The following is a 57,671-nucleotide window of genomic DNA, read 5'->3' on the forward strand; positions in this document are numbered from 1 at the left end:
TGGTCGCACTTCCATTTTACCAAAGAGAGATTTCTTTTTGCTATGTTTAGACAAAAAAAGGGGCTAGCCCTAAGTCTCTTTGATGACTTTTGGGACAGCCCCTTCTGTGTACAACAATCCTATTTGAAACGAAACTTATTTAAGGCAGCAAGGTTGGTGCTTTACGGTTATGCGTGCCTTGCTCGTAGGCATATGCGAGTTTGATTAATGTTGGTTCGTCAAATGCTCTGCCCAATAGTTCGAAACCAGCCGGCAGTCCGCCAGGCGTGAATCCAGCAGGCACGGATATTGCCGGGAAACCGGTGAATGGACTAATTCTAGTATTTACGCCTGAGTTTTGCACCGTACCAATCACGGCTGCCAACTGCATGGTAGTTGGATAGATGATCGCGTCTAGCTTGTTGTCCGCCATGACTTTAAGTATAGCTTCTTGTGTTATTTTCGTCCGGTTCAGTAGGATGTCTTTGTATTCTACTGTATCCAATGATTCGCGAGCATCGCGCGCTTTCATCGCAGCCTCCTGTGCCTTATCGTATAGGCCAGAATTTATGATATCAGTCAAAGTATGATAAGGCGCATTATCACCTTCTTTAGCCAGATAATCATTCAATTGAAATTTAAATTCGTAGTTGCTGAGACTTGGAAACTTAGAGATTTTGTCAAGGTTAGGGATTTTGATATCCACGGTAACCGCTCCGAGTTTCCTCATATCACCAATGGCTTTGTTAACTAAATTAGTGATATCTTGCTCATCCGCCTTTGTGCCGAACAGTTCAGTAGCAACCCCGATTCTAGCGCCCTTCAGACCATCAAGCTTCAACGAATTGGTATAGCTTGTTGGAATATGTCCAACACCATAAGCAGTTGCCGTATCATCTGGATCATAACCTGCAGTAACATCAAGCATAATCGCGGCATCTGTTACCGTACGTGCCAAAGGTCCGCCAACATCCTGGGATAAAGCAAGCGGTATAATTCCATCACGGCTAGTTAGCCCCATTGTTGGGCGGATACCAACAAGATTGTTATAGGAAGCAGGTATACGAATCGAGGCCCCTGTGTCCGTTCCAAGCCCCGCCAGTGCGAAGTTGGATGCAATCGCTGCTGCAGTACCGCCGCTCGAACCACCTGGATAGTGATCAAGCGCATATGGATTCAACGTTTGACCGCCTAGAGAGCTCGAACTCGTGATTCCGAAGGCAAACTCGTGAAGATTTGCTTTTGCCATAATAATGGCACCTGCAGCCTTTAGCTTCGCAACCATTTCAGCATCCTTAGATGGGGTGAAATCCTTCAAACATAAGCAGCCGGCAGTTGTAACCATATCTGCTGTATCATAGTTATCTTTGACGATGACCGGAACACCGTGCAGCGGACCACGCGGGCCTTTCGCTGCACGCTCCTTATCTAGCGCTTCGGCGATTTGCAGCGCCTCAGGGTTCACGGTGATAATGGCACTTAATTTAACGTTCTGATCATCATATTCTTGAATACGCTTGAGATACATTTCCACAAGCTGCTTGGAAGTAAGCTTGCCCTGATCCATTGCTTTTTGAATGTCGGCTATGGTCGTCTCTGTCACTTGAAAGGGTTTAAGAAAGTCATAAACTCGATACGCAATGGCATAGGCTTGGTTATGATTAATGATTGCACCTGGAGCAAAATGAGCAGCATCAACACCGTTCATGAGCTTCGCTTTAAACACAGAACCAACTGAGGTTGAAAGTGCCGTCTGGTCCAACACATCTTTGAATGGCTCTGCTGCAGCTGCTAATTTCAGCGTGTTGCGAAGAATTGCAGCAACGTCCTGGCGCTTGATTGGATTGGTTGATTGCAAAGTAAATGAAGTGGGTTGTCCAGCAAGCGCAGCCGACTGGTTCAACAGAGTCACAAGCTCCCTGGAAGTCAAAGGCGCATTCGGATCAAGCTTGCCATTTCCTAGATTTAAGGAAATTGCTTTTTGGGCATCTCCTTGATACATGGCTGGAGATGTTGTTTGTAGAGCAGCGGCTTGGGCAGTAAGCGGTACAGTTAATAATAAGGCACCTGCCACAATCAAAGAGCTTTGTTTCTTCCATTGGGTTACGAAGTTTAGCATAAGATGTCCCCTCCTCTTGTATGTAAGAAAACCTAACACGTTGATCATAGGGGAATACTAGTAATTTCACAAATGGTCAAAGTCTCAATAAAGCGGATACACTTTAATATATCTTTAAATTACTTTCTATTTCTTGCTTATATCACTTCTTTGAAACTCTTTTTTTATTACCTATTACTAGAAATACTGTTAGAAAATTATGTATCGAGTTAACATTATAGTTACATTACGAGTTAGTTTTATTGGTTTCAAGCAAAATAGCTGCGCAAATTTGCGCAGCTATTTTTCATATTTCTGAGATATTAAGCAATAAACCTCACATCATAAATCTCCACTATCTTATCGAACTAGGCGAATCCTCTCAATAACCTGAAAAAAAGCCATCCTTTTCAGGCTGGCTTCATGTTGATTCAAAGTAAGACTCTGTTTTCAAGTATATTTTTCAAACAAATATGCGACTTTGATGGACCTATGTGTACAAGTGAGTCTTGAAATTCTGCAAGCTCCTCTACCGATGCCGTTTGTACCTTGATGAGATAATTAAACTCTCCACTTATGCGAAATAAATCGGTAACTTCCTCAGCCTCTTCACAAAAATCAACCAACGCTTGGCAATGTTCTGTCTTTATTAGAATAAAAGTGGTCGTGCCTCGATTCAGATCCCGTAAATTGAAGACGGTACAATACTCGGAAATGATCTTTTTATCTTCCATCTTTAAAATTCTTTCTTTAACCGAAGGCTGGGACATGGAGCAAAGGCTTATGTTGAACCGAATCAGCTTACACTTGGCGAACCACCTCTTGTCGTAAAAAATGCTTTAGTCTATAGTCCCAATGGAGAAGCTATCGAATTTATAGAGGATGTCGATTTTGATTATGATTTTTCGTTTTCAGCTTTTACGAATCCAGCTTCGATAGCAGCTGCCCGTATAAGGCAGCAACTTCAAGAGAGGGATTAATTCGCATTTCTTTATGCAAAGTCTCCGCAAACTGCAGGTATTGTCGAGTTAAAGCTTCTTTGTTCTTCTGCAGCGCCAAAGCCTTCATAAGCAGCATATGGGACTCTTCGTCCAGTTCATTGCGAACTAGCAGCTTCATCAATAGTCGGATGGCAGCATTCGTCTCGCCTCTGTCTAACAAGACGACGCACAATCGCTGAGTAAAAGAAGTATACATCAACGATAGTCGTTCGATTTCGTTCCATGCCCAAGAAAAGGCGCGATCTCCAAATAAATCGCCCATGTACAGCTGTTCAAGCTCCATCGCCTGTTGGATATCAATCTCATCCACTATGGACATCTGTCTACAGCCCTCTTCGAAGCTCAGGAGGTCAACACGTACATTGTCTAGACTTAGCGCATAATGGTTGCTGTCGGAAAGCAGACTCTCCTTCAGTCCATACGTTTCCAATACCTTGCGCAGCTGATAAACCGTTGTGTTTAAATAAATTTCAGCATTCTTCAGAGGCATATCGCCAAAAATATCTTCAATCAATCTCGATCTAGATACTAGTCTACCTTTGTGTATAAGCAGATATCCAAAGAGTTCCGCACTTTTGCTTGATTTCCACTTGACCCTTACACCCCGCGTGCTTAGGATATCGATCCCACCTAAGCATTTGAACTCAACTTCACTAGAGGCAGGCTCCCGCTTCACTTGTAATAAGTGTTCTGTATGCATTTCCGTAAGTGCTCTTTGGACAGTTCTCTGAAGTCTTTCTTGATTAACGGGTTTCACGATATAGTCGAAGGCATAGACATCAAAAGCAAACAGCGCATATTCCTTGTGAGAAGTTATAAACACGAGCTTCGTATGTCTGCCGCTCTCCCGCAGCCGTTCGGCAAACTCTAAGCCATTTTCTCTGGGCATACTAATATCTACAAATACTAAGTCCACCTCATGATTCGCCAAATAAGAAAACGCTGGAGCCGTCTCTAGAAAGCTCTCCACAACTTCGACATCCGCAACCTTGGCAAGCATCCGTTTCATGATTAAATGCATCGCCTTTTCATCATCGATAATGAGAACCTTCATCTCACCACCCCTTCCATGCTGCTCGATAGTGTGGATGAAGCTTCCGAGGGAACAGGGATAGAGAAATAAAAGGTGCTCCCTAACGTAGGGCTGCTGTCAAACCAAATGTCTCCCCCATTTAAGCGAACAAATTCCCTGCATAAAGTAAGTCCCAGGCCGACGCCCCGTTCTCCGGCCGTTCCTACCGAAGAGATTGGAAAAGCTTCCTGTAGCAAGTTATTGGCTTGATCAGAAGATATACCTTCCCCTGTATCACTTACAGATATAACCATTTTATCGTCTTTTCGATCTGCTCTTAATCGGATGCTCCCTCCGGAGTCCGTAAATTTAATGGCATTGGAAAGCAGATTTCGGATAATCAAATCAAGCATTTCTTTATCAGCATAAACAAAATTGCCCTTTGGTATTTCGGATATAATTTGGATACGCTTACCCTCGCTGCGAACTAACAGCAGACGCAAAGCAGTCTGAACCGCGTGGGCCAAATCCCTTTCAACCGGATTAAAAATCATGCCTTCCCTTTGACTGCGAAACCAATCCAGTAAGCTTTCTACCAGTGTAAATGTATTCTGAATTTGCTGCCGCATTTCGTGTACGATTTCCTCATGGTCCTCTCCACAAGCCTGCATCTCCTCCTCCATCAACTCGATCAGATTGATGAGCACAGCAAGGGGATCGCGAATATCATGAGCAACTACACTAAACATTTTATCCTTAAACGTATTCAGTTCACTCAATTGTCTTGCATGATCCAGCATTCTCTCCTCCGAGCGGACCGTTTCCGTTACATCACTCAGCAAAAGCATTTTACCAACGGGCTTTTGATTGTTATCACTAACAATTGACAGATGGACATTATAATATTTATCGTCAGCTTGACCTGAAAACTGAACCTTGCTTCCCGAGGATGGCTCTTGCATGATCCTTTCAAGCAGGACGGGATAATGGGAGAATAGTTGATCAGCTGGCTGACCCAGTACCTTTTTATTTAAGCCTTTAATAATCCGATTGGCCGACTGATTATAACTGGTTAGACTATTGTCCAGATCAAATACAATGACCGCATCCTGCATCGATTCGAAAACCTTTTGTAGCGCCAAGGGGGCTAATCTAAGCATGTTGAATTGATAAATCCCCCACATATAGAATACGCCTGAAAAAACAAACCCGAATGGGGATAAATCAATGGGCATGTAGATTACACCACTCAAATAAACAATCGTAAAACCGTAGGGGCCCCAAGATCCAATCATCATTAGAGCTATTTGCTTTTTCATGCGAGGTGTCGCTTTACGGAACATTTGAATCATTAAACCCATGCCTATTGCAAAAAGAGTATAGGAATAGGCAACATGAACCTCGTATAATGGTCCTTTGACCAAAGAAACCAGCGGGAAACCTTCTGACTCATTGATCGTCATACTCTTGTAAAACCAATGATGCCAGTCGTTTGTATAATGAGCTGCAAATGTTAGAAGGGGAACAACCATCAGGAGTCCAACATTCCTTTTACGAACAAACCATTGACGGCCCGTATACTGCAGCACCATAACAAACCATAGTACAGTGCCGAAAGGAATGCCGATATATTCAACTCGAAGCCAGAAGCGGATATGCTCTAAAGTGTTACTTACAATTTCAAAAGCATATCCAAATGTATAAAATGAACCCGCTAACATACCGAGGCCATAGCTAATAGCAATTGGAAGCTCTCTTCTTTTCCAAGAGAGATAGGACATGACCAGCGAGCAGCACGTGGCTGCCATCAGCAGTGCTGATAAATACAGGTTGTAGTTCATAGATGCTAGCCCCCGTGCAGGATCTAATCTTTCATTCTGTACTTTCATATTAGCAGAAACGAGATGAAAAACATATAAACATGTTAGTATAGCTTACATTTTTATGGGTAGCGTATAGCCATTCACCGGTTAGCACAAGCTTCAGCCCTTTTTCCTGACGCAAACAAAAAAATGCCCTTTAGGAGAAATTCACCTAAAAGACATTTTCGCTTACTCTCTGTTGAGTTAATCCATGCTATCGTTTACTTTTTTTATCAATGCAGCAATTTTATCCGATGTATCTAGTGCACCACTCTCTGCTGCTACAATGGCTTGCTTATAAGCGTTTAATGCATACCCAAAAGCTGTTCTTAACCCTGTGGCTAAGTTTAAATCATTAATTGTTATTAATTTAGCAGATTCATCATCAGTAACTGCTTCGATTTTCGCTATAGCATTCGATTGTGCTTCATTATTTATCCTTTGCACCAATGCAGCAATTTCTTGAGATGTATCTAATGCACCATTTGCCGCGGCTATAATGGCTGACCTATATGCTTGAAAGTTTTCATCAATAGCTGTACTACTATTATTTAACCCTGTGGCTGTGTTGACAACACTTATTAAGTTTATATCTTCTCCAGTATAATTTTCGATCATCCCTATTGCAGCCGCTTGTGCTTCTGTTTCCCTATAAACTTGAACCGTGTATATATCATAGTACGCCTCACTTTCCGGGTTTACATATACTTGAACATCATTAAACCCTTCATTGAGTTTCGCTATTCCCATTTCATAATTTAAATGTATGGTTGCTTTCGCATTCATCGTTGTAGCTGATACTGTTGTACTTATCACGCTAAACGGTACGCTTGCAGTGTAATACGTTTTATCTGAAGAAAATGTTGGGCTGAATGTTATTCCACTTAAAGCCAAAGCGCTTAATTTTTTGTTTTCGCTTTTTAGTTCAATAAGTCCGATATCAGTTAGTCCATCCACTTGAACTGGACCTATTTCTGAATCAATGCCACGGAATAAACCTGTTTCTATATAGACATATAAGGAATCGATTGCTGGAACATCGTAGAAATAAAAAGACCCATCAGCTGCTGTACTTGTAAAAACATTATAATCGGTGTCCCCGCTATCATCGTATAATTTCACTTCTACTGAACTTATTGGGTTACCGCTTGTATCTTTTACATACCCTTTAACCAAATTATGGTACATATATGCTTTCGAAGCATCGGTTGTAGCATTTCCAGTAACCGTATGATTAACCGGAGTAATGGTTAAATCCATATATCCCTCTTTTACAAACTTCAAATAAAAATTCCCTGCGGGAACGTTGCTTATGGAATACTCCCCATCGGGACCTGATTCTACAGTACTAACTAAAGAGCCGCTGCCTTGAATACCAGAGTACACACTTACGTTAGCGCCAACGATTTGTTCATTTTTCGAATTATACTTATAAACGGATCCTACAACAGTTCCCTTCTGTACTACAGGAGGTGTTGGATCTGGTGTTGGAGTCGGAGTCGGATTTGGCGCAGCCACTCCACCGATTGTAGTTGCTGTCGGTTTAGTTTCAAAGGTTGTTTTTGAATCTTTACCCAGCTCTGCTGTAGCAATTATTCCTTTTCCTGTTACAGTTGCATCTGCATCTGTTTTGAATTTCGTAATAGTTGTACCATCGGGCAGCTCAACATGTGATTTGTCTCCAAGAATAATGACATTGTCGAATGTACCTTTTAATGTTACATCTGAACCAGTGGGTAGATCTTTATTCAAAGTTACATCGCCGAAGCCTTTACCTGTTGTACCGTCTTCTTGAATAACTGCAGGTGATGATACCTCTGTTAGACCAACCGTTGTTGAACCTTCTGCAACCACACGTACAGGCCCTTTAGCAGCCTTAATAATAACTTTAGCTAATCTCGAATTTTTAAAATGAAGACTATTAACGCCCCCGCCATTTATGGTAGTGTCGCCTTTTACAGTGACATTATTTAAAAATGCGTCTCCGCTGCCAATTCCAGCTGCGAATAACAGCTTGCCGTTGATTTCTAAGTTTTGTACGGTTACACCTGCTACATTAATAACAACATCGCCGTTAATTGTTTGCGTCCCTGTTGCTGGACCGTAAGTTCCTGCTGTGTTGTAAACCGTAACTTTAGCCGCAACCGCGCGATCTAGGGTTACTACCGCTTCTGCACGCGTAATCGATTTGCTGGGCTTGAAGCTATTGTCTGTATAGCCCTTCAAAATCCCTTTAGTAACGGCTGCATCGACGGATGCTTTAGCCCATGACGCGATAGTGCTTGAATCGGTAAAGGATGTCGCTGCGCTTTCTGCATTAGAAAGTCCCAGAAGACGATCTACAATTGCCGCAACTTCTTGCCTGCTAATGGGCTTGCTTACACCTATGGTGCCGTCTACATAGCCTGTTATATAGCCTGCCTTTACTGCTTTTGCAACCTCAGGGTATGCCCAATTTCCTGCTGGAACATCACTAAACGCAATAGCTGTCTCTTCTGTGAATCCAAAAGATCGATTAATCAAAGCAATGAATTCTGCTCGTGTAATTTGATTCTCCGGCTTAAAACTTCCATCCTCGTACCCTTTAATAAGTCCTTTATCCATCCATGCAGATATCTCAGATTCCGCCCAATGTCCCTTGATGTCCGATGCCACGGATGTCGTTGCAGCCATAGCTACACCAAACGATGACAATAATAGACATGCCATAACTAGAGATGATACTAACTTCTTGAATAACTTATTCTTCATGATAGGCCTCCTAATTTTCTGCTTGTACAGAAAATAATCCTACCACACCCCAATGACGGCAAAATGACAAACTCCGACAAAATACCTGATCTGCTAATCTCTCCATTCACGTACCTCTTATGGTGGGTTAACGGCAGACAAACAGCAGCTTTTAGAGGGACGATTGTAGTGGTAAATGCGAGGTTTCCGATTTATTGCGTACACAAAGCAAAAAAGACAGTTTTGTTCTAAACTGTCAGGCTGTCGAGAAACCTCGACAATTATTTTAATCAATTACCGAGTTAACGTAATATAATAAATCCCATGCAAGGATTATTTGCTTTTGCCTGATCGTTTAACTTTATACATGGCCTTGTCCGCATTCATCATTAAGGTGTCCCCGTCTCGGCCATCATCGGGAAAGAAACTGGCTCCCATGCTCATTTTAACCGAAATCGGCTGCTCTCTATATAGCAATTCTTCCTCGACAAATCTCATCTGCAGCCGCGCAATCATCTGCTCGACGAAGGTATCCGATGAAGCATGACGGATGAACAGAACAAATTCGTCCCCGCCCAATCTCGCCGCTATTCCAATTGGATCCGCTATTTCCTTAATGATTCGAGCTGTATGCCGCAGCACTTCATCTCCCGCTTCATGACCATATTTATCATTCGTCTCTTTAAAAAGATCAAGATCGATAAGAATAACCGTCAATCGCTGGCTGTTCTCCTCAGCCTCTCGGATGGCCTCATTCAATTTCTCATAAAAATACCTTCGATTCGGCAACCTTGTCAGCGGGTCATGATAGGCCAGGTATCGAATTTCTTCCTGACTTTCCTTCTGTAACGTCACATCCCGGACAATAAGAATCATATAGGGTTCATTATCAACCGACACGTAATCCCCATCGATCAGAACCTCCACACGATTGCTTCCGTTATAAATCGACGTCTCGTAATCTTTAAATTCCTTTTTGTCCCGTATTGTATTCTGTAATTCAGTGTTAACCAGTTTGTGAAAAGGTACCTGATCCAGATCGATATGGTCAAATAACTGTCTTGCGCTGGGATTAGCTTCTTTAATTTTTCCCGTAGGCTCGACGAGGAGAATAGCTGCAGGATTCAGATTAAACAATTTCTCATACCGCTTCGTTACAAAATTAAGAAAATCAAACCTGATCATGGCGAGACGCAGAAAGAAGCACCAAATAACGCCGCCATATATATAAGGATAAGGAGGCAGATACCCTCTGAACTGAAAGTACCCAAACACCACATGCCAGACCGTGCACAGAATGACACCGAAAATCAGCAAATGGAAGATCGCCTTATGCTCCTGTGAGCTTGCTTTCGCTTTGCCTATGAAGAGCACAACTAAATACAGGATGCTAATGAAAATGCTCACGGTAAGCGCAATATAATAAGGCAAGTTGTAGACAGGATACTTCCAAACCCCATCCTGGATAAATTCACTAGAGGAGATAACCTCCTTACGACTTAGCACATTGACGATAATAACCGAGAGCGGCAAATAAAAAATCATGGGATAGAGATACCGCGGCATTACCTTATCCATTCCAGAAAACTTAGCTAAAAAATGAAAACCGAGCCCTGGCATAACAATACCCACATTCGAAAACCATAACGCGACAAGCGCTGGACTATGCGATATTGGAAGCTGATGTCGGATGTATTCTTCCAAGAATAATAAAATGTAAACGACTGCCGTTAGAAAAAGCAGCCTGTGCTCGACCTTTTTTGAATTACGCAAGATCACATCGGTGCCCGTATATATGAAAAATAGAATAGGGATTAAGTAAGTGAATAGAAATGTCCAAACTTCCGATGTACTCAAGCGTCACTTCTCTCCCCGCTAGTTAAACCATGTTGATAGCTGCTGCAATCTTACGCTAATTCTAACTTAATTCATTAATTTTGTCTGTAAGTTGTGCTACAGCATCCATTCAACGTTGTGATCATCCACCTCTAGACCACCAAGCATTTATGGGGAGACCCGATAATGAACCCACGCATGGATAATAAATAGCAAATCCCCCTCAATCGGCGTGAGAGACCGCGCCGGAGAGGGGGATTCCTTATCGTATCGTATTAGTTCACTTTGGTGAAACGGCCTTCGACTTTTGCCGATACCGTGCCGCTTTCGGATTTCGCTTTCATGTAAGCGATCGTCGCGTCAAGGTCTACCGGGCCAGCCTCGCGGTTTGTGCCTTTCAAGAGCAGCGTGTAGCCGTCTCCGCCGGTCGCCATGAAGTCGTTCACAACGATCGTATAGGATGCTTTGTCGTCTAGTGCAGTGCCGTCTGCCTTCTTAATCTCGATGACCTTCTCACCGGCGGACTTGCTGTCGTCGTATTTGTAAGTAAAGCCGGAGATTTGGCCGATCTTCGTACCAGTCGATCCCCATTGCTGGTTCAGCAGCTCTTTCATTTGCGCGCCCGTCAGTGTCATCTTAACGAGCACATTGCCGAAAGGCTGTACAGAGAACATATTGCCGTAAGTGACATTGCCTTCCGGAAGGTCGTTGCGGATCCCACCAGAGTTCATGAACGCAAAGTCCGATTTCATCGCTTCGCGCATGCCATCGGCAATCAGGTTGCCGAGCGCCGATTCGCCGGAAGCGTTCACTGTACGCGTAATGGCCGCGTCAGTCTTGCCAACCGGAGCGTTCATGACCGGAGCGTTCTGATCTTGGTACGACTTGATCATTTGGGTTATTTCCGCATCCGGCGTAATGCCTTCATGCTTAACGTCGACGATTTCGCCTTTCACAGAAACAACGTTCTGTGTCGCGCGATCGATAACTAGATCGACGTCGGAGAATGCCGTACCATAGGAAAAGGCTTCAATTACTAGCTTGCCGTCAATCATTTTGTTCACGCCGCCATGGTTATGGCCGGCGAAGATGACGTCAACGTCATCATCCACAGTATTCGCCAGATCGACTACTTCTCCAGTTGGAGCGTCGCTCTTGCCCTCGAATGGATCGTGAGCCAGGATGACGATGGTGTGAACACCTTTGGCTTGCAGTTCCTTGACGGCTTTGTTAACCGCCGGAGCTTGTTCGGTAAAAGTTAGGCCTTTAATGCTTTCGGCTTTCACGATGGAAGGCGTAATGTTCGTTACGACTCCGATGAAACCCACTTTCACTCCGCCGACTTCTAGTACTTTGTAGGCGTCGAGCAACGGTTTACCGCTCTCGTCCACCACGTTCGCAGCAACGTAAGGGAAGTTTGCTCCCGCAAAATCCTTGCCTGTCTTCGGATTCTTACCTCCGTTGATTAAGCGGAGCGCTTCGGCTGCGCCATGGTCGAACTCATGGTTGCCGAGCGTGCCAATATCGAATCCAAGACGATTCAAGAAATCAATCGTCGGCTCATCTTGGAGCATAGCGGATACCGGTGAGCTGGCTCCAACCACGTCACCCGCATGCACGAGCAGTGTATTCGGATTCGCAGCTTCGCGCTGCTTCAAATAAGCAGACAAATAATCCGCGCCGCCAACCGTGGATACCACTTTGCCAGTTGCATCTTTCACGTCTTTCTTATAGTCCAATTGTCCGTGGAAATCATTAATGCCGAGCAATTGTACCGAAATATCACTGATGAGTGTATGAACGACTTTCGCCGCTTCGGCGCGCGTCGACGAAGCTTTAGGAACGAACTTGCCTTCGCCGCGCCCGTTCATAACTCCGCGATCCACCGTGATATTCACGCCATTTTTCGCCCATGCGCTAATTCCGGAGTCATCCGCGAATGTCTTGACATCCACGACCGCAATTGCATTGCCTGCTTTGAGTTTCAGCGCGCTGCTGGCCATGACCGCCATTTGCTCACGGGTAATCTTCTCATTCGGAGCGAATAAAGTTGGAGCAATTCCACTTACCAAACCGTTCTCATTGGCAGCCGCGACCGAATCCGCGTACCAAGCGGTTGCCGGAACATCCTTGAATGCGACCTTATTTTTTGCGGTCAATTTCAAAGCTTTTACAAGCAGTGTTGCGAATTCCGCGCGCGTTACGTTCGTGTTCGGATCAAAAGTCGTATCCGTTTTGCCGGTTACAATTTGTTTCGCAGCCAGATCATTAATGGCTGAGAAAGCCCAATGAGTAGCTGGAACGTCCGTAAACGTCTTGCTAACGTCGAGGGAGAAGATACCGAAGCCCTTGTCGTCTACTTTGTCCAAGTAACGGATGTTACTTGTTGTTTTAGCGTACTCCGCCGCTTTCGGGGAAGAAGTAAACGTAACATGTACGTCGCCAAAGATCGGAGCAATCGACCAGTTATTATCGAGGCTCGGGTTAATTTCTTTATGAGCGCTAATGTAGTCCATTAAGATTTGGCGGTTCTCGTCCGGCGCGTCGATGATGTATTTACTGCCTTTAACGCCCGGGAAATTGCCACCGCCGCTTGCACGGTAGTTGTTCGTAACGACGATGAAGTCTTGATTCGGATCGATCGGCTTGCCATTAAAGTTTAATTTGATGATCCGGCTCGAGGACGCATCGTTGATCGTGCCATCGATTTTATACTTAGCCGGCTTGGTAACGTCAACTTGGTAAGTAACACCGTCAATAACGTCGAAGTTATACACTTGGAACGAAGCATTGAGCAATGCTTGCTCTTCCGTCTTGTTCGGATCGATCTGATTGAATTTGCCCGCGGACATCTCGAGCCATTCTTTCACGACCGAGCCTTTGACCATGATCGCCTTCAACGTATTGTCGTACAGATAGAGATCGCCTGCGCTCTTAATTGCGAGCGGGCCGGCTTTAATTTCCGTGAATTCCTCTACGCCGTTACGTCCCGCCTTGAACGGAGCACCTACGGACAAGATCGGCGTATCCTTGTACTGGGGGAGGTTTTGCTTGATGTAATTCTCGACGTACCATTTCTGCGCGTTCGTCACGATCTGGACGGAAGGGTCGTCCTGAACGAGCGCGAAGTAGCTGTGAATAGGAGCAGTCGTCGTTCCGATCGGGTTGTTCGCGTACTTGATAGTTGCTTCGTGATCGACCTTGACAGCGTCGACGATCGCTTGATCGATTTCGACAAGCGGTTTCTTGGCAACGCTATCGTAGATGGCCTTCGTGGAGGACTGGGAATTAGCAACCTTCCATTTTCCATCCTGCTTCTCCAACGTCAAATCGATGATTCCCAAATTGCTGCCGCCGTATCCGGATTGAACGGCAGGCACGCCGTTGATTGTGCCTTTGGCATTGTCGATGCTCGCGTATACTTTGCCGGAGGCATCCTTGAACAAGGCGTCGAGCGATTTCTCGTCCGCGGCTGGGAACACCTTGTGGGTGTGCGAGAAAGTGATGGCGTCGATGCCAGGCACTTTGCTGAGCAGCAGTACCGCGTCTTCAGCGTTCGTATTCGCTTGAGCATTGCCGTTAAAGCCTGTGTGCGCTAGGGCGATAATGATGTCCGCGCCATCCGCTTTCATCTTGGGTACGAATTTCTCGGCGGTCGCGGCAATGTCCTTCGTGATTACTTTGCCGTCGAGCCAGGTTTTGTCCCATTGGGTAATTTGCGGCGGAACAAAACCGATGACGCCGATCTTCAGCGTCTGTTCCTGGCCGGATTCGTCGACAACCTTCTTCGAAATAATCTCGTAAGGCTTGAAACGATTAACGTCGTTGTCTGGATTTCCGTCCTTATCATCAATATATACATTCGCACTTACATAAGGGAAGTTCGCGCCTTTAATGGCTTGATCCAGATAATCGAGCCCGTAGTTGAACTCATGGTTGCCAAGGGTGGCAACATCGTAGCCTACCTGATTCATAGCCTTGTAGACCGGATGAATCTCGTCGCCCTTAATTGGGGCTACCAATGCCTTGTAAGTACCAAGCGGGGTCCCTTGGATGAGGTCTCCGTTGTCCACAAGGAAGTTGTTCTTCGATTCCGCTTTAGCTGCTTTGATTAGATTGGCCGTTCTAGCAAACCCGACCGTGTTAGAGACCGCATCCTTGTAATAATCGTAAGGCACGAGATTCGTGTGGATGTCCGTCGTTTCCATGATTCTGAGCTTCAGGCTGGATCCCGCGTCCGCAGCCGCCGCGTACATGCCGCTGAACGGCATCGACAGCAGAGTCAGCGTCAAAGATGAGACAGCAAGCTTTCTTAAAGCCTTTTTCCTTTTCAGATGCATTTCTTTCATTCTTTCAACCATCTCCTCACGTCATAATTTCTTACATAAAAATAACATATCAATCTATTAAGTTTAAAAAATTAAATTTAACAGATCAAAACTATAATAAGGGATACATAGAAAGAAGAACACGATAAAAGATGGATCAATTTCCAACAAATGTAATAATTGGGTTGTCAAATAAAATCATTCCCGGTTTACCAAATGTGGAAGTCCATAGGACTCATGCTTAAGGTCACATCTGTCCTACAAAGCCAATCATTATACCGTTTAAAAGAAGTAACGCCGTTAAAGGCTTATGAATAAATAGCTCGGTCCTGAATCCGAACAAAGATACACGACTTCGACATCGTCCCGCCTTTTCATCGTTCGACGGATTTCAACCTTTTTCTTCTTTATCAGCTCGGGAATAAACAATCGCTCAACAAAGTCTCAACGAAAAACAGAGCCTTGAATCCGAATCCCCTTCGAAATAAGGGGGATACAAACTTCAAGACCCTGCGCTTCAAATAGAACACCTATTCTTGGACTATCCGCTGCATATCCAAATAAATACTCCTCTAAGCATCTTTCAATTTGCCGCTTATCCATGATTTCAAAATAATCCGTCTATCTGCAATTATTTCAAGCTATGCTAGAGTATTTCACTTCAGACATTGATAAACCGCCATCATATCTCGTTTATTCAACTCACGAATACGATTGAAAATAGGAATATCTGCAACCGCCTCAGTAAGTAAGCTTTCAGCAACAACATCACTTACTTTACCTGTTAGCCATGTTTGTACATCTATGCCGTCCGCGATTTCCTTGCGCCCTTCATCATTGATCCCACTTACATAACAGCTAACACATGGCACCGATAATTTATATACGCCATCATGGAGTCCATCTTCTGAAATTACTTTCTTCCCATCACAGAATGGACATGGATGACTTGCTTTAATCTTATTAATTTGGGTAACAATTTTATTGTAACCAAACGCTTCATAGACATAAGTTAGTTTTTTATATTTTCCATTGGTGAAATACTTATCGATAATGGTTTCTCTAGTTTCAGCAATATTGGCAAAATCACAGATAGTAATCAAGTTTTTGCTGCTGATTGCCTCGATGTTACCTTTAATCTTGTCCCAAAATGGTACGGCATTTTGTAAAACCACTTCATAGCCCACAAAGCTTGCAAGCTCCAGTTCAAGCATTTTCAGCGCAACTTGTGTTTCCCTAGGAAGCAAGGAGACATCTTCCGTAAGTGCAAGATTGCCGCCAACAATTGATTTTAGTTTTTCTAGTTCTGGTAACTTCCCTACGATTTTTATGACCTGATCTATCGGTTGCTGAATAATCTCACGAATATCCGTGTCACCAAATTTTAGCTTTTTATGATGGTTCAACACGGTTCCTTGACAAACTGGGCAGGTAATCATTTCTTTTGAGGTTTTCATACCCTCTTTAATAGTAATGGACTTCGAAATAGACATATAACGCCCAAGGATGAGATTAAAGCCTTCCCATGTTCTCGAAGCCTTCCCTGCTTTATCATAAAATGACTTTTCCCAATAACCATATAAGAATGTATGCTTTTCTGCTTCTGACATTTCATTAAAGCTTTTACTAATATCGTGACCAAGTTCGTTCTTTAGCTCATCAAATAGGAATTGCAATTTTGCATATTGATAATATTTCAAGACCTCCATGACATCTGGATGTAATAAACCATCCCAGAATGGCACGGTTTTGTCTTGAATGACAACATTAATATCAAATTGTTCAATGACACGACGGCCAGAACAACATGGACAATGATTTTCTTGATAATAGAAATCGAAGCTTCTTGTATCTTTATTGGTCGGATGAGCAGCCACAATACGGTTGATCAGTCCACCCATTTCATAGAGAAAACTATATTGACTATACAGGTGTCGTTCAAGATCAATAGCAATGACAGGCGCAATGGTATCCGATTCGTATTCACCATAAATGACACGGGCGATTGGTGATAAGCTTTTTAAAATACCACCCTTATAGACGTTTTCTGCCTTTTTAAAATAGTCCATATGATTCTCTTGTAAGTAGTGAACCCCTTTTTGCTGTTTGAGTGTGGAAGAGATCTGCAAGGGAACAATATGATCTTCCTTGTTTTGTTGACGATAATAATCATCATGACTGACAACATCAAGATGTTGAACAGGTTCAGGCTGCCTCTTGCCAAAATCAACGATAAAATCAGAGCTTTCTAGCATATAGGCATTATGTTCTATCATCAGGATAGAGACAGATTCATCTTGCAAAATGAGCCTAACACTATCAATGAATTGGTTTAAAATATTTTGTGATAAACCTTTTGAAGGCTCGTCAAAAATAAAAAGCGTATGTGGGTTTCTTGAGTTAGCAAACAGCTCAGAAACTAAATGAACACATTGAAATTCACCCGTCGATAAGGATTGTGTTTTTCTTTCTAATGTCAAATAACCAAGTCCAAGTTTTTTCAATAAGCTCAATCGTTTATGAGCGATGTCCTCATTGGGTAGTTCATCAATAATATCTTCAATCGAACGCTGGAAAATATCATCCATAATATCTTCGCTATATTTGGTGAGCTTCTTTTTAATATCAAGAAAAGTCGCAACGGTTGACCGGCTGGTAATCGATTGGTTTCGATCTTGCCCAACCACTACCAGTTTATCTTTTGGATAACGCTTCTGAAAATCTTTGACCATACACTCATTGACAAGTGTAGATTTACCACACCCAGACTCACCCGTAAAGGTTACAAGTCTATTTTTGGGAATCTGAATTTCAGCCATTTGAATATTACGGCAGTAAAGATCATGAAACTGATAGTAATCTGTTGGCATTGCCTGATTTTGTTCAGAGTTGATCGGTTTGGGACGTGGTGATTCTTCAACAATTTTTCCGCCATATTTACCACTGCCAGGCCCAAAGAACAATTGTTCATCCGTTGTATCGAGCACCGTGTCAGAATGATCGATCAGCCAAATTTGATTCTTGCAGCCTAATTGTTTGATCTGTTCTAAAATTTTCAATAGCGTTTGGTGATCAAGACCAACGGAGATTTCATCAATAATAATAACTGTGTTTTCACTAGTTGCCATGAATTCTGCCAAGTAAAGCCGTGTTAATTCTCCACCTGATAATGTACCCATAATACGATTTAATGTTAAGTAGCCAATATTCATATTGATTATATTTTGGAGGATATGCTGCTTCGCTTCACTAAGATTTAATTCCTCTGCAAGAGAAAGAATCGATTCTATGCTTAAGTTGTTGCTATCGGAAATACGATGTGGTTGATTAAATAATTCCATCTTATATTGCTCAACTTCTTGATTGTAGCGCCTACCCTCACACTTTGGACATTCGACATTCTGGGTCATACTGCGCCCTTTACAATCCGGACACCAGCCTAAGGCATTATTAAAGGAAAAAACTTCGGGAGATAGATTGAATTTTTCAGCAAAACGCTCGCGAATCTCTTTAAAAACGCCGGTATGTGTGCCAATGGTTGAACGAGGATTAGTTGAAATCGATGATCTTCCGAGAAAAAGGACTAAAGGCATATCTTCCATCTTGATCGCACTGAAATTGGTTTCCATAATATCGGGAAATAAATACTGATATTCAGCCTTTGGCAATAAGGAAACGAGACGCTTCTTGGATTCTTCACCTATGGTTTGACAAAAAGTTGTTTTCCCAGATCCAGACAAACCAGCAATTCCTACCGATTTATCTACTGGTAGCGCTGCATCTAATAGGTTAATATTGTTCGAAATTAATTGATTTATTTTCATATGTACATCCTTTCTATTCTTATAAACCTAGTCTTTCCATGTTATCACAGTGTTAAATGTATTCATTTCTTTTTTTTCGAATCAAATAACTCTTTCTTGTTCTCACAATTTACTCAACCATAGCACAAATCTGCTGGCGTCCGTGAGATTAGTTAGCTGGAGAAAAGCGCTCACAAGCGCATCTTGGACAATATCATCAGCTTAGATGCCTGCGGGTTTTATTTTTTGTCACCTACGAAGATTATTACAAAATAAAAATTCGCCTCATTTGTGATACGGTTCCCCATATCATCTATAGAGCGAAATGAAAGGCGCCCATTTGGGCGCCTTTTAAAAAATCATCTAATAAGTCGAAGACTTCCATCGCCGACCCAACCTGATCATGCCGAGCAAGATCAAGTTGCCGAGGCTCCCGAGAGACGATTCAACTCCTTTGTGTAATTTTGAATAATTACACTTTCCACCTACCAAGAGTATAGCGAGGCTGTTAATAAATCTTTTTCAGCAGCTCAATAACTTCATCTAGGGTGAGGCCAAAGGATTTGTAGTATGATGTGTCGGTTTCCATTTGCTTCAGAATCATTTCGTTGCGTACTCGCAGCTTCTCATCGGACGAGAATTCGGCTACAAAACACCCTTTACCCGTAATTGTATTTATCAAACCGCTTCGTTCGAGTTCTTCCCAAGCCTTCTTTACGGTGATGACACTAACACGAAGTTCCAGGGCAGCTTGTCGAATGGGCGGTAAACAATAGCCGCTTTCGAGCTCCCCTTTCAAAATTTGGGCGCTGATTTGTTCGAAAAGCTGCTGATAAATCGGTTTTTCAGATGTGCTCGAGATAGATACGTTCATAAGATTTCAACTTTTAGGAACCGTTTGACCGCAATTCGATAAGCAATCATAGTGAATGCAATAAATATCACGATTCCTGCAATCAGGATGGATATTTGAAGGGCCATATTATCAACCCCGGTACCATTGAAAGTATCAGAGATAAAAGAATTCTGGATTCCGATCCATTGTGCGACTCCGCCAAAAAGCATAGCAGCCGTAATGGATGCGGTCGCCGCCCCGCCGTATTTATACGCTGTCTTGTAATACATGGGTATAAAGATTATGTTGAAGATCGCGAGCATGACAAAACAGAGTCCCCAAAAACCCATGTGCGGTGCGAAGAAATAGTAGGTCAAATGCGGGTATAAGCGAATCGTGATCATGCCATAGATCATCGCAATGACAAGATGTAATAATTCCAGGATGACAATAACGGTTATCCTTGCTTTCACGATGTCTTTTTTGGTTACGGGCATCATCGTGGTAAACATCAAATCGTTCTGAGTTCTAAACCCGGCAAACATATTCGGTATCGTAATCCAACAAAAATACAGAGGGACGAGAAAATAGAGCCAACCGGGAATAAGCATTAAAGCACCCATTAATAAAGGAAGGACGAAAAACATAGGATTTACTCCTAATTTCAAATCCTTCATCACCAAGTTATACATACATATCCTCCTTTTTCGCGAAATAAATCATGATTTCCTCAAGACTCGGCGTAGTTGCTCTAATATCGGGAGAAGGGTCAAAGTCTCTGGAATGGATCAATCCCGTAAAGCCGAATGAATTGATTTTATAGGAAATCAACTTGTCCTTCACTTGGTGCAGCTGGCTCTCGCTACCACTAAGTAAACGATAGGACTCCATAAATTCGTTTTTCTCAGAACTGGCGATAATTTGCCCTTTTTCGATGAAGGTAATAAAATCCGCGCATTTTTCCAAGTCGGATGTAATGTGAGTAGAGAAGAGAATGCTGATTTCGCCATCGACTATGAGCTCTTGAAAAATATCCAACAGATCGTCTCTAGCGACCGGATCGAGTCCGCTTGTCGGTTCATCAAGGACGAGAAGCTTCGCGCCATGGGATAAAGCAAGGGCCAAGCTGTACTTTACTTTCATTCCCGTCGACAATTCGGCAATTTTTTTGTTTTCATCCAATTTGAATCTTCTCAGATAGTTGTAATAGGTTTCATCATCCCAATTCTTGTAGAACTTCTTAATTACATCGGTCAACGTTTTCATCTTGCTGCGAGTATAGAAATCGATGCCGCCGAATGCGCATCCGATTTCTTGCTTCAATTCGATTTCGTGTTCGGCGATGTTCTTGCCCAAAATGTGTACCTCGCCGCTATCAATATGAATCATTTTCAAGATCGATTTTATCGTGGTTGTTTTCCCTGCGCCATTGGCACCGATAAACCCCATAATATAGCCCTTTTCCAGTTGAAACGATACGTCTTTTAACTGAAAATTTGGGTATTTCTTATTTAAGTTTCGAATGTCTAATGCCAGCATACCGTACCTCCTTATAAAATTGTGTATGTTGTATATGCACAATGTATCACGGGTAGTTTGTTAAGTCAAATGGTTTATAACCTAATTTCGGATAACTTTTCGAGTAAGTTATAGTCTATCCTGCAAATGACGTAACATTAGCTGATCCACTTAATCGTGCTGCAATTCGACGGTATTGATTGAATAGTCGAAGTGTGCTGCGCAATTCCAGCTCAAAAAAGGTCCGAACGAACAAGAAAAAAGCCACTGCTTAAAAAGCACTAAAACGTGCCTTTTAAGCAGTGGCTACATGTAATAAAAAACCTTTCAAGTCTTATGAAATATTGGGATGCAAAGGATTCTCTGTGTAAAAGAGTGAAATTTTTTCGCCCTACTTATGATACGGTGAAACGAGTTTGATACCACTGATCGGATTCAGACCCAGTTATCCATTGATTTCCGTCTTTTCATGGTCATACATCTGCTCTAAGCGAGATAAGTGATTTTTCCCCCAGTTTTGTAGTGCACTTAGAATCGGCACTATCCCACGTCCATATTCCGTAAGGGAATATTCTACTTTTGGAGGCACTTGCGCATATACTTTTCGATCAATAATATCATGAAATTCAAGCTCTTTTAAGTGTGAGGTTAACATTTTTTGAGTGATATCTGGAATAAGTCGTTTTAACTCATTGAACCGTACGGATTCCGACTGTGCCAATTGATACAAGATCATCGGCTTCCACTTTCCAGTCACGATTTCTATGGTCGAATAAGCGCCGGGACACTTACCTTTATTGTCATCCATACTGACCTTAACCTCCTTCAATAGTATCTTTGACGATACTATGCCACATTATAGTGCTTACTTCTCAAGCATTTTTATACCGTCTATACTAACCCTTGTAGCGAACAAAATAATAAATGTGCAGAGGTGCGATAATCATGTCAAATGTAAAACTTGCGATATCTATTATAGTTCGAACGGTACTAATTATCAATTAGCGCAGTGGGCGTCCGAAGGTGCACTCGAAGTTGATGCAGATATAAAAGTATTAAAAATTCCAGAAACGTTACCACAATCTATCATCGAAAAAATCCAGCTTGGAAGTCCCACTTAGATGCTACACAGGATGTCCCTAAGTAACTTTGATTGATATCGAATGGGCAGATGCCATCATTTTTAGTATCCCTACACGATTTGGAAACATGCCCTCACAGATGAAACAATTCCTTGACACAACAGGTGGACTTTGGTTCCAAGGCAAAACAGCGCTGCACAAACTGCCCCTCGGCAAATTAATCCGCGGGGCTAATTCACTCATGAATAGGAGAAATTCATATGCAAAAAAAGACCGGTTCAACAAGCATGAATGACTCAGGAATAGAGATAGGTCTCTATACCTTCGGGGATCTCTTTCCCCATCCACAGACCCATCGTGCGATCAGTCCACAACAGCGTCTTCAGGAAATATTGGCCGCAGCGAAGCTAGCCGATGAGGCTGGTATCGATGTCTTTGGCATAGGAGAGCACCATCGTCTGGATTTCGCTGTATCTGCTACTCCAGTTGTGCTAGCTGCCATTGCTCAAGCCACCCAGCGCATCCGATTGACTAGCGCAACCACAGTGCTGAGCAGCTCAGATCCGGTGCGGGTGTTTGAGGATTTTGCCACTTTGGATCTACTCTCGAATGGCCGTGCTGAAATCATCGCCGGTCGCGGAGCTTTCGTAGAATCCTTCCCACTGTTTGGCTATAATCTAGAAGACTATGATGACCTTTTCAATGAAAAAATCAAATTGCTGCTCCAACTCAACGATAACGATCGAATCACATGGAACGGTAATCTCCGCACACCCCTGCGCGATGCAGAGATCGCACCACGTCCCATGCAACAATCACTGCCGATCTGGACTGGTGTTGGAGGTACCCCGGAGAGCGCAGCGCGGGCCGGCATGCTGGGAACAGGAATGGCACTGGCCATACTTGGCGGCGATCCCGCCAGATTTAAGCCGCTGGTCGACATATATCGAAGCGCGGGCGCTCAGGCAGGTCATAATCCGGAAGAGCTCAGGGTAGCGGTCTCAGGTCACGGGTATATTTCAAATTCATCCCAGCAGGCTAGGGATGAATTCTACCCCTACTACGCCAACTACCTCGAATACTCTATGCGGAAACGTGGGCGTAGATATACATTGTCCCGCACCGACTTCGATCAGATGGCCAGCCCAGATAGCGGACTTTTCATCGGCAGTCCACAAGAGATCATCGAAAAGATCCTCTACCAACACGAGTTGTTTGGACACAAACGCTTCATCGCCCAGATCGACATTGGTGGACTTCCCTATTCGAAAGTCGCAGAAGCAATCGAACTACTAGCCACTGAGGTTGCACCAGCCGTACGTCGTGCGACTAGCAAGATTTAGGGGTGCTAAGTTACAATCCGCGTCAGATAAATGGAAAAGTTTTAATCCTGCCTATACGAGTCAATCATGCCCGAAATGTTCAGAAAAGAAAAAGGCACACGATAGAACATACAAGTGCCAATGTGGATTTGAGAAACATCGTGATATTGTGGGAGCGATGAACATTCGCTACGCACCTGTGGCAGATGGTAACAGTCTGTCAGCCTAAGATGCAACATGAACTGTCTTAGGAGGGGCGATGACACGCCCTAATCTTGAGAGTTGTCCAAAGCAGAAATGGATTGAGGACGTTAACTACTCAAGAATCCCAGTCACTTTAGTGACCTTGCGGCTTTAGCCGTGGGAATGTCAAGTGAACCATTTTCTCATACATTGAGTTCGTACTAGTAACAAACACTAGATCCAAGTATCATTGGCTGCAGTTAATTCGGACTCAGTACCGTCATTGTTTACTATGCTTCTAGGCTCCACCAACATGATATGGCATTCCTTTTCGGCGGAAGGCTTCATCTCGATCCCCTTCGGGAGAACAATCATCTCACCCTTGGAGATTTTAACCTGACCATCACGAAAATCAATGATCATCTCCCCTTCGATCACCATAAATACCTTATCGGTCTCTTCATGACTATGCCATTCAAACTCCCCGGCAATCTTAATGAGTTTAAATTGATAGTCATTCATTTCACCAATGACTTTCAGAGACCAAAGATCGTTAAGTTCAGATAGTTTCTCATTTAGATTAATCGCTTGGTAATGGATAGTAATCACTCCTTATTTTTTGGCCTTCAAGCTACCGTTACAGTGAACAGGTAAGAGCTAACCATTATCTACTTACGCAAGGCAGTTAATATATTTTGCATAGCGTATTCAGTAGCTAATGGCCCACCAGTAATAGCGGAATTATCCATTAAATAGACATTACCTTTCTTTACGGCATTCATAGCATTCCATACATTACTTTGGTTTAAGCCATTCATTAATTGTTCCTCTTTTGTAATGTCACCTATAAGGAAAATATGGTCTGCTTGAACAGTTGACATTCCTTCAAACGTAATAAATTCATTATTAGCACCTGTATATGTATCATCTGGTGTAAGCCCCAGTCCCTTTTCTTTATCAAACGCAATTTTATAGACCGGATTTCCTTCACCTAGAACATTAAAAGTTTTTCCATCCCAAGACAATATAAGTGCTACTGTCTCTCCTTCCATCGACTTTAATACTTCACGCCCAGTTATGATTTCTTTCATCATTTTATCAATTACTTTTTCTGCTTCGTCTTCTTTTCCAATAATCTCGGCTACTGTACGGAGTCCATATTGCCAATCTTCATAGATGTCCTTGTATTTTAACGTAATGACTGGCGCAATTTTATCTAGTGAATCATACACTGCTTTATGATGCTCTGTTGCTAAAATAAAATCAGGCTTAATAGATAAAACTTTTTCAATACTAGGAGACACTTTATTGCCTAATTCTTCAGCTGAATCCAGCTTTCCTTTTAAATAAGATAAAGAAGATAGATACTCTTTTTCAGTCGAAGCAGCAGGTGGCTCACCTAATGCAACTAATATTTCAGGATAAAAATACCATAGTGAGGCTATTTTTTCTGGTTTTTTCTTGATAACAATTTCTTTACCTAAGGCATCCTTAAATGTTCTCGGCCAATCAGTTGCATCTACATTAACTGCTGATGTAGATGCGCCTTCTTTAGTTGATCCTTTATTTTCAGCAGGTGCTTCATTACAACCTGCTAGTATGCCTGCTAATAATAGCATTGAGACTAGCAGTCCTTTAATCTTTTGCATACGAAATTCCTCCAACATAATGGTTTCTTTAGTTAACCATTATTATAGTAAAGTAATTTTTGGATTAGAATGGATGCATGTTGAAATTAGCATGGATTATTGATGAACTTCTCTCGATATTCAGTAGGAGAAATGCCACATTGTTTCTTGAACACTCTACTAAAATAAAAGGGGTCAGCCATTCCAACCGTTTGCGCAATTTGTTGTACAGGCGCATCACTTGTAAATAGCATTTCTTGCGCCGCGTTTATACGATATTTTAATAAATATTCTGCTGGTCCCATACCTGCATGTCTTCTAAATATGTAAGAAAGTCGATTTCGATTAACGTTATGTTGTTCTGCAAGCGATGCGATTGTAAGGCTTTGATAATAGTATTCATGAATATAATTAGATACCCGTTCGAATAAAGTATGCGATTCACAACTATTTTGCCTATTATCAACACATACTAAGGCTTCATTCAGTACGTCACGAAATAGCATTTCGGTCTGAAACATCGAAATGCCACCACGCTGATTATACACATGCCAAAGACGCATAATTAATTCAATAAGACGAGGAGATGGTCCTGTTGATAATTCAAAATGCTGATGAGAAAAGTTTGGCTCTGCTAGTTCTGAGTTACATATCCGGTATAGAACAAGAATATATTCCCAGTCGGTTTTACCAAACATTTTTTGAGCTAGTTTCATTTTTGCACCACCATGCACAACTTTTCCTGGCGAAAAGATATAAGGCGTTCCATTAAATTCAAATTGCACCTTACCTGTAAGTGGAAACACAAATCCAGGAAAAGAGTCTGTATAGTCAGCGTGAGGCACACCTGGATTTCTAGCATATCGATATACTCCTTCTACTTGAAAAGGAGTATGTGCAAGATGCTCTGCTAACTGATTAACGTCAATTTTCACATTGCATACCTCATTTCAATAGTAGTTTACCGGTAATCCTGAGATCGATCGTTGTACATCCTGTGCAGCTCTTGACCATAAGCAGTACATACAATTCAACAAGCTGCTGTTCCAGTTGTCAGGTGAGGAGCAATTCCGCTTTGCGTAGCTTATACCAACAAAATACAATCATAGTGTTCCAGCTCGGAGGCATTGGCATCGAGAACCGATTTTAAGGTCAGTTCCCCTCCTCACGTATCCCCTGAGCGATGGCTTGAGCCATTTCTTCTATATTGCTCGTCATGCTGCCATAAATCAGTCTAATAGCCGCCATAATCCGAATCTCCTCCTTTAACTGGACTGTGTAAACTCGGAATCAATCAAAAATCTGCCGCTGGAATGCGGAAAGGTGGGCATGAGGACTCTCGTCTATCTTTACATTATTGATAACGATTATCATTGTCAACCTATATGAACAATAAAAATGCCACACCCGGCTAATGTACTTATTGATGATCTGCTGCTGAAACAACTTCCAGGTATACTAAATTTTTCTTTATTTGGACTGCGTCATTTGAAAGACAACGGTTACGTTTTCACTCCATCAAAAGCAGCAGATGAGATATTAGGATCATATAAGGAAGAAATTAATCCTGTCGAAACGTTCGTAGAAGAAATCATTGTTAAAGGAACCCCTGCCGATCGTGTGCTCCATAAAAATATAGGTGAAGCGTTCCGGGCTTGGTGTAGGAAAGAAGGCCATAACTCTCTTAGTCAATACACACAGAATCGACTAATCCAAAACACTAAAGACATCTTGAAAATGAAAGGAATTACGACCGATGCCGTAAGGAGCAACACCGCCGACAACGCCACTACCGAACCTCACTACGGTTTTGGGTTGATCCATCAAGCGGAAGCAAAAAAATGGGCGATTGTGAATGTCACTTTTTGACCTGACAACGTCACGTGTATCCAATGAAATGACCGGAAAAAGGCTACAATTCCAAAATAGGAAACCCATTCTCTACCTGTGCCATTCGCGATATTTTAGATAATCCGATGTTCGTGGGCAAGATTCGCTATAACCAGTACGAAAACTGGGCTGAGAAGCGGCATAAAGGGAAGACGGCAAGCCCTATTCTGGTTCAAGGACATCACCCGCCGATCATTTCAGAGGAGTATTTACCTGCCATTTTTGCAGAGTCAAAAACTCCCTTAGAACGGTATTTAAATACTCAAAATTTCGTCCTATTTATGATACGGTTCACCCCGATAAATCTTAAACCGTACTGATTTACACTTAAAGCTTATGTATGTCTACATTTCGTCTTCAGTTTAGGCCTAAAATGAAGAAAGAGGCTGTCCCAAAAGGGTAAACCAGAGTGAGACAATCCTATAATATGTGCAAAAGAACCTTCAAAGCCACTGAAAGTGGATCTGAAGGTTCTTTTTTACCCGAATTTTACATGAAAACTGGGGGCCAAATTTTCCGGAAATGACTTTTGAGACAGCCCCACCAATCAGGTTCAGAGAAGCCCTCAATTCTCGAGCTGGAGCGCATGATCTTGCCCTTATTGCACGAGATCAATAACAACCATTTGATGGCACTCTAGCTTAGGAACAACGTACTCAATCACATGATCTTGTTGTTTATAGGCAATCGGAGTCATCTGCGGCGCCATATAAACCTCTTTCACTTTGCGATCCCCCACGTTTACCGCTACGGAGATATCATACAAAGGCAGAATATCCTCGATAATCTCCACGTCCTCTCCCCGTTTTACCGGCGATGCATACAGGAGATGATTAACGATTCTTGCTTCCTTAGCTTGCTCTTGCAGCGTGACAATGCCCTGTGCGGGAAGGTTAGTAGTCAGTGTTTTTTCTGGCAATAATCGATTTAAAGCGTAAACGACCATCTCCTTCAGCACTAAGCTTCCTTTGACGGCGTAATCTTCAAACACGTTCCATGCCATATAAATGCCCTTGTCGCTTTCCACCATACCCGGTCCACCATCATTCATGCTGCTTGGAGTATGTTGATGGGAGCAGAAGGTAAATACATCACGGTTAAAGTAAGGATCCTCGCGCCGTCCCAGCACAGTTCCGCCATTCAAAGCAACTTTCTGGCCTTGCGCGTACATAATGAAGGAAGACTGGCCTAAGCTCTGCAGCGCAAACGCTGGACGGAAGTAGTCAGGCTTGAAAGGATTCTCCATGATGTGTTTTACACCCAAGTCGATTACGAATTCATTTCCCTCTGTATTCAAACCCGATTTACCCGTTGCAAGCACTTTACCGCCCTGTTGGAAGAACGCGTCAAGCTTCGCTTGCAGCTTATCGGAGATAACAATTTGATCTGGTAAAACCATCACTTTATAGGGATTAAAGTCGGTCTCCATATCGACAACATCAAACAAGAAATTACCTTCAAGCAGCATTCTCACCGCGCCCGCATCGGCTCGTCCCGTAAACATGGAACTACTCATATCGCCAACACCGGCTGCTTCAGCTGTCAATAAAGCAATATCTGCTAGATTGGTCGTATCTGTGCACCATGCTTCTTTTTGCTCTACTTCCGCATACGCTGCACCGATTAGCTCATAAGTGCCCCGATCCATCAATCCTTCCGGATGCAGCTGGTCACCGATCGAGCAGCGAGCTCCGTTTGCAAGGCTTAAAGCTGTCTCATACCGAAGAGCATTCGGATGCTTGTATCCGCCGAACTCTCCCCAGAATGTATGGAACTTACCGGTCATACCGAGGAAATCCATGCCTAGCAATTGTGCATAGCGCGCAGACAGCGGGAAATGATCATAGCCCCAGCCGCCTGTCGGCAAAGACTCCACTTCAAGATGCGTGTTCATCGCCGCCAAATCTCTACGGCCCTGTGAGATATGCCCTGCATTATGGAAAATCGACATGCCCGGCTTAATCGCATGGATCGCTTCTCGCATCCGCCCCGTATAGTTCGCATAAATTCGCTCACCCTGCGCAATAACATCCTTTTTGTTGCGAGGATCTTTGCCTTCCGCTCTCAGATCAGCCACACAAGTATGGCAATAGCAGGTACGTACCCCTACGATGTCCAGGAATATACCGTCGCCATCATACTTTCGCACCACTTCTTCAACCTGGCTGACCATCAAATCTAGATAAGGCGAATTCAGGCAAAATTGATGCCAGCCTGGCGTCATAAACCCTTTCACCCAGTTGGTCTGATCGTTCTCATCCCGCATCAACCACTCCGGATGGCGCCGCGCCACCTTCTCGTCAAACCCTACCGAAAGATAAATAGGCGTCTTTACACCAATCTCATGTGCAGCTTCAATCTGAGCCCCGAGCAAATCGAATGACAAATGGGGATGCATTTCATTCGTTTCCGAAGGGAAATACGCCCAGCCGTGATGGCATTTAGCGAATATCGTAATCGAATCGACATGCCCAACCTTCAACATATCCTGAAACTGCTGTTTGGAGAATTGGCCTCCGATATTGTTAATCATTTCTGATGTATGGTAATCCAAATGAACTTGTCTAAACCGCATCCTAATTCCTTCTCCCTTATATTATGCTTTCACCGCGCCTGAGCTCAGACCGCCTTCTACTTTCTCCTGGAACAGCAAGTAGACGACGACGGTAGGAATGATCGTTAGTGAAATACTTGCAAAGGTAGGCCCCATCTGTGCGGCCCCGCGCTCTCCGACAAACGACATCAAAGCCATCGAGATGTTATACATGTTCCGATCCGTAATCAGAATGACGTTCCACATGAGGTCATTATAAATACTGAAAAAAGCCAAAATGCCGGCTGTTGAAATTGCGGGCATCGCTAATGGAGCCAATATTCGAAACAAGAACCGGAATGGACCACAACCGTCCATTACTGCAGATTCATCGATTTCTTTGTGAATGCCTTTCATATACCCGGTAATGAGGAAGATCGTTAATGGAAGCTCAAATGTGCCGTAGAGAATAATCATAACCAAGTAGTTATTGAAGCCGCTAAAGCTTCCAATCATCCGTGAAATCGGGATAATAAGAGAGAAGACCGGGATCATCAGCCCAAGAATAAAATAGATATAAATGAATCCATTCCATTTGAAATTCAATCTAGACAGCACATACGATGCCATAGTACCCAATATCAAGGTCACGCATGTACCTGCAATCGCATATAGAAACGAGTTTAGAACAGCATGATCGATATGCGCTTCAGAAAATGCCATTTTATAGTTGCTCCACAGCCATATAGTGGGTAGAGCGAATATTTTGCTGCTGTAGATGCCCGTATTATCTTTGAAGGAAGAGAGCAGCGTGAACACCAGCGGATAAATCAAAACCACCGAACAAATTACTGAAAAAACATAGATGCTCCACTTATTAATGCTTGTCATATCTTCTGTATCACCTGCCGATCTTGATTATCTTGAGCTGCGCGAATTCATCAGCTGATTTAATAGCACAGTCGAAGCTAATGCCGCAACGATAATAAAGGTGCCGATACTGTTGCCCACGCCGAAATTGTTATATTTGAAAGATTCGTAATAAAGCAAGGTTGTTGGAACATCTGTCGCCCCGTTCGGTCCCCCGTTAGTCATGACAAAGATCTGCCCGAACACTCTTAACGACTGCGTAACTGCTAATATCGAGAAGATCTTGAACGTCTCTTGCATGAGCGGTACCGTTATAAGCATCAACCGCTTGAACCCGTTCGCTCCATCCAATGACGCAGCCTCATATAGATCCTCTGGTATAGCAACAAGTCCGCTGGCAAAGATGATCATGTTCAATCCGCAATATATCCACGCATTGACGATCACGACTACATAAATGGCGATAGCGGGTTCTCCAAGCCAATCTCTCGTCAATGAGCTCATGCCTAAAGCAGATATAACGACATTAACAAGTCCTCCGTCTCCCTTTAACAGAAACTGCCACATTAAACCGACTGCAGTAAGCGGAAGAATAGACGGCATGAAAAAAGCAACTTTAAAAAAACGCTTACCTTTCAATTTGCTCGTAATGATCAGCGCAAACGCAAAAGCGATTGGCAGAATCAGAATAAACGAAGAAATGATGAATATGCCGATATTTTTCAGCGAACGGTAAAACTCCGGTTTATGAAACATTTGAACATAGTTATCCCAGCCAACGAATTCTAGCGGTACATTCTTAATACCATTCCAGCTGAAAAAGGACATATACGCGGTTTGAAACATAGGGACAACATACGCGATGGTATACAATAAAAAGGCAGGCAGCAAGAAGGCCGCTGCAATCATATAGGGTTTTCTGCTCACCATATTACTCCTTCCACTAAACCCCGAACCGCCTTAAAGGCTCCATCATACCCCCTGAAGACAGGCGGTATGATGGGTTGTAAGGTTCGATTTTACTTTTTGTTAGCATCCACGAAGCCTTGGATGGCATCGGCTGTTTTTTGCGGACTGTTGCCTGCGAACATCCCTTGGACTTCATTACGGACTTTATCCTGTAATTGCGTTAACGAGCTGTATTCTTCAATTTCACCTTTGAAATCGGAAGACGTATCAAGAGCCTTCATATATTCAGCGGTAACTTTATCTACAGCAGCTGGATCGACATCCATTTTAACTGGATATACGCCGCCTTTTGTTTCCTTCAAGTATTGTTTAAAGGTATCCACCGACGTCAAATACTTAACCAGCTTAACCGCTGCAGCTTGCGTTGCTCCGGTAGCAGCCTTGGATACGGAATACCCGCCTGCTCCTCCAAACCAGTTGTCTTTCAGATCCGGCTTATCTTTAAAGCCAGGGAATGCAATGACGCCAATATTATCGACGATTGGTGAAGCTGCCATCTGTGAAAGAGCCCATACACCTTCGAAGAGCATCGCGCTTTTGCCATCGAAGAACATCGTCGTTGCCGTATTGCTGTCCATCGTTACGATGTTTTTGCCGAACACACCCATATCCTGCCAATCCTTCATCGTTTGGAGCAAGGAAACCATGTCTGGATCATTCCATTTTGCAGTCCCATTCATCAGATCCTGCGTTTTCTTGAAGCCGTATTTCTTAAGCGACAAGTTCGTTAATAGATGTCCGCCGCGGAAGTTTTCTTTATCTCCCATCGCCATCGGTACCACATTAATCGCTTTAAACTTTTCTACCAGCGCAGGAATTTCTTCCACCGATTTTGGCGGCTCTGCACCGATTTTTTTGAATAGTTCTTTATTGTAATAGACCGCTACACTGTAGAATTCAGTCGGAACACCGAATGTTCCAGGCAGGTCTTTATATTTCCAAGTATCAAGCAGCGGCAAGAAGTCTCCAGCCCATTTGGTATCTTCTTTCAAGAAAGGCTCCAGATCCAAAGCCACATTCTTGGCATACTCTTTAAATGATTCTCCACCGTAGTTCAGCCAAATCTCAGGCAAGTTCCCTGTAGCTAGGCCCGTTTTGAATTTATTATTGAAAGCCGCCTCATCGTTCAAGGATTCGTCTACAACGGTAATATTCGGATTGTCAGCCATGAATTTCTTCAATAAGCCTTGGTAAGCGCTTACAGTCGGGCTTGTACCAGCACTTCTTGTCATGATGCGAACAGTTACTTTCTCTTCTTTACTGCCGCCGTTTGTCGTCGAACCTGTTGTATTCGTACTATTATCTTTTGAACTGCCGCAGCCAGCCAATATGGATGATACGGTCAGGATGGAGATGAGTGCTAACGAAAATGCTCTTTTGGACATAATAGGTTGACCTCCCTTTTTTGAATGAAGACGCTGGATGAGTAAATGCTTTGTCGGCCCGACATAGCCTTATTATAAGGAGAGCAACCGTACTATGAAATGCAATATCTTTACTGTAGGGGGAATATCTTATCTTGCCCTAATCAACCGAAATAAATTTAGAAGGCGTAACACTGTAATACTTCTTGAAGCATTTGCTGAAATAATGCGCATCCTTATAGCCCACGGACTCGGCAATAAAATATAAATTTTTGCAGCCTTGCTCGATTAATTCCTTCGCTTTGATCATCCTGCGTCTCGTTAAATACTCCACAACAGAGTAACCTGTCTCGTTCTTAAAGATGCGGCTGAGATAGGTAGGATTAACGAATATGATTCCGGCGATTTCGGTTAAATCCATCTCTTCATTTCCGTAATTATCGTCCATATACTGTTTGGCCTTTTCCACAAGCTTAGCCGGAGTCGATTGGATCAGGCTGTTAGCCTGCATCATGACGTTGTGATATACATCCTGCACCCAGCGCTCAATCTCCCCCATCGTTTCCAGTTCATCCACAAGCTGAGAAGGAATGAAAGGCTCACTGATCAAACGGCTCATATCCACTTTATTGTCCGCAGCAAATATACGTAGTGTGACGACAAGTTCATATAGAATCGAATATAGCTTATCAATGGACGGTTCAAGCTCCGATACGACAGCGATACGTTTATGGATTTCCTGTCCAACCGCTGACGCATTTCCTAGTCTCAGTAGAATTAGCATAGCTTCACGGATATGCGACAGCTCGTAGGCTATCGTCTTCTCTGGCAGCGCCGTGAACTGGATAATTCTGTCACCCCCGTAAATGGTTGTATACTTACAGGCCATAACCGCTTCTCTATAGGACAGCGCTGCGTCATGGATGCTTTCCACAACTGATCCAATTCCAGCCGTCACCGTAAATTTCAAATGCCTGCTTACCGCATGAATCGCATCCAAACAAACCTTCAGCACATGGCTAAGATTAGGATCCGTTCGGTCGACTGCCTGAACAGCAACAAGCAGAATGACTCTGTTCATTTCGTCATAGGTCATTTCAAACGATTTAATCTGACCTTTCACTAGAATCTCATTGAAAATATTAGATACCGCGAACCGTTTCCATAAAGGTTGATCCTTATCTTCGGCCCCTGTTCGATTCATACTGACGGCAATAACGAACAATGTCCCCTCCTGCAAACTCGGGCAGTACAGCTCTATTTTATTTTGCAGCGACCCTGATGCAGTTCCATCCAACAGCGACTGCATAAACTTCCTTTTCAGAATGTTATCGCTCTCCATCAGGCTTTGCTGTAAATGTACATTTAGATGTTTTTGCTGCATATCCAACTCGATACGGTGGTGCAGCTTTGTTAACACTTGAGTCAGCTCGTCCATATTGATCGGCTTCAGCAAATAATCAGAAACCCCAGCTTGCAAGGCGGATTTCGCATACTCAAAGCTGCTGTAGCCCGTCAGGATAATGATCTTCACATCAGGATGGTTGTTCTGCACTGCTTGGGCGAACTCCAGTCCATCGATGATTGGCATATTGATATCCACAATCGCTAGCTGCGCAGGTATATGCTCAAGCATCATTAAGGCGTCTTCACCATTGGCCGCTTCCCCTGCGACCTCGTATCCCAGAGCATGCCAATCCAAGCATTGCTTCAATCTCTCCCGAACCAAATATTCATCGTCGACAATTAACACCTTGATCATTCCGCATCACCCCGTGTTGTTACATGAGTTGGCAAAGTAAACGTTACTACCGTGCCCTTTCCATACTCACTGGCTATATCCAAGCCGTATTCGGTGCCAAAATACAGTTTAATTCGTTCGTCTGTACTTTTTACCCCGAAGCTTTTGTTTTTATAATCGCTTTCATCCATGTTCAGAATCGTATCCAGCTTCTCCTTCTGTATACCAATTCCATCATCGGCTATAACAATAACCAAATACTCACCCTTGACGCTACCTTTAATATGGATATGGCCTTTTCCTCGCTTGTTCTTCAAGCCGTGATAGATCGAATTCTCTACGATCGGCTGAAGCAGCAGCTTAATAGTCTTGTATTTATACACCTCTGGATCAAAATCCAACGTATAGTCAATTTGATCGCCATAGCGGATTTTCAAGATCTCCAGATAGGTTTGTGTGATGACGATCTCATCCTCCATCGAAATAACCGGACTTCCTTTACTTAGCACACCTCGGTAAAAAAGAGCAAGCTGATTCACGATTTTAACGACGTCTGCATTCCTTTTGAGATCGGCAAGACCGCAGATGCTTTCCAGCGTGTTATATAAAAAATGCGGATTGATTTGTGACTGCATGACCGCGAGTTCGTACTCCTTCTTCTTTTTTTGCTCCTCGATTATATTTTCCATGAGTATTTTGGTATTGCCGACCATCTTGTTGAACTCTTTGGCCAAAGCGCCAATTTCATCCCGTGATTTGATATCAAGCCACACATCAAGATTGCCGCCTTTTACTTCTTGTATCGTTCTTTTAATTTTGTTCAAAGGTTTCGTTATCGATTTGGCAATCAAGAGAGTAAGAATGATGGCTGCAATGACAAAAATAACGCCTAACCTTAAGAACCTGTCGGTTAATACTTGATTGTCTTTCGTAATTTCATGTATCGGCACAATGCCAATAATGATCCAGTCTAGCCGAGGATAACTGCGTGAGACAACAAGTACTTTCTTACCATCTACCTGAAATTCTTTACCGCCTTCATGGGTGAGCGCCCAAGGGAAATAAACATCCTTGCTAATGGACGTGTACAGCCTGTCCTTGTGGGTATCGGAAGCGATTATTCCTTCTTTATTGACGATAAATATGTCTCCACTCTCACCTAGATCAATATTGGCATACTGATTAGCTATATATCTCTCGTCGATCGATAACTGGATCAAGCCCAGCGGGACGCCCGTTTTCGCGGAATTAAACTTTTGGAATAAGGAAATCACATCGCTCCTGCTATTCCCTTTCATATAGTTGCTGATACGGGTATCCTCCCAAGCGATCCCGTAGAAGGAATGGGCAAATTTATTGAAGTACACATCGCTTATATCGGTAATCGCTCCTAGACTTCCCGAATCGTATATTTGATGATTACGGTCATAAACGATCATCGCATCGACGAACGTTTTGGCATCCACAATATTACGCAGCGAGTCCTGCATAGTTACATATTTGTTGTAATTTTGTAGGGGATCGTTCAGCGAAGGCTCGCTTGTTATTTGCTGAATGGTATTGTTTGTAATCGCAATTTTGGAATAGTTCTCTGCATTGTCAAAGATGATTTCCAATTTCTCTGATACCAGAGTTAAGTTTTGCGCGGTGTTCTCAATCGCCTTCCCTATTAAAATGGATGAAGATATCCGATAAGTAAACACGGCCAACAAAACAATCAACAGCGATAAGGCCGCCATAAAAAACAACGTTATCTTTTTATTGATTGAGAGCGAGTAATAATAATCAATGACTTTATTCTTAATCATCGCTAGCATGCAGCCTCCACCTTCCCCCCATAGTGTACACCATTGTTAGATTTCAAAACAGAAGAGTCACTATCGCTGACAAGATGGTATCCACCGAACCCACCGGTTTGCCAGTTTCCTGTAACGTCTCCAGCACGGCATCAGGCAGCAAAATCCCCCCGAATTCGCCAACCAGAATCCGTACTATTTCCTAAGTTATTTTTCATTTTGTCGGCTAGCCGACTGTTTTTGTGAGCGGGTTTTTATTATAATCATATATACCGATAAGATAACTAAGAATTAAACCTATGCGTTATTAAAGAGGTGTTAATCAGCATGAAGGACAAAGACCGTTCTTCCTCAGATGCGAAGGATGTAGTCGTTAATAACAGTGATCTCGAACAGTCCACGATAGCTAATTTTTTTGAGGCACACGGCGTTTCACGCAGTTACAAGAAGAACGAATTTATTTTTAGAGATGAGGAAGAGAGCCAAGAGATTTATTTGGTTAAGGTGGGACTTGTTAAAATATCGCAGTTCGCGCAGGAGGGTCAGAGTATTACTTTATTTCTGCGAAACGCGGGTGAAGTGTTCGGTGCGGCCGAAGTGTTAACCGGGCAGAAGCGTCAACGCTATGCTCGCTGCATTTTGGACAGCCAGGTGCTTGCGCTTCCGGCGCCCCATTTTCTGAGCTTAATCCAGAGCCAGCCCGATGTTCTCTACGCTTTGACAGTGTCCAATGCACGGCGCCTGCTGCATACGCAGAGATACGTTGAAACGTTGATTTCTAGGCCAGTTGCATGGAGGCTAGCCCAATTCCTTATCCAGCTGGGCATCCGCAAGGATAACGAAACGCATGTTGCTTTGCCATTAAGCCATGAAGAAACTTCTTATATTATCGGGTGCAGCAGACAGACCGTTACGGAAACCTTGAATAGATGGCGTGAACAAGGACTCATTCATTATGAGAAAAAGCATGTCATTATCTATGACGTTGAGCATTTTCTAGCCCATTTATAAGGAAATAAGCGGTTAAGGGGGAATCAGCATGATCCAGATTCAGGGCGTCAGCAAGACATTCAAACAGAGAGACGGAGGACAATTCACTGCAATCGAAGATATTTCGATTACGATTCGCAAGGGAGAGTTCCTTTCCATATTGGGCCCTTCAGGCTGTGGGAAGTCCACACTGCTTAATCTGGTGGCAGGCCTCGAGCAAGTAGAGACCGGTACCGTTGAGGTACTTGGAAGGAAGATCACAGCTCCCGGCCCCGACCGGATCGTCGTCTTTCAGGAGCATGCCTTATTCCCATGGTTAACGGTACTCGATAATGTGGCATTCGGTTTGAAGCAGCGAGGCGTCCGCAAGAAGGAGCGTCATGCGCTCGCCATGGAACAGATCAAGCTCGTCCATCTGGGCAAATTCGCGAACCGCTATCCGCATGAATTATCGGGAGGCATGAAGCAGCGCGTGGCGATTGCCAGAGCACTTGTGATGGATCCCGAGATCCTGCTGATGGACGAACCTTTTGCCGCTTTAGACGAACAGACACGGCTGCTACTGCACCAAGAATTGGAAGACATATGGATGAAGACGGGAAAAACGATTCTATTCATCACCCATAATATTAGAGAAGCCGTCCTCTTATCCGATCGCGTGTTGGTCATGTCAACAAGGCCAGGGCGAATCAAGAAGGAATATCCCATTCAAGCGGCGAGGCCGCGAAATTCGGGCGACTCCGTCCTCCATCATATCGAGAGCCGCATCATGGAGACGTTAGCCGATGAACTGGAGAAAGTGGCAAGGGAGGAATACGGCAGTGAATACATTCTGGAAAAAAGCCATCTTTCTGTTTCTGTTGCTTCTAACTTGGGAGATCGCATATAGAACGATGAATTGGGGCTGGAGATTTCCATCCGCCCTTCAAACCCTCCAAACCTTGTATGACGGAATCGTAAATGGACAATTAATTGATGCAACGCTCGGCAGCCTAAGGCGCATAATGATAGCCTTTGCCCTCTCCTGTATCATCGGAACGACACTCGGTGTGCTGTTTGCCCGGAACCGTTTGCTTGATGAGACTTTTGGGTTTGTTGTCGTGGCCTTGCAAACGGTACCGAGTATCGCATGGCTCCCTTTCGCCATTATCTGGTTCGGTCTTAACGATTTTGCCGTCGTGTTCATCACGACAATCGGGGCGACTTGGACCATGACGATCGCCAGCCGAAGCGGAATTAAGAATATTCCCTCCATCTACCTCAAGTCAGCCCAAATGTTCGGGACGGGCCGCGGATTCAAGCTGTTTTATCAAGTGATGGTGCCTGCTGCCATTCCACAGCTGATTACGGGGATGCGCATGGCGTGGGCATTCGCGTGGAGAGCGCTTGTATCCGGCGAATTGATTGCCCGTGGAATCGGACTGGGTCAAATGCTGGAAGAGGGACGGAACATTGGCGACACCGCGCTCATGCTCAGCATTGTACTCGTTATTGCGGTGCTCGGAACGATATCCGATCATCTCGTCTTTAAACGGATTGAAGAGCGGATTTGGATGCAATACGGCCTTCAAACGTCAAAATCATAAAACAGATAATTGAAAAGGAGAAGATGTATTATGAAAAAAACCCTCGTGCTATCCATGGTAATCCTATTGTTCATCGCTATCCTATCCGGATGCGGCTCTGCAAACAACCAAAAGTCAGACGTCTCAACTGCATCTACTGGGGCAACAGTCAAAATTGGCCTGCTGAAGAATGTCACCCATGCACCTGCATTCATAGCTATCAAAAACGGTTATTTCCAAAAGTATTTCGGGGACAACGTCAAGATCGAGGTTCAAGGCTTTAATAACGGATCTGATTTCTCGACGGCGATGGCAACGGGGCAAATCGATATCGGCTTTGTCGGACCCAGCCCAGTCATCAATCAATATGTGAGAAGCCGTAATCTCAAGATCATCTCCGGGTCCAACAACGGCGGGGCTGTACTGGTGGTGCGAAAAGGAGCAGGGATATCGAGCGTGAAGGACTTGGCTGGCAAATTAGCGGCCGTTCCGACCAAAGGAAGCACGAACGAAATTTCACTTCGGCTTCTCTTGGAACAGCAAGGCTTGAAAGTAACAACGGATAAGTCCGGTGTTCAATTGATTACCATGGCGCCAGCAGACACACTTGTGGCTATGAAGCAAGGGCAGGTCGATGCGGCTCTACTGCCCGAACCGTGGGGGACTCAGATTGCGAACGAAGGTATCGGCGAAATCCTAGTTGATTGGGATAAAATACCACCCAACGATGGGAACTATCCATTGACCATTCTTGTTGCGAGTGACGACTTTCTGAAAGACCATCGTGATTTGGCCAAAGGGGCGATTCACGCTAACCTGGATGCCATCGATTTTATACAGAAAAACCCGGAGGAAACATACCCACTAGTCAGCGACGAATTGAAAGAGTTGACTGGTAAGGGACTGGATGTTGAGCTTATTAAGATTGCTTTGAAGCATCTCAAGCTGACGACAGATGTTGATCAAAAAGCATTGGAATCGATGGCTCAAGTGGCTGTCGATGCCGGCTATGTGAAAGGTGTCGATAAAAACGGCCTTGATCAAAGCGGCTTAATCGACTTGTCGATTCTGAAGGAAGCTCTGGATGGGAAATAAATTGACTTAAAGGGGATACCAGCTCATGTATATACAACCTCAGCATAACTTGCAGCCCGAATTCCATGAACAGTTAACTGTCATTCTTCTAGGAACGGGATCGCCTCGCGCCTTTTATGGGCGGGCAAAGCCCAGTGTCGTCGTACTTGCAGGGAACAAAACCTTTCTAGTCGATTGCGGCGGGGGCGCGGTTGACCAGATGATCAAAGCAGGCGTGATGCCCCAGCGCGTGTCCGATGTGCTTTTTACCCATCATCATTACGATCATAATGCCGGTTTCTTCGATGTATTCATTACCAGCTGGCGGACTCATATTACGCCCGAGCGCGTTTACAAAGGCCGATCGGTTCCCATGCAAGTATATGGTCCGGAAACAACGGAAGCCATTATCGGCAAGATGCGGGAGTCTTTCGAGTTCGATGTGAAGCTTCGAGTCAGTTATAATCTGTCGGACAAAGCGGGGTCACAGATCGAATATACGGAATGCAATGAAGGGGTTGTCTATGACAAGGACGGTATTAAGATTACCGCCTTTGAAGTCGATCATCGTCCCGTCTATCCAGCCGTTGCTTACAAGTTTGAATATAACGGCAAGTCGGCGGTTATTTCCGGAGACACGATTCCAGTGCCGAATATGATTAAATATGCAGCCGGGACGGATCTGTTGGTGCATGAAGCCTACAACAAGCCCTGGTTGGATGAGCTGATCGCGCAATACCCGGAGCAGGCGCAGGCCCTTGCGAATCCCGCGAAGTATCATACAACCACACTGGAAGCAGCAGATATCGCAAGGCGGGCAGGCGTCAAACATCTTGTCCTTACCCATCACATCCCTGCACCGGCCACTACTGAAATTGCCGAACAAGCATATATCTCAGGTATGAGTGAAATCTATGAGGGCCCTATTACGGTGGGGCGAGATCTGATGTCCTTTGATTTAGGAAGAGATTGAGAAGGCAGCCTAAGATTGAGAAGGTAGCCTTCATCTGCTCTTCCCATCGCGACAATCGAGCACAGGACATAAGCAACCTCACAATATAGAGATAAACAAAGAGGACACCGCGGATGGTGTCCTCTCTTTCTATTCGCATATTCCAAATCTCTCGCTTGTCTAATGATTAGGTTCCAAGCTCTTGAATGAATCCTATTGACTTTATATCGTTCTCATTTTGGGGAGTTATTCTTAAGCTCTTGCGACGGACCCTGATTGTGCACCAGCCCCGAGCCTTCGGAAGAGCGAGCATTCCGCACCGCATCGGCGATCCAGAAGGAAAAAAAGGTGGCTATCAGGAGACAGATCACGATAAACCGCATGATTTTCCAAGGACTTCTCGGCACGTAGCCGGTGACACTCCCTGACTCTCCGTTCACCATGTAGCGGTACCTATTGTTTTTGTACATATAGTTCGCAATCCACACGGGCAATAAGATGTGCTTATAAGTCCGGTCGATGTATCTCGTGCGGATGTCCAGTTTACGGATTTCGTCTCCACCGATCTCACTCCGGATCTCGCTTTCCAGCTTGGTATCCACGCGGGATTTTGCCTGCTCCCAGCCCGCCTCGAGGGAGACGGTATAGCGCTCCGCAATAAACCCGCTCAAATACTCGGGCTTGTAAGGGGTTAGCTGGTCGAGTTCGAAGTCGTTCAGCTTCTGCAGCAGTATGCTGTCGTATTGTTCGGAGGCAGGGATGAGCATATCGTCGTAAAATTGCTCGTAATTGCCATTGGTCCAGTGCCATACCGTGTAACGGACTCTCTCCGTGTACGTTTCGGACTTGCCGTTGACGACGCGGGTACGAGTCTCATCCCTGTAGTGATAAACGCCGACCTCCGCCTTATATGATGAATCCGTATTCGTGTCGAACGTCCAATACGGCACGTAGATCCCGTTCAGATTGGAATTGACGGACCGTTTCTTAAATTGGTTCGGGATAAACCACTTTCCTTTGCGCCAGAGGTTGAAAGCTTGGGCAGCTTGGTCCCGGGAAATTTGGAATGGAATTAAGGATTCCGGGCGGATGCTGCCCGGATTGCCCTGCGGCAGCACCTTGGGTGATCCGCAGAACCCGCACACAGCCGCGGTTTGAGTGGCAGGCAGCAGCATTTCACCGCTGCAGTTGCTACACTTAATCAACTGCTGCTCCGTACCCCAATCCTTCAAAGAAGAGTCGTCTTCGTCGGCGAAATTGAGCTCGTATTCCTCCGGCTCTTCTTCCGTACCGTCTTCGAGAATCTTCTCGTTACCGCAATAGCGGCATTTCAGGGTCTGGCTGGCTGTATCGAACTGCATCTGGCCGCCGCATCCTGGACACGGAAAGGTAGTTGTCGTCTGATCTTGCGTCAATATTGGTCCATTTTCCCCCATCTCGAATCACCCTTTACACTTTGGTGCCGCAGCCGGCGCAGAACTTCGCTCCCGGAGTCAGTGAGTTTCCACATTCCTTGCAGAATCGGCGCTCGGGGCGGGCGGTTCCGCACTCCGGACAAAATTTGTCGTTCGCCTTCAGCGAATGGCTGCAATTGCTGCATGGCTCGGTACTGCCGTCTTGACCCGGAACGGCAGAGTTCTGTGCCTGATTCGGATTGGTAGTCTGGGCGTTTCCGCCAGTATCGGCTGCTTGGGGCTGCTGCCCAGCTCCGGTCATCATCTGGTTGATCATTTGCCCCATTGCCATGCCCGCTCCGAGCCCCGCCCCGGCTCCGGCCAAACCGGCGCCGGGGTTGTTGGCCGCTTCGCGGATCGATTCGGCGGTTTGATACTTCATATATTGATCGAGGTTTCCAGCGATATTCATCGACGATTTGCGGTCGATCATCTTCTCGACCTCTTCGGGCAGGGAAATATTCTCGATGACGAATCCAGTCAGCGCAAGCCCGATCGCCGCGAAATTCGGCTGCATCTTGGCACCGGCCTGCGAACTAAGCTCGTCGTAATGCATGGCTAGATCGATGATCGGGATGGCCGATTCGGCCAGCAGGTCGCTCACGCCCGAGACAATCATCGTTTTGAAGAAGCCGGATATTTGTACCGGATTGAAATCCTCGTGCGAGCCAAGAATTTCCCTCATAAACAAGGCGGGATCCACTACCTTGAATGAATAGTTCCCGAAGCCGCGCGCGCGCACCATTCCGAATTCCTTGTCGCGCATAATGACAGGGTTCGTCGTTCCCCATTTCTGATCGGTAACGTTGGTCGTATTGACGAAATACACATCTGCTTTGAACGGGGAGTTGAAGCCGTGCTTCCACGAATTGAGCGCTGTCAGTACCGGCATGTTCTGCGTACTCAGCTTGTATCTGCCCGGGCCGAACACGTCGGCAATTTTCCCTTCGTTCATGAAGATCGCGGACTGCCCTTCGCGCACCGTCAGCTGCGCCCCCATCTTGATCGCGTTGTCGTTTGCGGGGAAACGATAAACGATCGAATCCGTATCTTCAATCCACTCAATAACTTCGATAAGCTGGCCTCTAATAAATGAAAATAGTCCCATATTTCATCCCCCAATCAGATCATTCTTTTTTCATAGCATTATCGCTTTTCAATACTTTTCATTATAAGGCAAAATGTCGAAGTATGGTATATAATGTCTCCCCATCCATAGAGAACACGACTGCAATCCGTTTACAAAATTAGGGCATAACAAAGCCTCGTCGCCCAAACCTATGGACCCCCGTATCACTTCCGCACTACATATCTATTACCATTATATTTCGATCACTTGTACCATATAAGTTAATAGAAAATAGACACTGCGCGCACAGACGTCAGTGTCCTAAAAGTGAAATTATCGATAATTTGCAAACCATGTAGATACATAAATGTTTATTAGTAGTTTAGTTTCATCAATTCATCCCGAAAAGCCGGCTTTTTGGGGTATTTGGCAAGAAGCAGCCGCGTGATTTGCAGTGCCTCTTCTTTACCTCCGACTTGTTGAAGCCTACGGATGATCCGGCAAACATTTTCATAATGCTTCCTTGTTGTGGATCCGTCTGCTTCTGCTTCAATATGGATAAAGAACAATTCCTTTACTTCCATTGGAAATTGTTGATACAAATGGGAGTGAAACTGTTCAATTCGGGAAGGCTGTTTCTTGACATAGACCAAGAGCTGCGAATATTCCTGCTCCTCCACAAGAATCCGTGTGTATACATCCTTGGGCCATTTGTCCTTTTCCAGATTCTGCAACATGTCCTGATAAACAGCTTTCCATTCGACAGGCGGGTAAGTTTCCTTAACCGATTGGTAATACGAGAATTCACTATCCATTACAAGCTCTATTCCAAGCTTACGCTGCATTTCCAAATGTCCGGAATGACAATATGCTTCGTATCTGTGCTTCTTCCATTGTTTAACCAGACCAGGAAGACCCTTGGCATGATCCTGCACTTCTCCTTCTTCAGCCAGACGGATAACCTCATCATTTCGACCGTTTTGGAAAGCGTCCTGAATGGCTAGCTCCCGAAAGTTCGAGAAATGGAGGTGGTTCTTCAGATAATCATGAACCTTATCGTCTTCTTCATAACTCTGTATCAAATGATATCTCATTACGGCCACACGCTCGGCAAAGTAGTTGCTGCCCCAGGTATCTTTGGTTTGTTCAGAGACCATCGTAGAAGCATGATGCTCCCATATTCTGCGCAAATCTACGGTCACAGCCAAACGAGAAGCCGCTTCCAGCAGCGCCAACTGCCAGTCCGACCATTCGTCATAACGCGATTGCTTCGATTCATCCAAAAGCAATTGGAATAGAATATCCCTGTCCTCTTGCGAAATTCGATCACTTTGAAGGATAATCTCATCAATACTTTCCAGACTTTGTTCAATGATACATCCGACTGTACCACTAGAATCATCAACTTCCTGAAGAAAATCGATCATTTCCTCCAATACACAAAGGTTAATCTCTACAGCTCGAACCCACTCAGCATCATCCGTTGCTTCACAAGCTTTCTCGGCTACCATTTTCGCGCCTCCGACTGCTCCGCCAACACTTCGCCAATTGACGAAGCCATGATGATCAGCATGCGCATCGATGGTTGAACGAATTAGCTTCCTGCATTCTTCCAACTCGTCGGTCCCACCGACTTTGGATACATGGAGCTTGACACGTTGTTCCACAACATCAGAATCAGCCGCAAGTGAAAGCAGTATGTTGATCAGACTCTCCTTATCCTCGGCTTCCAGCAGTTGTTTCAGGCTTTTTTTTGAACCCGTTGGTTGTTTCATAATCCTTCCCCCTATCTAATATAACAGGATCAATAAATCTGTTAGACTGTTTAGATTCAAGCTTCATCACTTCCTTGCTGCTGATTAATCCCCTCTAAAGCGGGTTTAAGTTGGGCTTGTCCCGGTATTGGCGGCTTTACATAGTGAGTGGAATAGTGCTGTTCAACTTGGGAGTTACCTGATTTCGAGAAACGCAGCGGACTTTTCTTCCCTTTTCCCCAGGACATATAGGCGGTATATGATTCCTTAAGGTTCATCTCCCTTGCCGTTTTCCGGAATTCTTTCATAATGAAGCTGAATTGACCCAGATTACCGTGAAGAACCCGCTCGAGATAGGGGACCCTTCTGAATCGCCATTCCTCTACAAGCTTCGGAGAGATCTTCTCCATCCCCAAGAACAAATCCAATGGGCTCGCATACCCTTTTTCCCAGATCAATTGATGCACCGTATGACGAACCTTTTTCTGTAACTCTTGTCTATTCAAACGAACTACGCCCTTTCATTTCGATCAACCTCTCTTGAAATATATGATCCCATTTTAGCAGAACAATGTCAGTATGGACATAATTAACCGACAACCAGGAAGCCTTAGGTGATCGTCTATAAAGATCATTTGGCGTTTATAATGAAGCAGAAAATGGAGGCAAGCAAAAAACCACATCCTCACGCGGATGTGGTTTTACATGGTGGAGGCGAGCTGGGGCTGACCGTCGAGCCTTATAGCATTCGGCATGTGGTTTTCATGTTTACGTCATTCCACTAAGGCCCTATATTTTACGGTTCTGTTTCACAGCAGCACCCTTCATCTGCTCAAAATGTTCTTTATACTCCACAAGCTCAATGTCGCATCCCGGCCCAATAATGACATGGTTGCCACGGACGATTTTGGCTTTCGTTTGCTCTAAGTAAATATCATCTCCTTCTATAACGGAAGCTGATAAAATGGCATGAAAAGAAGGTTTGAAAAAGACGTTGAAAGGATTGAGCAGACTCGCTTTTCTGATTCTTATTTTCTCACCGCCGATTTCATTGGCTTGACAATCCTGGTACAGCTTGATGTCCAATTGCCCCGCATTTAACAGCCCTCTAATATCAAACATCCCTCGGGCTCTAAACACTTCCGCTTCACAATCGCCTTGCGTATTCAGCTGCCCTTTCAAGTCCAACTGTTCACCATACAGACTGCCTCGCGTTTCAAATGTCCCCGAGCAGTGGAGTTGTTTCAACTTAACATCTCCACCGATAGTCAATGTTCCAGAAACCTTTATGGCTTCCGCTTGAACATCACCTGAGAATGAACAAGTCCCTACAACGCTTATGTGATTGGATTTTAAGTGACCGTCCATATCCAACGTGCCTATACATTTAAATCTGCTGCACTCCAAATCTCCATTGATATTTCCTTCTCCGACGATATTGACTCTATCGTACATGCCACCTGATACAGAGGAGCTGCCTGTAATCGATAAGTTTCCTTTGGTTAATTTACCTTTCTTTAAGTTGCCCATATAATAGGCCTCCTTTCCTTTAGATGATTTATATCTGTTCCAAACGATTGACTTTAGACCCTTTTTCCTGAAGAAACTTCGCTTTATATTCGACCAATCCAATCTCACATCCAGACCCGATGGTGACATTGGTCCCCCGTACGACCTCAGCCGTTGTATATTCCACACAAACGTTATCACCTTCGATAATTTTGGCTGTTAACTTGTTGCCCAGTGGAATAGAGAGCACCTTCAACCATTTTGCAAAATCGATACCCGGCTGTTTCCGAATTTGTATATGTTCTCCGCCAATTTCAGCAATGTTGCTATTACCTTGCAGTGTGATTTGAATATTCCCCGCATTTAGCACGCCCATCTGCAATCTGCCGCACATATTGAATTTTTCTGTTTCACATTTCCCTTTAACGGAAACCATACCGTTTAATTGGATATTTTCTCCGATCAGATCTCCTTCAATGGTTACTTTGCCATGAATGTGGAGTCGGTCTGAATGCAAATTCCCTTTAACGGCAGCTGTTCCTTTAATATCAGTTGTCGATGCTTTGATACTTCCATGAACATCCGCTTTTCCATTCAAAATGAAGTCATTACAGATGATATCGCCGTCCACTCTTCCGATTCCCTCAATCTTCGCTAAGCGGACGGTGCCTCCGTTTGAAGAGCCTAAACCGGATATGATCAGATTACGCCTGCTTTCTTTCTCCACCGGTCTCACCACCTTTATAAGGTCATTATTTTCAGCTTCAACTCTTCCATGCTCTTGTTTACATTCACTCGAAGAATGATTTTGGCGCCACTCTCAAAATAGAGTTCACTGCCCGCAGACATAAGAAAAAACGCGGAGACACCCATTTTACGGATAAAAATCAAATCGCAATTTCTCCCTTCAAACTTGGAATAATGCTCTTCCAAAGTCCGGAGCATGTATTTGCCTTCATCCAGGTTCATCTCGCCCGTATGCAAACAGTGGTCCAGTAGATAAAGGTACATGATTTGTTCAAAATTGTAGATATCCGATTGGCCAATGTGCTGCTCTGCATATTCCACGGAAATCTTCGAAACAATGTTTCGTTCTATTAGTTCAATTTTACTTATAGATAGCAATGCAGGAACAGACGAGAACATGTCAGCCAATTCATCTAACGTCATGCCATCTTTCATATTTATAATTTTGTCGATTCTAGCCAGCATCCGCTGTTTAGGAAAAAACGTCTCCTGTCCGGTAAAGGCGGATTTATGGATAAACCAATCTTCCGGTACGAGATTTTTACGTTTCCACCGATACAATTGACCATAAGATATGCCAGTGAGTTCTAATAATTCTTTCTTGGAGATCAATTCTTCTTCCACAATGATGCCCCCTTCATCATTCAATGTAACATAACATTGTTTCGTCGTAAAGCAGCTAATAACAATCCATGTTCCAGCACATTCATCCCCCTTTTATGCTCATTCCCTTATTGATTCCCCTTGATCTCCTATCTTGACTCAATTCTGCAGAGCAAAAATCCACAACCTCAAGCGGTTGTGGATTTGCATTGGGGAGGCGAACATTGGCAGTGCATCACCGCAATTCTTTAAAATTGGTTGCTATTTCAAGTTTGTTCTTCCATAATCGTCTTGATTTTCTTCAAATCCTTCTTGTTTGCTCTTCGCATCATAAGAGACATAAACGGTGCAAATAACATTGAAAATCCGGTTGGATTACCTTTGTTTCGTAAAGTCATTCGTGTTGAATTTGCATCGGCTGGCTCCCAGGTATAAATGGTCTCCATGGGAAAAGGTCCATCCGCAGTCTTCATGACAAGCAAACTACCAGGTTTATATGTCACAATTTGATATACATATGCTAGCTGTTTCCCTAAAAATTGCGCCTTAAATGCAATTTTGGAACCAACCTCCAGCGGCTTTGGTGTTCGCCATTCTGCTGATTTAATATTTGTATACCATTCCGGAGCATTGTCCGGGTTGGCTGCATAATCAGATACCTTATCACGGGTACAGTTAATTACTATTTCCGTTTGAACATCAACCATTAGCAGCCTCCTTTTATTCTCCCCCGCAAAGAATGAATGATTGCAACCCGATTTTTTACTTTTTCCATAATTCTTGTCGCTGCTTCCTCCCAATACTTTTTCATACACTCCCTTGTATACACATCCTTTAACTTTTCCTGATGAAAGCTAATGGTGGTCTTGTCTGCGTTCGTTGGATTAGGAATGATACGAATTTGCAGCGTTGATGACTTTTCCCATCCCCTCGGCTGCCATGTCATTCGAAGCTGCTGAAACAGCTTCACCACACGTAATTCTCCACTTATGCCCTCCTTGGTTGTATACCCTTGTCCAACTTGCAGCTCCAGGGCTGACAAATCACCCAACCATAACTTTAGTCCCTCTGGGGAAACCAACAAATCCCATGCCTGCTCCTGCGAAATTGGGAATGTCCTTCGGACGCCGATTTGGAATCCTGCCGAAGCCGTCTGACCTTTCAACGTAATCGCCTCCTTATTGATAGTTAGTAATCGAAATAACATCATCTCGCTTACACCTGCTGCTGCCGCTATTTCTTTAGTTGATACACCTTTGTAGTCCATTCGGACATTAACTGGACCGCTGATAGCAGCAGTTTTTCTTTGTTGTTTAAAGTGTCGCTTAGCTCCATATCATATGTCAATACATGTAAATATAATGTTGCGTTCACACGCACCCCGAGTTTCACGTAAACATCCCTTCGCTGGCCGCATCATGCAACACGACTTCCTCTTGCGCTCTTGCTGCATATCCGATAATCGCCATTCAAGACAAGAACCTCCCGGTATAGTCATGGTCAAAATCTCTTTGCTCTCATCCTTTCCCCTCCACTTGCATATATATATTTTTATGAGTCCTCTCACCTAACCTCTTAGTCGGACTGTGCGCGATACATCCCAGATCATGCTCACCTCAGAGGACTGCTGCTTTACTGCAACAATGCAATTACGCTTTAAATCACCTGCTTGCAACCCTTTCTTCAGATGATATAGAATGCATCTAAATCGTTGTTCATTATGTTCACAGGCATTGAAGGAAAGAGTAAGCAGACCACCATTCCTAACAGGGACGGAGCGCCGAAGACTGAGAGCGCCCGAGCGAATGTCCTGCCGAATTTCACTCCCGAGCCGGTACCTAAGAGATCGCCCGATCATCGGCTTCTTTAGGGATACCCGTACTCCCTGCGTTATAGGGTTAAAAGTGAGACAGCAATGCCTTGATTACCAAGTCATTCCGGTCTAATAAGGGTGGTACCACGACTTCTCGTCCCTTGCGGAGGAGGAGTCTTTTTGTATTTATTTTTCAGCTAAATTTAAAAGGAGTGGGTTACCATGAGTCAAGAAAAATTGGAACAATTACGTGAGCAATTGGATGTATTGAATCTACAGCTACTTGAGATGCTGTCCGAACGGGGACGAATTGCCCAAGAGATCGGTTACGAGAAGGAAAAACAAGGCGTTCCCAAGTACGATCCCGTTCGGGAAAAGAAAATGCTCGACAAGCTAGCTGACCTGAACCAAGGGCCATTCGAACATGAAACCGTCCGCCACCTGTTCAAACAAATTTTCCAAGCATCGTTACAGCTCCAACAAACGGATCACAAGAAACATCTGCTCGTTAGCCGCAAGAAACAACAGGAAGATACAGTCATTACGCTTGGAGATATTACTGTCGGAAGCGGCAAGCCCATGATCATTGCAGGACCCTGCTCGGTTGAAAGCTATGACCAGATGCGTAAAACAGCTGCCGTTCTTAAAGAAGCTGGAATAACCGTCATGCGCGGAGGTGCGTTTAAACCCCGAACATCTCCTTATGATTTCCAGGGGCTCGGCATCGAAGGCTTGAAGATGCTGAAGGAAGTCGCTGCCGAGTTCGGATTGAAAACGATTAGCGAAATCGTAGATCCCTCCCATATTGAGCTGGCCTGCGATTATCTTGATGTGATACAGATTGGCGCGAGAAATATGCAGAACTTTGAACTGCTTAAAGCGGCAGGGGATGTGCGTACCCCCATTCTGTTGAAACGCGGGTTGGCGGCAACTCTCGACGAATTTCTTCATTCTGCGGAATACATTGTATCCAGAGGCAACACGCAAGTCATGCTTATCGAACGAGGCATTCGGACTTACGAGAAAGCGACCCGCAACACGCTCGACATCTCGGCGGTACCGATTCTGAAGCTCGAAAGCCATCTTCCCGTTCTTGTTGACGTCACTCATTCAACCGGACGAAAAGATATCCTAGCCCCATGTGCCAAAGCGGCTCTTGCCGCCGGAGCCGATGGCGTCATGGTGGAGGTGCATCCTGACCCGGCGACAGCATTATCCGACGCCGCTCAACAACTAAACTTCGAGGAATTCAAGCTTTTCTTAGCCGACGTTAAGCAATCTGGACTATTATAAGTCGAGATTTAAAACACAATGTTTAGCTATACGTTGCCGTCACAAGAGGAAAGATCCACTCTTCAAGGATAAAATGGCTTGCACAATTCTTTTATCAGTTAAGTGATACTATAAAAAAATCCACAACACAACAACATAACCTCATGCGGTTGTGTTGTGTTGTGGATTTTCATGGTGGGGACGAACCGTGTCTTCGCAATTCTACAATTCACCGCAGTGTGATAATGCGTAATACCGAACTCATACTACCCTTGCGAATTAACCACCATTTCTTTTGTATCAATTACAAGACCAGCAGCCTTCATAAAATCAAATCCAATAATCCCGTCAATCTCCAGCCCGTAGTCCATACTTCCAATCTCTACTTGAAACTGATCAATGGATTGGCCGTTGAATCTAATGGCTTCCAAGTATTTGGTATAAACGTATTCCACTCCGCCTACACCCCGAATGGTGTCTACAACCGTATTCTTCGGTTATGTTCATCTTGGCCCTCGAACTCCAACATAACGTTCTCTCGCTACCAGTTCCGGTCGTGAGGTGTGGAAGAAGCAATACTCACGTCCAGGTTCTTGCCGGTGCAGCTCGCTGTAGCGATGAAGGGCTTCCGTAGAATCAGTGAACGTGTCGATTACAACGACTTCCTCAATATAACGTTGGCCGCCCTCGGAACGAGCCTTCGTGGCCTCTAGAACAACCCATTCCTCCGGGAACCGTTCCTGTACTTCTTCCCAGCGCATTTCGCCACCTCCAAGGAATTTTTGTTACTATTATTGTAGCATAGCCCAAGCTCAGAGGAATAGAAACCGTATCGGACCCCTGTCCACAAAAAAAAGCCCGAATCCCTTTTCAGGAAAGGGATTCAGGCTTACGAACCTTAGCTTATGAAAACCACAATTCATTGAAGTATAAGTCTCTTTTTACCAACCAAAATCTATCGTTTTACCCGTTTCTGCATAGGTCTTGATGTTACTTAGAATCATCCACCAGCTCTGTTCCGTTTTTGCGAATGAGGGGTGATTCTCTGTAAACTGGTCGTTAATTAATGTTAGTTTCGTGCATTTGCCAACAACCTCTAAACTGACGGTTATCCTGGACTCCAGCTCCGCATGGTTCGGAGTATAAGAAGGACCGGGATGCTCGATACAGCTAAACACTTTATTAGGCTCATAAGCGAGTATGGTTCCATACACATGAACGGTCTCATCACCATCATTGCCTGGACCTACATACTCATAGGAATCGCCCACCTCAAAAGTAGACTTAATTACGCAGCCAAAAAAGGTTTTGCGAGTTCCTTCCGGCGAGACAAACGCATCCCAGACTGTTTCTAGTGGTGCATCAATATAAAACTCGTATTTCAGTTCCATGTGTCTACTCCTCTACAATTCACTTTGTTTGTCATCTTGCCTATTCTATATTCCTATGTGCTACTATAATATAGCTGTTACTAGTATCCTAGTCTTGTAAAAACGCGACAAGTGAAAGGAGTAATCGAATTGAGCTCAAATGTCCATCAATCCAGTATGGGTGTATTGAATTTAAGAGGAGCTGAAAAGAAGTTTCAGCTCACTCGTCATACACCATCCGAGGAAGTTGGTTTTTTTGTCAAACACTTCTGGGTCGTCAGTTGGGATCTCACCGGACAAGAACCCTACTCGCAAGATGTCATCCCTAATCCTTGTGTGAATTTGATCATTGAGAACAATCGAACAGGTATCTTTGGTGCCTCGACAGATAAATACTCCCATTCCCTTAAGGAAAAAGGACTCGTCTTTGGTGCCAAATTTAAACCAGGAGGATTTTATCCTTTTATCAAAAGACCTGTCTCGCAATTAATGAATAATCCTATGAATGTTAAGGATATTTTTGATATAGATGCGTCTACCTTGGAGAAAATGATCCTCTCTCAAGAAGAAGAGGGAACAATGGTTGAACTTGCTGAACGCTTTATCCAGCAGAAGCTTCCAGAAAGAGATAGCAATATCATTCTCGTAAATCAAGTCATCGATCGGATTATCGAAGATCAGGAAATTACGAAAGTCGATCATATCTGCCAGCGATTTAAAATGAATAAAAGAAAGCTTCAACGTCTCTTCGACCAATACGTCGGAGTCAGCCCTAAATGGGTCATTAAGCTTTATCGGCTTCAACATGCAGCTGGACAAATGGATACGGATCACAACCATGACTGGTTGAAACTATCGATGGATCTTGGTTACTATGATCAATCTCATTTTATTAAGGATTTCAAAACGATCATTGGCAAAACCCCTGATGAGTATGTTAGGCAGCAGGTCAGATCCCTGTCCGGTTTGCAGCCTCAACAATAAGGAGCCCAAAAAGGAAGCAAGTCATCGCCTCCTTATGGCCATGGACTTGCTTCCTTATTAGAATCGGTTGTTTAGATGGATGACGAATGTTTCTTGTACAATCAGAGATCGGCGGTCATTCCACCATCTGCTGTTAAAGTAGACCCTGTCATAAACGAATTGTCTGGGCTAGCCGCGAACATAACCACAGATGCGATCTCTTCTGGTTGTCCCACGCGTCCAATCGGCTGGGCTTCATTCCATTGCTTCATAATTTCTTCGCGGGGTGTATCCAGATTCTTAACACTACTCTCTAGCATCGGAGTCTGGACAGCTCCAGGTAGAACCGTATTGACGCGTATATTCTGGCGTGCGTAATCGAGGGCAATGGCCCTCGTTAAAGCAGCAATTCCGGCCTTGGAGGCCGAGTAAGCTGAGTACCCGTCAAGTGTGGCTACAGCATGAACTGAGCTGACGTTGACAATTGCGCCACCTCCGGCTTGAACCATGGAAGGAATGACCTCCCTGCAAAACAGAAAGACGGAGGTCAGATTGTTAGTGATCACTTGGTTCCACTGCTCGAGACTCATTTCGGTAAGACGGATTTGAGGGCATACCGCGGCATTGTTCACCAACACATCAATCTTCCCAAAACGCTCTAACGTCGCTTCCACGACCTTTTTCACATCAGCTTCAACGGCTACATCTGCAGACATCGCAACCGCGTATCCTCCGGTTTCCTCGATCTCCTTCGCAACCATTTCTGCTTTGGAAGCGGTACGGTTAACCACCACAACCTTTCCACCTTGGGCCGCAAAACGATGGGCAACTGCCCGACCGATACCGCCGCCGCCACCCGTTACAATAATGACCTTATCCTGCCAAGTCATTTGCTATCCCTTCTTTCTATCTATTCAGCCACGAATGTATTTCGGAGAGTGCCAATATGTTCTATTGTTGCTTCAACGACATCACCTGGCTTCAGCCATACCTGCGGCTTCTTCCCCATACCCACCCCTGGTGGCGTTCCTGTACTAATGATATCGCCTGGCTGCAGAGTAATTGTGTTCGAAAGGAACGATATTAAATGAGGGATATCAAAAATGAGTTCCTTCGTATTCGAGTTCTGCATCACCTGACCGTTTAACGTTAACGAGATATTTAATCGTCCCGGATTGTCTATCTCATCCGCGCTTACGATCCAAGGCCCCATCGGAGCGAATCCGTCGATCGCTTTACCGCGTGTCCATTGAGGTTCGTTCAATTGAATATCTCTTGCGCTCACATCATTTAACACCGTGTAGCCGAATACATAATTCATCGCAGCCTCTACCGACACCCTCTTAGCCGTCTTGCCGATAACGACCGCCAGTTCCACCTCGTAGTCGCACTGAGTGACCTCCTGCGGAATCACAATCTCATCCTCATGGCCTGCCAGACTATTGTTGAATTTAGGGAACAGCACCGGTACTTTGGGCACCTGTGCATTCGATTCGATGACATGATCGAGATAATTCAATCCGACGCAAATGATTTTCTCGGGATCCGAAATCGGAGCAAGCAGCTGGACTTCGTTCAACTCATAGATGGCTCCACCTTCCGCTAACGATGCCAATTCCTTTGTTGCTTGTGACGGATTTGTTAGTGCTCCAATCAGTTTGCGAACCGTCCAGGGGCTAGTCAAATTGAACGCCCTAACCCGGGACTCCCCCTCCAACACACCCGCTCGCAGTGTGCGGTTAGCATCTTGTCGAAGGTAGAATTGTAATAGTTTCATAGTCATCTATCCTCCAAAATTATAGGCTTAATAAGATTTTTGCAATTTTACCTGGTCCAGTAATTAGCTTCTCAAAGCTGGCGGCGCCTTCGCTCAAAGGAGCCGTCACCGTCCATGGCAGCAGGTTGACTCTACCTTGTCCGATCCACTGCAGCGCCGTTTCGAAGTCTTCCTGCGAGTAAGCGAAAGCGCCCTTCACCCACGTCTCGTTGCGAATCATGTCATTAATGGCAAGATTGCTTGCTGCCTCATGCAGGCCTGTAAATATCACCTTGCCGCCAGGATGCGCGGAAGCGACACTTCTCTGGCGGGTCGCTTCCGCTCCTACGGCATCAATTACAGCATCGAATCCGGCAGCAGAAGTCTCCTCAAGCTGATTTATGTCAGTGACGGCAATACCGCCGAGCTCTCTTGCGATTTCCAGCCGCGATTCGTTAAGATCAACAATGACGATGTCTCGAAGCCCATACACCTGCGCCGCTTGCAGAGCGAATAACCCTATCGGCCCCGCTCCATAAATCAGTAGACGATCCGTCGGTGTCAGCGCAAGCAGCCGGCACACATGGACGGCACATGCGAACGGTTCTGCAAATGCACCTTCTTCTGTTGTCACATGATCAGGCAGACGGTACACATTCTGGACAGGAACGGCTACGAATTCGGCAAATGCTCCCGGCCTATGGGCGCCAAGCAAAGCCCTGGAAGCGCATAGCTGGGATTGGCCGCTGCGGCAATAACGGCAATTTCCGCAAGTGACCAGCGGATTGGCCGTGACACGATCCCCCACCTTAAGACCTGAAAATGACGCCTCTTCGCTGACTTGTTCCACCGTGCCTGCAAATTCATGACCCATGATGAGTGGAGGCTTACGGAGCGAGTTATGTCCCAAATAGCCACCTAGCTCGGAGCCGCAAATCCCCGCCAGCCTCACACGGATCAGCACTTCCCCATGCTGCAGCTCGGGAGCCGGTACCTCCCGGATATTCATGATACGAGGCCCTTCATATACTAAAGCTTTCATCGTAGTTTCTCCTCTTCTCTAAGTCTAATCTACAAGTTCCCGCTTCTCCCAGCCTTGACGGAAGAGGGGCAGCCAATGTCCGGGGTGATAGGGATGCTTGACCGCTTCCTCCAAATTAAGCTCAATACCAAGACCCGGGCTATCCGGGGGCTGTAGGAACCCGTTCTCCACTCGGAATGGAGGCGTCAGCACCTCCTGTGCCCAAGAATGGTTGAATTCGTCGAAAATCTCATGAAGGAAGAAGTTCGGCGTTGCCATATTAAGATGAGCGCATACGACCGAGCATACCGGACCTTGTGCACTGTGTGGAGCCGTCACACCGTTATGCGCATGCACCATCCCGCAGATTTGTTTCGAGGCGCTGAGGCCAAGAAACTGAGGTTCCAACTGAATGATATGAACAGCGTCATGTTTCAGCAATTCTGCGAACTGCTCGCGATTGTAGTAATCTTCTCCAGTGGCGATCGGCACCGGACTGCGCTTCGCCACTTCCACCATCGATGATACTCGGTGTGGAGGCACAGGCGCTTCGAACCAGGTGGGATTGTAAGGGGCCATCGCATCGGCGAACTGCAGCGCCGTATGCACGCTAAATCGGTTGTGTCCCTCGATCAGAATGTCTACATCTGGCCCGACTGCTTCGCGGACTGCGGCAATATTGCGAATCGCACTTGCAAAATCTACCCGCTCGACCGTCCGCCACGCCGCTCCGAACGGATCGAATTTAAGTGCTGTATAACCCTTGGCTACCACTTCTTTTGCTTGGTTATGAAAACTTTCATCGTCCGATCCGCCGCGGTACCAGCCGTTAGCATAGCAACGCAGCTTGTCGTGGCAGCGCCCGCCAAGCAGCTTGTATATCGGCTGGCCCATTGCCTTGCCCATAATATCCCAGCAAGCCGTCTCCACCGCTGCTAATGCTGAGCCTTGAATTTGACCGCCGTCGGAGTAGACGTCACGGATCATTTTGAGAGAAATGGCTTCTACATCGAAGGGATCCATGCCGATAACTAAATGCTTCAGTTCATGGATAGCCGTTTCCACCGTCTTGGCAAAACCGTTCAAAGTCCCCTCTCCAAGTCCTGTAATTCCCTCATCGGTATGAACCTGAACGAACAGCCAATTTTTCCATGAATTTCCTAGAATGTACGTGCGAATATCAGTGATTTTCATGCTACGATAACCTCCTGTTTGGTTTAATGGTAACGTAACATGAGCGCCTCATACGCACAAGATGTCTAACTTGTATACATCAGATCATGATTTTCTTTACAAACTCGATATGCTTCACAATCAAGTCTACCGTTAGCGCCGAATCATTGCCCGCCAATGCATCCCTGATCAATCGATGCTCTTCC

The 57,671-nt window shown here is 44.6% G+C and carries 50 protein-coding genes and 4 pseudogenes (1 of these 54 cut by a window edge); 14 read left to right on the forward strand and 40 right to left on the reverse strand.

Going from position 1 to position 57,671, the window contains the following annotated elements:
* Window positions 1–139 precede the first annotated feature (139 nt).
* Window positions 140–2,098 (reverse strand): amidase family protein, encoded by a 1,959-nt coding sequence (locus EKN16_RS21430; RefSeq protein WP_125661957.1) that lies wholly within the window; start codon window positions 2,096–2,098, stop codon window positions 140–142.
* 410 nt (window positions 2,099–2,508) lie between these two features.
* On the reverse strand, window positions 2,509–2,847 hold the full coding sequence (locus EKN16_RS21435) for an Lrp/AsnC family transcriptional regulator (RefSeq protein WP_125661960.1): 339 nt from the start codon (window positions 2,845–2,847) through the stop codon (window positions 2,509–2,511).
* On the opposite strand from EKN16_RS21435, the pseudogene EKN16_RS33805 reads away from it, so the two are divergent.
* Window positions 2,839–3,057, forward strand: a pseudogene (locus EKN16_RS33805) (hypothetical protein); the annotation flags it as partial. The gene EKN16_RS21435 and the pseudogene EKN16_RS33805 overlap by 9 nt on opposite strands.
* On the opposite strand, the gene EKN16_RS21445 reads toward EKN16_RS33805, so the two are convergent.
* From EKN16_RS21445 to EKN16_RS21490, 11 genes are all read right to left on the reverse strand, one after another.
* The gene (locus EKN16_RS21445; protein WP_125661963.1) at window positions 2,996–4,132 is read right to left on the reverse strand and encodes a response regulator; all 1,137 of its coding nucleotides are present in this window, start codon (window positions 4,130–4,132) and stop codon (window positions 2,996–2,998) included. The pseudogene EKN16_RS33805 and the gene EKN16_RS21445 overlap by 62 nt on opposite strands.
* A complete protein-coding gene (locus EKN16_RS21450; RefSeq protein ID WP_164522924.1) occupies window positions 4,129–5,931 on the reverse strand; it encodes a sensor histidine kinase in 1,803 nt (600 codons plus the stop codon). The genes EKN16_RS21445 and EKN16_RS21450 overlap by 4 nt, the downstream gene beginning before the upstream one ends.
* Window positions 5,932–6,156: 225 nt before the next feature.
* Complete coding sequence (locus EKN16_RS21455) at window positions 6,157–8,703, reverse strand: S-layer homology domain-containing protein (protein ID WP_125661969.1); 2,547 nt, start codon at window positions 8,701–8,703, stop codon at window positions 6,157–6,159.
* A 312-nt stretch (window positions 8,704–9,015) separates the two neighbouring features.
* Window positions 9,016–10,539 carry a diguanylate cyclase domain-containing protein gene (locus EKN16_RS21460; RefSeq protein ID WP_125661972.1) on the reverse strand — a complete coding sequence of 508 codons (1,524 nt, stop codon included), beginning with the start codon at window positions 10,537–10,539 and terminating at the stop codon, window positions 9,016–9,018.
* 254 nt (window positions 10,540–10,793) lie between these two features.
* Entirely contained in the window at window positions 10,794–14,858 is a 4,065-nt protein-coding gene (locus EKN16_RS21465) for a bifunctional 2',3'-cyclic-nucleotide 2'-phosphodiesterase/3'-nucleotidase (RefSeq protein WP_170180895.1), read from the reverse strand.
* Window positions 14,859–15,290: 432 nt separating this feature from the next.
* Window positions 15,291–15,449: a hypothetical protein gene (locus EKN16_RS32405; RefSeq protein ID WP_164522925.1), complete on the reverse strand. Its 159-nt coding sequence runs from the start codon at window positions 15,447–15,449 to the stop codon at window positions 15,291–15,293.
* A gap of 53 nt (window positions 15,450–15,502) precedes the next feature.
* The gene (locus EKN16_RS21470; protein ID WP_125661979.1) at window positions 15,503–18,670 is read right to left on the reverse strand and encodes an ATP-binding cassette domain-containing protein; all 3,168 of its coding nucleotides are present in this window, start codon (window positions 18,668–18,670) and stop codon (window positions 15,503–15,505) included.
* Between the two features lie 487 nt (window positions 18,671–19,157).
* The gene (locus EKN16_RS21475) at window positions 19,158–19,523 is read right to left on the reverse strand and encodes a GntR family transcriptional regulator (RefSeq protein WP_125661982.1); all 366 of its coding nucleotides are present in this window, start codon (window positions 19,521–19,523) and stop codon (window positions 19,158–19,160) included.
* Entirely contained in the window at window positions 19,520–20,176 is a 657-nt protein-coding gene (locus EKN16_RS21480) for an ABC-2 transporter permease (protein ID WP_125661984.1), read from the reverse strand. Before EKN16_RS21480 ends, EKN16_RS21475 begins: the two co-directional genes overlap by 4 nt.
* Window positions 20,169–21,023, reverse strand: a complete 855-nt coding sequence (locus EKN16_RS21485) for an ABC transporter ATP-binding protein (RefSeq protein ID WP_125661987.1) — start codon at window positions 21,021–21,023, stop codon at window positions 20,169–20,171. Before EKN16_RS21485 ends, EKN16_RS21480 begins: the two co-directional genes overlap by 8 nt.
* 424 nt (window positions 21,024–21,447) lie before the next feature.
* A complete protein-coding gene (locus tag EKN16_RS21490; RefSeq protein ID WP_125661989.1) occupies window positions 21,448–21,810 on the reverse strand; it encodes a winged helix-turn-helix transcriptional regulator in 363 nt (120 codons plus the stop codon).
* A gap of 137 nt (window positions 21,811–21,947) precedes the next feature.
* Here EKN16_RS21490 and EKN16_RS21495 point away from each other — a divergent pair.
* The 3 genes and pseudogenes from EKN16_RS21495 to EKN16_RS21505 form a co-directional block, all read left to right on the forward strand.
* Window positions 21,948–22,277 (forward strand): annotated as a pseudogene (locus EKN16_RS21495) (NAD(P)H-dependent oxidoreductase); the annotation flags it as partial.
* A gap of 67 nt (window positions 22,278–22,344) precedes the next feature.
* Window positions 22,345–23,427, forward strand: a complete 1,083-nt coding sequence (locus EKN16_RS21500; RefSeq protein WP_232015916.1) for an LLM class flavin-dependent oxidoreductase — start codon at window positions 22,345–22,347, stop codon at window positions 23,425–23,427.
* Window positions 23,390–23,635: pseudogene (locus EKN16_RS21505) on the forward strand (zinc ribbon domain-containing protein); the annotation flags it as partial. The gene EKN16_RS21500 and the pseudogene EKN16_RS21505, both read left to right, overlap by 38 nt.
* Before the next feature lie 188 nt (window positions 23,636–23,823).
* On the opposite strand, the gene EKN16_RS21510 reads toward EKN16_RS21505, so the two are convergent.
* The 4 genes from EKN16_RS21510 to EKN16_RS33810 form a co-directional block, all read right to left on the reverse strand.
* Window positions 23,824–24,189: a cupin domain-containing protein gene (locus tag EKN16_RS21510; protein WP_026010820.1), complete on the reverse strand. Its 366-nt coding sequence runs from the start codon at window positions 24,187–24,189 to the stop codon at window positions 23,824–23,826.
* Between the two features lie 68 nt (window positions 24,190–24,257).
* The gene (locus EKN16_RS21515) at window positions 24,258–25,238 is read right to left on the reverse strand and encodes an ABC transporter substrate-binding protein (RefSeq protein ID WP_125661992.1); all 981 of its coding nucleotides are present in this window, start codon (window positions 25,236–25,238) and stop codon (window positions 24,258–24,260) included.
* 86 nt (window positions 25,239–25,324) lie between these two features.
* Window positions 25,325–26,152 carry a helix-turn-helix transcriptional regulator gene (locus EKN16_RS21520; protein ID WP_125661995.1) on the reverse strand — a complete coding sequence of 276 codons (828 nt, stop codon included), beginning with the start codon at window positions 26,150–26,152 and terminating at the stop codon, window positions 25,325–25,327.
* Window positions 26,153–26,369: 217 nt separating this feature from the next.
* The gene (locus EKN16_RS33810; protein ID WP_375782030.1) at window positions 26,370–26,465 is read right to left on the reverse strand and encodes a flavodoxin domain-containing protein; all 96 of its coding nucleotides are present in this window, start codon (window positions 26,463–26,465) and stop codon (window positions 26,370–26,372) included.
* A 150-nt stretch (window positions 26,466–26,615) separates the two neighbouring features.
* Between EKN16_RS33810 and EKN16_RS21525 the strand changes: the two genes are divergently transcribed.
* Both EKN16_RS21525 and EKN16_RS21530 read left to right on the forward strand, forming a co-directional pair.
* Window positions 26,616–27,086 (forward strand): hypothetical protein, encoded by a 471-nt coding sequence (locus EKN16_RS21525; RefSeq protein WP_125661998.1) that lies wholly within the window; start codon window positions 26,616–26,618, stop codon window positions 27,084–27,086.
* A 47-nt stretch (window positions 27,087–27,133) separates the two neighbouring features.
* A pseudogene (locus EKN16_RS21530) lies at window positions 27,134–27,427 on the forward strand (recombinase family protein); the annotation flags it as partial.
* A 278-nt stretch (window positions 27,428–27,705) separates the two neighbouring features.
* Here the strand turns inward: EKN16_RS21530 and EKN16_RS21535 are convergent.
* The 6 genes from EKN16_RS21535 to EKN16_RS21560 form a co-directional block, all read right to left on the reverse strand.
* Window positions 27,706–29,682 carry an alpha-amylase family protein gene (locus EKN16_RS21535; RefSeq protein WP_125662003.1) on the reverse strand — a complete coding sequence of 659 codons (1,977 nt, stop codon included), beginning with the start codon at window positions 29,680–29,682 and terminating at the stop codon, window positions 27,706–27,708.
* A 21-nt stretch (window positions 29,683–29,703) separates the two neighbouring features.
* A complete protein-coding gene (locus EKN16_RS21540; RefSeq protein ID WP_125662006.1) occupies window positions 29,704–30,531 on the reverse strand; it encodes a carbohydrate ABC transporter permease in 828 nt (275 codons plus the stop codon).
* 27 nt (window positions 30,532–30,558) lie between these two features.
* A complete protein-coding gene (locus EKN16_RS21545) occupies window positions 30,559–31,440 on the reverse strand; it encodes a carbohydrate ABC transporter permease (protein ID WP_125662008.1) in 882 nt (293 codons plus the stop codon).
* Between the two features lie 89 nt (window positions 31,441–31,529).
* Entirely contained in the window at window positions 31,530–32,864 is a 1,335-nt protein-coding gene (locus tag EKN16_RS21550) for an ABC transporter substrate-binding protein (RefSeq protein ID WP_125662011.1), read from the reverse strand.
* A 139-nt stretch (window positions 32,865–33,003) separates the two neighbouring features.
* A complete protein-coding gene (locus tag EKN16_RS21555; protein ID WP_125662014.1) occupies window positions 33,004–34,605 on the reverse strand; it encodes a response regulator in 1,602 nt (533 codons plus the stop codon).
* The gene (locus EKN16_RS21560; RefSeq protein ID WP_232015918.1) at window positions 34,602–36,401 is read right to left on the reverse strand and encodes a sensor histidine kinase; all 1,800 of its coding nucleotides are present in this window, start codon (window positions 36,399–36,401) and stop codon (window positions 34,602–34,604) included. Before EKN16_RS21560 ends, EKN16_RS21555 begins: the two co-directional genes overlap by 4 nt.
* A 306-nt stretch (window positions 36,402–36,707) precedes the next feature.
* On the opposite strand from EKN16_RS21560, the gene EKN16_RS21565 reads away from it, so the two are divergent.
* The 5 genes from EKN16_RS21565 to EKN16_RS21585 are packed head-to-tail and all read left to right on the forward strand — an operon-like array spanning window position 36,708 to window position 40,982.
* The gene (locus EKN16_RS21565) at window positions 36,708–37,391 is read left to right on the forward strand and encodes a Crp/Fnr family transcriptional regulator (RefSeq protein ID WP_125662016.1); all 684 of its coding nucleotides are present in this window, start codon (window positions 36,708–36,710) and stop codon (window positions 37,389–37,391) included.
* A gap of 28 nt (window positions 37,392–37,419) precedes the next feature.
* Window positions 37,420–38,259, forward strand: coding sequence for an ABC transporter ATP-binding protein (locus EKN16_RS21570; RefSeq protein WP_125662019.1), 840 nt, complete (start codon window positions 37,420–37,422; stop codon window positions 38,257–38,259).
* Window positions 38,192–38,956 (forward strand): ABC transporter permease, encoded by a 765-nt coding sequence (locus EKN16_RS21575; RefSeq protein WP_232015919.1) that lies wholly within the window; start codon window positions 38,192–38,194, stop codon window positions 38,954–38,956. Before EKN16_RS21570 ends, EKN16_RS21575 begins: the two co-directional genes overlap by 68 nt.
* Before the next feature lie 30 nt (window positions 38,957–38,986).
* On the forward strand, window positions 38,987–40,030 hold the full coding sequence (locus EKN16_RS21580; RefSeq protein ID WP_125662025.1) for an ABC transporter substrate-binding protein: 1,044 nt from the start codon (window positions 38,987–38,989) through the stop codon (window positions 40,028–40,030).
* Between the two features lie 25 nt (window positions 40,031–40,055).
* Window positions 40,056–40,982: an MBL fold metallo-hydrolase gene (locus EKN16_RS21585; protein ID WP_125662028.1), complete on the forward strand. Its 927-nt coding sequence runs from the start codon at window positions 40,056–40,058 to the stop codon at window positions 40,980–40,982.
* 212 nt (window positions 40,983–41,194) lie between these two features.
* On the opposite strand, the gene EKN16_RS21590 is transcribed toward EKN16_RS21585, so the two are convergent.
* From EKN16_RS21590 to EKN16_RS21605, 4 genes are all read right to left on the reverse strand, one after another.
* Window positions 41,195–42,322, reverse strand: coding sequence for a hypothetical protein (locus tag EKN16_RS21590; RefSeq protein WP_232015920.1), 1,128 nt, complete (start codon window positions 42,320–42,322; stop codon window positions 41,195–41,197).
* A gap of 88 nt (window positions 42,323–42,410) precedes the next feature.
* Window positions 42,411–43,523 (reverse strand): SPFH domain-containing protein, encoded by a 1,113-nt coding sequence (locus EKN16_RS21595; protein ID WP_125662034.1) that lies wholly within the window; start codon window positions 43,521–43,523, stop codon window positions 42,411–42,413.
* A 335-nt stretch (window positions 43,524–43,858) separates the two neighbouring features.
* Window positions 43,859–45,259, reverse strand: a complete 1,401-nt coding sequence (locus EKN16_RS21600; protein WP_125662037.1) for a hypothetical protein — start codon at window positions 45,257–45,259, stop codon at window positions 43,859–43,861.
* Window positions 45,260–45,315: 56 nt separating this feature from the next.
* Window positions 45,316–45,744: a hypothetical protein gene (locus tag EKN16_RS21605; protein WP_179955556.1), complete on the reverse strand. Its 429-nt coding sequence runs from the start codon at window positions 45,742–45,744 to the stop codon at window positions 45,316–45,318.
* Between the two features lie 108 nt (window positions 45,745–45,852).
* Here EKN16_RS21605 and EKN16_RS32410 point away from each other — a divergent pair, with 108 nt between their 5' ends.
* Window positions 45,853–46,023: a hypothetical protein gene (locus tag EKN16_RS32410; RefSeq protein ID WP_164522927.1), complete on the forward strand. Its 171-nt coding sequence runs from the start codon at window positions 45,853–45,855 to the stop codon at window positions 46,021–46,023.
* A gap of 4 nt (window positions 46,024–46,027) precedes the next feature.
* Here the strand turns inward: EKN16_RS32410 and EKN16_RS21610 are convergent, their stop codons facing one another.
* From EKN16_RS21610 to EKN16_RS21630, 5 genes are all read right to left on the reverse strand, one after another.
* Window positions 46,028–46,768 carry a hypothetical protein gene (locus EKN16_RS21610; RefSeq protein ID WP_125662040.1) on the reverse strand — a complete coding sequence of 247 codons (741 nt, stop codon included), beginning with the start codon at window positions 46,766–46,768 and terminating at the stop codon, window positions 46,028–46,030.
* A 28-nt stretch (window positions 46,769–46,796) separates the two neighbouring features.
* Complete coding sequence (locus EKN16_RS21615) at window positions 46,797–47,474, reverse strand: polymer-forming cytoskeletal protein (RefSeq protein WP_164522928.1); 678 nt, start codon at window positions 47,472–47,474, stop codon at window positions 46,797–46,799.
* Window positions 47,475–47,488: 14 nt separating this feature from the next.
* Entirely contained in the window at window positions 47,489–48,118 is a 630-nt protein-coding gene (locus tag EKN16_RS21620) for a YhbD family protein (RefSeq protein WP_179955557.1), read from the reverse strand.
* A gap of 245 nt (window positions 48,119–48,363) precedes the next feature.
* A complete protein-coding gene (locus tag EKN16_RS21625) occupies window positions 48,364–48,804 on the reverse strand; it encodes an SRPBCC family protein (RefSeq protein ID WP_125662045.1) in 441 nt (146 codons plus the stop codon).
* The gene (locus tag EKN16_RS21630; protein ID WP_311545730.1) at window positions 48,804–49,364 is read right to left on the reverse strand and encodes an SRPBCC domain-containing protein; all 561 of its coding nucleotides are present in this window, start codon (window positions 49,362–49,364) and stop codon (window positions 48,804–48,806) included. Before EKN16_RS21630 ends, EKN16_RS21625 begins: the two co-directional genes overlap by 1 nt.
* Window positions 49,365–50,132: 768 nt before the next feature.
* Between EKN16_RS21630 and EKN16_RS21635 the strand changes: the two genes are divergently transcribed.
* A complete protein-coding gene (locus tag EKN16_RS21635) occupies window positions 50,133–51,203 on the forward strand; it encodes a bifunctional 3-deoxy-7-phosphoheptulonate synthase/chorismate mutase (protein ID WP_125662048.1) in 1,071 nt (356 codons plus the stop codon).
* Window positions 51,204–51,448: 245 nt separating this feature from the next.
* Here the strand turns inward: EKN16_RS21635 and EKN16_RS21640 are convergent, their stop codons facing one another.
* The 3 genes from EKN16_RS21640 to EKN16_RS21650 all read right to left on the reverse strand — a co-directional run bounded on the left by EKN16_RS21640 (window position 51,449) and on the right by EKN16_RS21650 (window position 52,573).
* Entirely contained in the window at window positions 51,449–51,637 is a 189-nt protein-coding gene (locus EKN16_RS21640) for a hypothetical protein (RefSeq protein WP_125662051.1), read from the reverse strand.
* A gap of 48 nt (window positions 51,638–51,685) precedes the next feature.
* Complete coding sequence (locus tag EKN16_RS21645; RefSeq protein WP_125662053.1) at window positions 51,686–51,943, reverse strand: hypothetical protein; 258 nt, start codon at window positions 51,941–51,943, stop codon at window positions 51,686–51,688.
* A 180-nt stretch (window positions 51,944–52,123) separates the two neighbouring features.
* Window positions 52,124–52,573: an SRPBCC domain-containing protein gene (locus EKN16_RS21650; RefSeq protein WP_125662056.1), complete on the reverse strand. Its 450-nt coding sequence runs from the start codon at window positions 52,571–52,573 to the stop codon at window positions 52,124–52,126.
* 129 nt (window positions 52,574–52,702) lie between these two features.
* Here EKN16_RS21650 and EKN16_RS21655 point away from each other — a divergent pair, with 129 nt between their 5' ends.
* Window positions 52,703–53,536: a helix-turn-helix domain-containing protein gene (locus EKN16_RS21655; protein ID WP_125662059.1), complete on the forward strand. Its 834-nt coding sequence runs from the start codon at window positions 52,703–52,705 to the stop codon at window positions 53,534–53,536.
* A gap of 101 nt (window positions 53,537–53,637) precedes the next feature.
* On the opposite strand, the gene EKN16_RS21660 is transcribed toward EKN16_RS21655, so the two are convergent.
* The 5 genes from EKN16_RS21660 to EKN16_RS21680 form a co-directional block, all read right to left on the reverse strand.
* The gene (locus EKN16_RS21660; RefSeq protein ID WP_125662062.1) at window positions 53,638–54,405 is read right to left on the reverse strand and encodes an SDR family NAD(P)-dependent oxidoreductase; all 768 of its coding nucleotides are present in this window, start codon (window positions 54,403–54,405) and stop codon (window positions 53,638–53,640) included.
* Between the two features lie 20 nt (window positions 54,406–54,425).
* On the reverse strand, window positions 54,426–55,292 hold the full coding sequence (locus EKN16_RS21665) for a fumarylacetoacetate hydrolase family protein (RefSeq protein ID WP_125662066.1): 867 nt from the start codon (window positions 55,290–55,292) through the stop codon (window positions 54,426–54,428).
* Window positions 55,293–55,311: 19 nt separating this feature from the next.
* Window positions 55,312–56,313, reverse strand: a complete 1,002-nt coding sequence (locus tag EKN16_RS21670) for a galactitol-1-phosphate 5-dehydrogenase (RefSeq protein ID WP_125662069.1) — start codon at window positions 56,311–56,313, stop codon at window positions 55,312–55,314.
* A 24-nt stretch (window positions 56,314–56,337) separates the two neighbouring features.
* Entirely contained in the window at window positions 56,338–57,486 is a 1,149-nt protein-coding gene (locus EKN16_RS21675; RefSeq protein ID WP_125662072.1) for a mandelate racemase/muconate lactonizing enzyme family protein, read from the reverse strand.
* A gap of 79 nt (window positions 57,487–57,565) precedes the next feature.
* A protein-coding gene (locus EKN16_RS21680) for a GntR family transcriptional regulator (RefSeq protein WP_125662075.1) crosses the window boundary here: on the reverse strand, window positions 57,566–57,671 show its end. The gene runs 533 nt beyond the window's last position; the window shows 106 of its 639 coding nt (coding positions 534–639); its start codon lies beyond the right edge, outside the window — the gene reads right to left on this strand; its stop codon occupies window positions 57,566–57,568.

This window comes from Paenibacillus baekrokdamisoli (assembly GCF_003945345.1).
Taxonomy (GTDB): domain Bacteria; phylum Bacillota; class Bacilli; order Paenibacillales; family Paenibacillaceae; genus Paenibacillus_Z; species Paenibacillus_Z baekrokdamisoli.

Excerpts from the sequence above, each read along its gene's own strand:
- EKN16_RS33810 (WP_375782030.1), bottom strand. The coding sequence starts at position 26,465 with ATGGCGGCTATTAGACTGATTTATGGCAGCATGACGAGCAATATAGAA.
- EKN16_RS21470 (WP_125661979.1), bottom strand. The coding sequence starts at position 18,670 with ATGAAAATAAATCAATTAATTTCGAACAATATTAACCTATTAGATGCA.
- EKN16_RS21555 (WP_125662014.1), bottom strand. The coding sequence starts at position 34,605 with ATGATCAAGGTGTTAATTGTCGACGATGAATATTTGGTTCGGGAGAGA.
- EKN16_RS21435 (WP_125661960.1), bottom strand. The coding sequence starts at position 2,847 with ATGTCCCAGCCTTCGGTTAAAGAAAGAATTTTAAAGATGGAAGATAAA.
- EKN16_RS21445 (WP_125661963.1), bottom strand. The coding sequence starts at position 4,132 with ATGAAGGTTCTCATTATCGATGATGAAAAGGCGATGCATTTAATCATG.
- EKN16_RS21550 (WP_125662011.1), bottom strand. The coding sequence starts at position 32,864 with ATGTCCAAAAGAGCATTTTCGTTAGCACTCATCTCCATCCTGACCGTA.
- EKN16_RS21485 (WP_125661987.1), bottom strand. The coding sequence starts at position 21,023 with ATGCTGGCATTAGACATTCGAAACTTAAATAAGAAATACCCAAATTTT.
- EKN16_RS21645 (WP_125662053.1), bottom strand. The coding sequence starts at position 51,943 with ATGCGCTGGGAAGAAGTACAGGAACGGTTCCCGGAGGAATGGGTTGTT.
- EKN16_RS21590 (WP_232015920.1), bottom strand. The coding sequence starts at position 42,322 with ATGCAGTTCGATACAGCCAGCCAGACCCTGAAATGCCGCTATTGCGGT.
- EKN16_RS21535 (WP_125662003.1), bottom strand. The coding sequence starts at position 29,682 with ATGCGGTTTAGACAAGTTCATTTGGATTACCATACATCAGAAATGATT.
- EKN16_RS21585 (WP_125662028.1), top strand. The coding sequence starts at position 40,056 with ATGTATATACAACCTCAGCATAACTTGCAGCCCGAATTCCATGAACAG.
- EKN16_RS21465 (WP_170180895.1), bottom strand. The coding sequence starts at position 14,858 with ATGCATCTGAAAAGGAAAAAGGCTTTAAGAAAGCTTGCTGTCTCATCT.
- EKN16_RS21625 (WP_125662045.1), bottom strand. The coding sequence starts at position 48,804 with ATGGTTGATGTTCAAACGGAAATAGTAATTAACTGTACCCGTGATAAG.
- EKN16_RS21565 (WP_125662016.1), top strand. The coding sequence starts at position 36,708 with ATGAAGGACAAAGACCGTTCTTCCTCAGATGCGAAGGATGTAGTCGTT.
- EKN16_RS21490 (WP_125661989.1), bottom strand. The coding sequence starts at position 21,810 with ATGGATGACAATAAAGGTAAGTGTCCCGGCGCTTATTCGACCATAGAA.
- EKN16_RS21630 (WP_311545730.1), bottom strand. The coding sequence starts at position 49,364 with ATGGACTACAAAGGTGTATCAACTAAAGAAATAGCGGCAGCAGCAGGT.
- EKN16_RS21570 (WP_125662019.1), top strand. The coding sequence starts at position 37,420 with ATGATCCAGATTCAGGGCGTCAGCAAGACATTCAAACAGAGAGACGGA.
- EKN16_RS32405 (WP_164522925.1), bottom strand. The coding sequence starts at position 15,449 with ATGGATAAGCGGCAAATTGAAAGATGCTTAGAGGAGTATTTATTTGGA.
- EKN16_RS21475 (WP_125661982.1), bottom strand. The coding sequence starts at position 19,523 with ATGAACGTATCTATCTCGAGCACATCTGAAAAACCGATTTATCAGCAG.
- EKN16_RS21500 (WP_232015916.1), top strand. The coding sequence starts at position 22,345 with ATGCAAAAAAAGACCGGTTCAACAAGCATGAATGACTCAGGAATAGAG.
- EKN16_RS21660 (WP_125662062.1), bottom strand. The coding sequence starts at position 54,405 with ATGACTTGGCAGGATAAGGTCATTATTGTAACGGGTGGCGGCGGCGGT.
- EKN16_RS21635 (WP_125662048.1), top strand. The coding sequence starts at position 50,133 with ATGAGTCAAGAAAAATTGGAACAATTACGTGAGCAATTGGATGTATTG.
- EKN16_RS21595 (WP_125662034.1), bottom strand. The coding sequence starts at position 43,523 with ATGGGACTATTTTCATTTATTAGAGGCCAGCTTATCGAAGTTATTGAG.
- EKN16_RS21455 (WP_125661969.1), bottom strand. The coding sequence starts at position 8,703 with ATGAAGAATAAGTTATTCAAGAAGTTAGTATCATCTCTAGTTATGGCA.
- EKN16_RS21480 (WP_125661984.1), bottom strand. The coding sequence starts at position 20,176 with ATGTATAACTTGGTGATGAAGGATTTGAAATTAGGAGTAAATCCTATG.
- EKN16_RS21560 (WP_232015918.1), bottom strand. The coding sequence starts at position 36,401 with ATGCTAGCGATGATTAAGAATAAAGTCATTGATTATTATTACTCGCTC.
- EKN16_RS21525 (WP_125661998.1), top strand. The coding sequence starts at position 26,616 with ATGCCACACCCGGCTAATGTACTTATTGATGATCTGCTGCTGAAACAA.
- EKN16_RS21650 (WP_125662056.1), bottom strand. The coding sequence starts at position 52,573 with ATGGAACTGAAATACGAGTTTTATATTGATGCACCACTAGAAACAGTC.
- EKN16_RS21515 (WP_125661992.1), bottom strand. The coding sequence starts at position 25,238 with ATGCAAAAGATTAAAGGACTGCTAGTCTCAATGCTATTATTAGCAGGC.
- EKN16_RS21430 (WP_125661957.1), bottom strand. The coding sequence starts at position 2,098 with ATGCTAAACTTCGTAACCCAATGGAAGAAACAAAGCTCTTTGATTGTG.
- EKN16_RS21450 (WP_164522924.1), bottom strand. The coding sequence starts at position 5,931 with ATGAACTACAACCTGTATTTATCAGCACTGCTGATGGCAGCCACGTGC.
- EKN16_RS21665 (WP_125662066.1), bottom strand. The coding sequence starts at position 55,292 with ATGAAACTATTACAATTCTACCTTCGACAAGATGCTAACCGCACACTG.
- EKN16_RS21600 (WP_125662037.1), bottom strand. The coding sequence starts at position 45,259 with ATGAAACAACCAACGGGTTCAAAAAAAAGCCTGAAACAACTGCTGGAA.
- EKN16_RS21610 (WP_125662040.1), bottom strand. The coding sequence starts at position 46,768 with ATGGGCAACTTAAAGAAAGGTAAATTAACCAAAGGAAACTTATCGATT.
- EKN16_RS21675 (WP_125662072.1), bottom strand. The coding sequence starts at position 57,486 with ATGAAAATCACTGATATTCGCACGTACATTCTAGGAAATTCATGGAAA.
- EKN16_RS21670 (WP_125662069.1), bottom strand. The coding sequence starts at position 56,313 with ATGAAAGCTTTAGTATATGAAGGGCCTCGTATCATGAATATCCGGGAG.
- EKN16_RS21540 (WP_125662006.1), bottom strand. The coding sequence starts at position 30,531 with ATGACAAGCATTAATAAGTGGAGCATCTATGTTTTTTCAGTAATTTGT.
- EKN16_RS21580 (WP_125662025.1), top strand. The coding sequence starts at position 38,987 with ATGAAAAAAACCCTCGTGCTATCCATGGTAATCCTATTGTTCATCGCT.
- EKN16_RS21545 (WP_125662008.1), bottom strand. The coding sequence starts at position 31,440 with ATGGTGAGCAGAAAACCCTATATGATTGCAGCGGCCTTCTTGCTGCCT.